This is a genomic window from Veillonellales bacterium (assembly GCA_039680175.1).
Taxonomy (GTDB): Bacteria; Bacillota; Negativicutes; order JAAYSF01; family JAAYSF01; genus JBDKTO01.
Map to the genome: position 1 here is coordinate 1 of JBDKTO010000119.1, position 49373 is coordinate 49373.

Sequence of the window (49373 nt, forward strand, 5' to 3'; positions counted from 1 at the left end):
CGCGGCTTTGCCGTGGTGGCCCAGGAAATGCAGAAGCTGGCTCAAAGCAGCGCCGATGCTACGGAGAATATTAATAAGATCCTGCAGGAAATCCAGACGGCCATTCAAAAAGTCATTGACGGCATTAACCAGTCGGCGGCCATTTCCGGCGAACAGGCGAAAGCGATGCAGGATATTATTCATATGATAGAATCCATGCAAAATTCTACCAATGATTTGGTGGGTTTGTTTGATAAAAAATAGCAATCTGATCGGCGAATCGATTTTTTGGTGATATTTTGTTTGATAGCATGATTTGTTTAAAATAGCGGTATTACAAAAGACAATAATTGTCCTGGTTAGCAAAGGGGCTGCAGGAAAACTTAGTGATAAGTGTTCCGCAGCCCGTTATTAATTTCTACGGGGTTTTCGGCTGATTAGAAGTTGGCAATACTTGCCGAGTACGCTATAATAGATTCATGCTGAAAGGTGAGATGTATGGAATATGTTGTTGTGACGGTTATCGGGGCTCAAAAAGATGTTTACGGGGAAGAAAACCGCATTGAATCGGTTAATATCGGGCATTATTACCGCAAAAACGGTATCGACTATATTATTTACCAGGACAGAGAACTGGCAGAAGCAGCCCTTGATGTTACGACCATGCTGAAGGTGTATCCGGATCATGTGGTTTTAGTTCGCATGGGCGGGTTGGAGCAAAAACAGGAATTTCGTTTAGGTGAAAAAAGTCACAGCACCTATGCTACGCCCTTCGGTACAATGCAATTAGCCGTTTTGACTAAGGGGATGGATGTGACATTCGGAGTTGCCTCGGCTGCTATCGATATTTGTTATGAATTGGAAGTCAATGGACAGTGGCAGAGTGAGAACACCCTGTCCATCAATGTACGGGAGGGACAAAACTGTGGACATTAAGGAAATGCTGCGGCAGGCGATTCACCAGGCGGCGGAGCAGGCCATGGCAGAGGGGGCTTTTGCTGCGGACAAGCTGCCGGACGTTCTATTGGAGGTGCCGCCGCAGAAAGAATTTGGCGATTTCGCCACAAATTTTGCCATGCAGACGGCTCGGGCGGCTAAGAAGAATCCCCGGCTGATTGCTGAGGCGATGGCGGCACGGCTTGAAGTTCCCTGGTTGGAGAAGACGGTGATTGCCGGTCCGGGTTTTATTAATTTTTATTTGAAACCGGATTGGCTGTATGAACTGTTGTCGGAAATTTTACGCCAGGGACAGAACTATGGCAATACTGCTGTTGGTAAGGGACAACGGGTGCAGGTTGAGTTTGTCAGCGCGAATCCCACCGGGCCCCTCCATGTGGGCCATGGCCGGGGAGCGGCAGTGGGCAGTGCGTTGGCTAATTTGCTGAAAGCAGCCGGCTATCAGGTGGAACGTGAATATTATATTAACGATGCCGGCAATCAGATCGACAATCTGGCGGCTTCCGTCAATGCCCGCTACCTGGAACTGCTGGGGCAGGAGACGGAGTTTCCCGAAAACGGCTATCATGGCCAGGATATTATTGATACCGCCCGCAGACTGATAAAACGGGATGGGGATCAATATCTTAAACTGCCGGCGGCAAAGCGTTTGGCGCTGTTTAAAGAGCTGGCGCTCAAGGAAAAAATGGCGGCTTTGCAGGAGGATCTGGCAGCTTTTAATGTTCATTTTGATGTATGGTTCAGCGAACGGACGCTGCATCAAAGCGGTGCAATTGCCGAAACCTGTTCCATTCTGAAAGAAAATGGCAGCATATATGAGCAAGAGGGTGCTTTATGGCTGAAGTCCACCGCCTATGGCGATGATAAAGACCGGGTAGTCATCCGGGATAATGGGATTCCCACCTATCTGGCTGCCGATATTGCCTATCACCGGAATAAATTTGACCGGGGGTTTGACCGGATCATCAATATTTGGGGAGCCGATCATCACGGCTATATCTGCCGGGTGAAAGCCGCCATTGCTGCACTGGGCTATCCGCCGGATCATCTGGAAGTACTGATTTTGCAGATGGTTAGCCTGTATCAGAATGGTGAACTGGTGAAGATGTCCAAACGTACCGGTCAGAGTGTAACTTTAAGCGAACTCATTGAAGAAGTCGGCCGGGATGCGGCCCGGTTTTTCTTTATTATGCGTTCCATCGACAGTCAGCTGGATTTTGACCTGGACTTGGCGAAAGCCAACTCTAACGAGAATCCGGTGTATTATATCCAGTATGCTCATGCCCGAATTGCCAGCATATTCCGCCAGGCGGCTGAAGCCGGCATTTCCTCCGGCTGGGCGAAGGCGGATTTGCGTTTGCTAAGCTGCGAATCCGAGATCGATTTGATTAAGAAGATGGGGGAATATCCGGCGGAAATTACAGCTGCGGCTCAGGAACGGGCGCCGCATCGGATTGCTCGCTATGTTCACGAGTTGGCCGGACTGTTTCATACTTTTTACAATCAATGCCGGATTATCGGTGTTGAGCCTGAACTGCAATCAGCTCGTCTGGCACTGGTAACAGCGGTGCAGGCAGTGATTCGTCATGCTTTGGGGATTTTGGGAATTGACGCTCCGGACAAAATGTAAGGCTTGACACCTTTTAGGGTGAAGAGTAAAATTACGGGCAGAGTGTTTAAGAAAATAAGCCCTTACGGCAAGGGTATAATAATGCCAGAGGCATTTTTAGGAGGAAATAGGATGGCAAAGTATATTTTTGTTACCGGGGGGGTTGTATCTTCACTTGGTAAAGGAATTACCGCAGCATCACTGGGGCGTTTGTTGAAAAGCCGGGGGCTGAAAGTAACCATTCAGAAATTTGACCCCTACATAAATATTGATCCGGGAACGATGAGCCCCTATCAGCATGGCGAAGTTTTTGTCACGGATGACGGAGCGGAAACGGATTTGGATTTGGGACATTATGAACGGTTTATCGATATTAATTTAAGTAAGAGCTCCAATGTTACCGCCGGTAAAATTTACCTGTCGGTTATCAATAAAGAACGCAAAGGTGATTATCTGGGCAGTACCGTTCAGGTGATTCCTCATATCACTAATGAAATCAAAGAACGGGTTTACCGGGTGGGTAAGGAAGACAACGCGGATATTGTAATTACCGAAATCGGCGGTACGGTGGGCGATATTGAGAGCCTGCCGTTTTTGGAAGCCATTCGCCAGGTAAAGAAAGAGGTGGGCCGGAATGGTGTTCTTTATATTCATGTAACTTTGGTTCCCTATATTTCTGCTGCCGGTGAACTAAAAACCAAGCCTACTCAGCATAGCGTAAAAGAACTGCGCAGTATTGGGATTCAGCCGGACATTATCGTTTGTCGCACTGAACATGAGATTTCTCAGGAAATGCGGGATAAAATGGCATTGTTCTGTGACATTGATGTAAATGCCGTGATTCAAAATCTAAATGCCGACAGTATTTATCAGGTACCGCTGATGATGCAGGCGGAGGGGCTTGATCGGATTGCCCTGGAGAAGCTTGGCCTGCAGACGAGAGAGTCTGATATGACGGAATGGCGTAAAATGGTGGATAAAATTCTCTGCCTGTCGCGAACGGTTACTATTGCGATTGTCGGTAAGTATGTGGCGTTGCAGGATGCCTATATGAGCGTGTCGGAGTCACTTCGCCATGCCGGTATTGCCAATGATGCGGCTATTAATATAAAATGGGTAAATGCCGAGGAAATTGAAGCTACCAATGTCGACCTAGAAGAATATTTTGCTGATGTGGACGGTATTTTGGTACCGGGCGGCTTCGGCGACCGGGGAATCGAGGGTAAACTGAATGCCATTCGCTATGCCCGGGAAAATAAGGTTCCTTATTTCGGCTTATGCCTGGGGATGCAGTGCGCGGTGATCGAATATGCCCGCAATGTCTGCGGCCTGGAAGGTGCCCACAGTACGGAATTTAATCCGGATACGCCCTATTCGGTCATTGATTTGATGCCGGATCAGGTTGCGGTGGAGGAAAAAGGCGGCACCATGCGGCTTGGGGTTTATCCCTGTAAGGTGATGGCAGGTACGCTGACCCAAAAGGCTTATCAGGACGAACTTATTTATGAACGGCATCGCCACCGGTTTGAATTCAGCAATGTCTATCGCGAACAGCTAACGGCGGCCGGATTGGTGATCGGGGGTACATCGCCTAACGGGCGCCTGGTAGAAATAGTGGAGTTAAAAGATCACCCCTGGTTTGTCGGCACTCAATTTCATCCGGAATTTAAATCCCGTCCGACTAATCCGCATCCACTCTTCAGAGACTTTGTCAAAGCAGCTCTGAATAATAAGTAGCATAAAAAACCGTCGGCGGTCCGGCGGTTTTTGTGCTATCAGCCTCCTTTTTGCCTTACAGGGGCATAACGGAGAATGAAAATAGGGAACGCTAACCGCGGGAACACGGAGAAAAATCGGTAGGAGGGAACTGAATGTATAAACGATCGGTCGTACTGGTTATCGGCATCGTGGTCATTATTTCGTTAGTGGCGGCGGCCTTTGTAACGCCCCGGCTGAAACAGCGGGGAATGGCCGGAGAGAAACCCAAAATCGCCATTATTTATGTGGAAGGAGTTATTATCGGCGGACGGGGGCAGAATACCCTGCTGTCTGAATATGGCGGCACCGATAATTTGATTAAACAGCTCCACGAAGCACGGGATGATTCTTCGGTGAAAGCCGTTATCCTCCGGATCAACAGCCCGGGCGGCAGTGCACCGGCCTCCCAGGAAGTGGGGGAGGAAATCAAGAAACTGCGTTCCGGCGGTAAACCGGTGGTTACTTCCATGGGAGATGTGGCTGCTTCAGGCGGCTACTGGCTGGCGGCCTGTTCCGACAGGATATATGCCAATCCTGCCACGTTGACCGGCAGTATCGGCGTTTATATGCCCTATGCCAATTGGGAAGAACTATATAAAAAAATCGGCATACGGCAGGAAAAAATTAAAAGCGGTCCCCACAAGGATATTTTATCTCCCGATCGGCAGATGACCGGGGAGGAGCGGGCTTTAATCCAGCTCATGGTAGACGATATGTATAACCAATTTGTTACTGTGGTTGCCGAAGGCCGAAAGATGGACCCGGTAAGAGTACGTCAATTGGCCGACGGACGCATTTATACCGGCAATCAGGCCAAAGAACTGGGCCTGGTGGATGAACTGGGAAACCTGTATGATGCTGTTGATGGTACGGCAGCAATGGCGGGAATTCAGGGAAAGCCGGAAATCAAGGAATACGGTAAAGTCAGCCCGCTGCAAGTATTACTGGGGACCAGTGACAAAATGGAACTGTTGGATAAGCTGTTATTTAAACAGTTAAAAAACGATGCGCCAATTACCGCACCATTGGCGATGCCGGAAAAATGGGGTGAATGATATGGGGATGTTTTTTGAAACGCTGTACGATGTTTTGTTTCATCCCTCCAGGGCAATGCGGGAAATCGCCGCTGATAAAAAACTGGGGCAGTCCCTGGCCGCTTTTTTGCTAAGTGTCATTATTCCTTTATGGGCCGTTTATTTTGGCTTTAAGGCCGCCGGCATGGAAAAAGCGATTCATGTCCTGATTTTATTACAGGTTATAGGCAGTCTGCTGCTGTGGTTTGTTGGGGCTGCTTTATGGCATTTGATTGCTGAAATACTCGGTGGCAGGGGAACAGCCGTCGGACTGCTGGCGGCGCTGGGCTTTGCCAATATCCCCCGGATTTTTATCGTACCTCTCTGGGTACTGGCAGCACTGATGCCACAGGGAATCAGGCCGCTGCTGATGACGGTTACCGGCTTGGCTATTGCCATCTGGATATTGGCGTTAGATGTGGAAGCTATTCGGGGCGCTCACGTTGTTTCCGGATCAAAGGCAGTACTGATTCTCTTAACACCGCTGCTGCTGATCGTTGCCGTGGCTGCAGCGATGGTGGCGATATTGGGAGCGACGATGTTTTCCGTCATGCCCCCCTGGTTATAAATATCATTATGGGAGTCGAAGAAGATGAAGCATAGAATCGTAATGATCGGGGGCCTGCTGGCGGCGCTGCTGCTTGGCGGCTGCGCCGCCGGGCCGCAACTGCCGGCTGTCGGTCTGACACCGTTGCCGGAGCAGGAACTGGCCAATTGGAATATTCCGGCAGATATACAGCAGCAGGGAGATGGCAACCTGATTCGGGTTGTCAGGTCCGTTCAGCCGGAAGAGGGACATTGGCTGGAATTGGCGGCAGGCGGAACAGGTCAGATTGAATATTTTACCGAGGAAACTGCCGATCGGGCAGTTTTGGCTAAATTGGGACTGCAGTTTCTATCGACTCAGGGAACGGGACGGGTGGAAATCAGCGCTTTGGACAAACAGGGACAAATTGTCAAGCAGGTGGGTTGGATATTCAGCGGCAGCATGCCGGCTGATTCAGCAAATGCTAAATGGCTGGATGCCCGCTATGATTCTAACTATAAAGGCGAGTGGATCCGAGATTCCTATCCGATTGCCGATTTGCTGGCGCAATATCAATTCGATTCTTCCCTTCCCATTCAGCGCTACCGGCTCAGCGTGATTGTCGGACAGGGACAGCATGCCTTCATCAGCCGGCTGCAAATGGAGCGGGACAAAAACCGGATGATAAAAGTCACGCCTTCTTCCAGTCAATATTCGGCGCGGCAGGGTGAAGTGATTGCGGTAGCGGCTCAATTTGAAAATGTGAGCAGTCAGCCGATAACCGATGCAGCAATCACCTTGCTGGAGCCGTATGGCTACGGAATCACCGCCGTGGATTCTGCTGCAAAAGAAATTGATTTTTTGGCGCCGGGTGAGAAAAAACAGCTCTCCTGGCAGGTGAAAGCCCAGCGGTCTGACGAGGTTAATTTGGGGAAAGCCTGGGAGACGGGATTTGCTGTTGACGGTCTTCCCTTGCCGCAGCCGGTCATGATATCGGTTGCGGATCGCCGGCCGGGGAAAATTTTTTATGTGATGACCGAGGATCTGGAACCTATTGATTCGGCCGGTTATCCCACTGCCTGGGGCAATGGCGACGGCTGGCTGGAGCCGGAAGAATTTAAGACGCAAATGGTTGACAAGGCGGAAGCGCTTAACCGGATTGCCGAAAAGCATGGCGCCAAATGGACCCATTATATTGCCTGGCCGGCGGTAAGGGCTGCCGAATGGGCAGCCGGGCAGTCGACTACCGGACAATGGGCCGAGACAGTGACTGCTATCCGCCGGTCGGTTGAAAATCAGGCTGCCCGGGGTCATGAGTATGGCGTACACATGCATACCGATTACGATCCGTATTTGCCTGGCAACGTATTATCCTTCAATCCGGCGGTTGACGGGCTGTGGGCTAACCATCTGAAGCACGGCTGGGCTCATTCGGTGTCCACGGCAGGAGATTTTAGCGATCCCGCCAGCCGGACTGGGCTGCTGTATGTCTATCAGCGCATTTTAGCTGAATTGACGGAAAAATCGCCCCAGGGGCAATTGCTTACGTCCCGGGCCGGGTCTTTTGATTTCGGCAGCGGGGCTGATGATCAAAGTATGAGCACCGCAGCGTATCGGAAAGTGGGCTTGTGGGGTTCCAGTGACGCTGATGGCAATATTGGCGGAATGACAGCCGGCGATTACGGCCGGGAAATTTATTTCGCCGCGCCGGAGGATATCAACCATCCTGCAGCGGATTTGTCCCGGCTGGGATTGGTGGAGTTCCGGCCGACTCCCCGTGATCCTATTATGTATAATAATCAAACTGCGGCTGTTATGAACGGAAAAGCCGATGCGGGAATAGCTTATTTTACCGGCCCGGACGGAATTAAGCCGGGTGTTCATGCTATTATTGGCTTTACCCATGCTATGTTCGTCATGGGGCAGGGGGACTGGCGGAGTACGGAAGGCGGACAGTTCCAGGCCATTGATGATCATTTGGCCTATCTGGAACAATATGCTGCTGCAGGTCGGCTGACTTTTGCCACGGCCAGTCAGCTGGTACGGGCTTATTTGGACTATTACACACCCCAGCCGGTTGCGGTTTACGGCAAGCTGCTGGATAAAGGCTGGGGCTGGGACGAATATGAGGTGGACATTCTGGGCCGGGATATTCCCCGGGATGCAGTTCATCCTCACAGGGTCACTGTAAAATATCCACTCTATCTGCGGGACAGCGCTTACCGAATTGCTGTTCTAAAAAACGGCCAGGTTATTTACAGCACCTTTGGTCTGCCGACACCCGGCAACGATATGCCCTTGATTGTTGATGATGGCAAAGCGGTTTATAGCATGAAAGTTTATCATAATACAGGGATTTATCGGATCATGACGTATTGGAAGATGGCTAGAGATAAAGTGCGGGTATTTTGCTGTGGAAAGTAAACGATTAAAAATAAAATAAAAATTCCATTATTTTACAAAAAGAAGAAGGATATTTGTCCCCGATTGCGAATAAACATGTACAAGAAATAATAAAGGGAGCAAGGTGATTCAAGTATGTCGGAAGCAAAAGCCAAAATATTGGTCGTAGATGATCAACCGGGCATCAGGCGGTTATTGACGGAAGTCTTTTCCGAGGAAGGTTACCGGGTGGCTGCTGCGGCAAATGGCTATGAAGGAATCCAAAAAGTGAAAGACTTTCAGCCGGACTTGATTCTAATGGATATGAAGATGCCGGGGATGGACGGAATTGAAACACTGCGGGAACTGAAAAGTATGGGACGGGCGAACCGGGTTATTATGATGACGGCTTACGGTGAATTGGAATTGGTGAATCAAGCCCAGCAGCTGGGAGCCTTTTCGTATATTACGAAGCCTTTTGATATTATCGCTTTATGCAGCATGGTCAGTGAACAGCTTGTCGGCAGAGGCAATGCTGATTGCCAGTTAAAGATAGGTTGAATAACCCCTGGGGATTTCCTCAGGGTATTGATTTTTTAGGCAGGATTTTAATTTTGCTTGGCGAATTAATAAAAAAAGGCTTGACTTCATGTCAGGCTTTTGAAACAATAGATTCTTTTAGGTCAGGGAAGATGAGGCGTAGCTTCAGGAAGGGGGAAAAGATATGGTCATTCATACCGTTACTACAATGGCATTGTATTGTCCACGGTGCGGCAAATTGCAAAAGCACGATATATCCCGATTTTCTGCCAATCAGCCGTTCCAGCGGGAATTGTATTGCAGCTGCGGTCAATGGCAGGCATCCTTTTCCAGTGCCTGTCGTCGCCAATATCTATTAAGAATCCCCTGTACGGTGTGTCAGAGCCATCATATTATTTGCCTGGACAGTAAACAATTCTGGCGGGCTCAAATGGAGAAAATTTATTGCGGACAGGAAAATCTGGAAATCGGCTTTATTGGTGATCGCAAGATTATTGAGCATACGATTGCCGACCATAAACGGGAAATTGATAATGCAATCCGGGAAATGGACAGCGACGAATATGGGGAAAATATTGAAAATCCCCGGGTCATGCTGGAAATATTAAACCGGGTACATGATATTGCGGAAAAAGGCGGTGTTTACTGTCAATGTGGCAGTGCTGCCGTTGAAATTGTTGTTTTGCCAAATGGCGTTGAGTTAGTTTGTGCTCAATGCGGTACCCGCTTATTGGTCCCGGCTCAGGATGAGCAGGATATTCTTTATTTGGCAGCGATGGACAGCATTGAATTGATGTCGCAATGCCATCTTCATCGCAAACATTGACTGGCATTTCCCCAAAATAATAGGAGGAGGGCTACTGTTGAAGTTTTTTCTGGACACCGCGAACCTTATTGAGATTAAAGAAGCCATCGCTCTGGGCGTAGTGGCGGGAGTTACCACCAATCCTTCCCTGATTGCAAAAGAAAAGCGGAATATTAAAACAGTTATTCAGGAGATTGCCGGACTGATTACCGGGCCGGTAAGTGCCGAGGTGATTTCGACCACGGCGGAAGCCATGGTGCCGGAAGCCAGAGAACTGGCAGCTTTAGCCAAAAATGTGGTGATCAAGGTGCCATTGAATGCCGAAGGGTTGAAAACCGTAAAAGTGCTTAGTGCCGAAGGGATCAAAACCAATGTGACGTTGATTTTTTCCGCGAATCAGGCACTGCTTGCCGCCAGGGCGGGAGCCAGCTATGTCAGTCCTTTCATTGGCCGTCTTGATGATATTAGCCAGGACGGAATTGAACTGGTCAGAACGATAGCCGAAATTTTTGCCATCCATGGCATTGATACCGAAATAATTGCCGCCAGCATTCGTCATCCGCAGCATGTTACCCAGGCAGCCTTAGCCGGAGCGCATATTGCTACCGTGCCGTATAAGGTTCTCCTGACTCTGCTGCAGCATCCTTTGACTGATGCTGGCATTCGACGGTTTTTGGAAGATTGGAAAAAGGCGAATATATAGAGACAATAGTGACATATAATTTTTTAGAGGCGAGACCGGACTTGTGGGGGAATTTGGATAAAATCAGGAGGTAAGACAATGGATCGGGAGTTATCTTTAGAATTTGTACGCGTTACCGAGGCAGCAGCAATTGCCAGTGGAAGATGGATGGGAAAAGGAAATAAAATTGCAGCGGATCAGGCAGCTGTAGACGCTATGCGCAATGCTTTTGACAGTGTGAATATTACCGGCAGGGTCGTTATCGGCGAAGGGGAAATGGATGAAGCGCCGATGCTGTATATCGGCGAAGAGGTCGGCAACGGCGGCTTGGCAGTGGATATTGCCGTTGATCCGCTGGAAGGAACCAACCTGGTGGCAAAAGGTATGCCGGGATCGATCGCGGTACTGGCCATTGCCCCTAAAGGCGGGCTGCTGCATGCGCCGGATATGTATATGGATAAGATCGCGGTAGGACCTAAGGCTGCCGGAAAGATTGATATCAATGCACCGGTAAAGGAAAATTTGAAAGCAGTAGCTGTCGCTTTGGAGCGAAAAATTGAGGATTTGACAGTGGTTATTCTGGATCGGGAACGCCATGCTAAAATTATCAATGATGTCCGGGAGGCCGGTGCCCGGATTAAGCTGATTACCGACGGTGATGTATCACCGGTAATCAATGTCGGGATTGAAGGTACGGGGGTTCATATGATGCTGGGTATCGGCGGCGCTCCGGAAGGCGTGATCGCTGCCGCTGCGCTAAGATGTCTGGGCGGAGATATGCAAGGTCGGTTAATGCCGGAATGTCAGGCGGAAATTGAACGGGCCAAAACCATGGGAATTGATGATATTAATAAGGTACTGACAATTGATGATTTGGTTCATGGGGAAGATACGTTTTTTGTCGCTACAGCTATTACCCAGGGCGACCTCTTAGATGGAGTGCGTTATTTTGGCGGCGGGGTGCGGACTCATTCTCTGGTAATGCGTTATAAATCCGGTACAGTCCGGTTTGTTGATGCGATTCATAAGCTGGATCATAAGAACTTATTTATAAAACGGACGTAAAGCAGACTCATTTGATGGGGTAGGTCATGGCCTACCCCATGATTGTTGCGGCGGGGCAGGGGGCCGATGGCAGGCGGAATCTGCCAGGCAAAGCAGTGCAAGCCAGATTATGCATATTTTACCGTTATTGCGCTTATGCTAATACTGCCGCTAAATTTTAACCAGAGGTGATGCAATGGATTTTGCTCAAGGGAAAACAAGGACGAATTATCGGCGAAAAAAAACAATTCTTATTATGATAGCCATATTGGCTGCTATAAGCTTGCTGGCTGTCGAGAATTCCCGGGAAGGGAAAAATGAACCAACAAATATTGCCGATGAAACGGTTGTTCCGGACAGCAGTCAAGAGCAGCCGGTTGCACCGGCGAATATAATGTCGAATATTATTAAGACGCATACTGTGACGGAAGGAGAGACTCTGGGGACAATTGCGGCCCAATACAATATAGATGTAGATACACTTCTGGGCGCAAATCCTGAACTGAGTGAAGAGATCCATCCGGGGGATCAGTTGGTGATTTTACCGCAGAAGGGAGTATTGCACGCTGTAGATATGGGCGATACCTTATGGAGTATGGCCAATGACTATGGTGTGGATATGGAGATTATCATGCAGGCCAATGGAAAAACTTCGGAAGATCTGACCATTGGCGAGAAACTATTTGTGCCTGGCGCCAAACCAGCGGCGAAGAAAGAAGTTATGGTTGCCAGGGCGAAACCACAAGTATCCCGCGGTTCTGCCAACCGTTTTTCCTGGCCGGTACAAGGAGAAATCAGTTCGCCTTTCGGCTATCGCTGGGGAAGACTTCATTCCGGGATCGATATTGCCAACGATAGCGGCACATCGATTCACGCCGCCATGTCCGGCCGGGTAACCTATACCGGATATTATAGCGGCTATGGCTATACCCTTATTATGGAACATGCCCAGGGGTATGAAACGCTGTATGGACATTTGTCCGGTTTTGCAGTTGGCAGCGGCCAGTATGTGCGTGCCGGACAGGTAATCGCCTATATGGGAAGTACCGGGAATTCAACCGGACCTCATCTGCATTTTGAAGTGCATCAAAATGGGCGGGTTATCGATCCGATGAATGTTTTACCCTAATAGTATGGTTGATAGAATTCCGGCCATGAGTCCGGCTTGCATAAACGCAGGCCGGACTTTTTGCGACATAAGCAAAATCGTATAATTTCTGAAAAGACAGGCGATACTAATCACGATTTTCCATTATTACGAGGTGACCATGGCGTATGTGATAGCCTGCCTGATGGCGGCGCTGAGCTTTTTATTAAACCGCAGGCTGCTTCATTCTATTGGCAGTGTGACAGTAATCAGCTGTAGTCCGGTTCTCGAAGAAAGCGCTAAAACATTGCTGCCTTTTTATTTGGGGGCCGATATTCTAGCAACCCATGTATTGTTTGGGATACTGGAAGCCGGTTATGACTGGTATACCCGCGGCACTGCCGGTGCAGCAGCGCCTCTCTTCAGTATTTTGGGACATAGTTTATTTGGCGTAATTACCATAGGGTGTCTGTTTGTCAGCAGCAGCGTCTGGCTGGGGCTTAGCGGTGGCCTTTTAACGCATTTGCTATGGAATGTTACTGTGATTCGCTTGTTTTCAGGAGGGAAAAGATGAAAATACATTATACCTGTGAATGTTGCGGCGCTCCGATTGACACGTTGGAAGTCGAACGGGTGGATGAGGCAAGGCTGGGATTTGACTGCTTGACGGGAGAGGAACGCCGGGATATAATTAAAATTGATTCTTTAACCAATACAATATATGTACAGTCTCTGTGCGATGCGTGCATTGAAGAATTAGGTCTTACAGAGGAACCGGTATCCAATTATAAGGGAACCAATCTTCTGCATTAGGGAAACGTATATATCAGGGCTTTAGCAACGGCTAAAGCCCCTTTTGTCATTACTATGGGTAGATGGGGTGCTTTATGAATCAATTGTTTGAAGCTATGCGGTCCGATCCGGGAATCGCCAAAGCTTTACATTATTGCGCTGCGCAAAAAAAGCAAAGCTGGATTTACGGTGTGACATCGTCGCAAAAGAGTGTATTATTGGCGGCTGCCTTTCAATTTAGCCCTCGTCCGACGGTAATTATCACCGGCGGGCAGGAGAATTTGGAACAATTGCGGGGGGATTTAGCAACATTGCTGCCGGAAATTCCGGTCCTCGATTTTCCGGCTGTGGATATCGTTACTTTTACGGCTGTAGCAAAAAGTGTCGAATTGGCGGCCCAACGGATGGATGTACTGGGGCGAATGGCACGGGGGGAACAAATTGTCGTTTTAGCCACGGCAGAGGCAGCTATCCAGAAAGCTCTACCCAGGGAGGAATTTGAACGAAGCCGGATATCACTTCATGCGGCAGGCATGTTGGAACGGGAGCAACTGCTGGCAGCATTGACGTCTTTTGGCTACGAACGGGTGGACCAGGTGGACGGACTGGGACAATTCAGTGTCAGGGGAGGTATTATCGATATATACCCGGTGAACCGGCAGCAGCCGCTGCGGTTGGAGCTGTTTGGTGATGCTATCGACTCTTTGCGGGAATTTGATGCTGCTACCCAGCGCTCTCTGGCGAATGTGAACCAAGCGGATATTCTTCCTTTAACCGAACCGGAACACAGCGGCAAGCCGGCCGTGTTTTTGTCTTACCTGCCGGTTGATTCGGTTGTGATTCTGGATGAGCCCAGCCGGATTCGGGAGCAAATCAGCAAATTGGGAAAAGAAAATCCGGAGATAAAAAAACGGACTTTTGCCTGGTCGGAACTTGCCTCGGCGGCTCAGCTCGTAAATACAATCTATTTGTCGTTGATGCTCCAGAAGATACCCTGCACTCAGCCGGAAGAAATTATCAGCATTACAGCCAAAGGAATTGCCCCCTTTCATAAGCAGATGGAGCTGTTGGAAAGCGAGCTGAAAGTCTGGCAAGAACGATGTTATGCCATATTGATTTTATCCTCCAGCCGGGAACGGGCGGAGCTGCTGCAGCACAGTTTGAATGAACAGGGCCTGCCGGCTGTTTTCGGTGAGACAATGGCGTCGCTTCAGCCAGGGAATGTGCTGATTACGGTAGGTACTTTGACGGCTGGCTTTGAACTTCCCCATGCTCATCTGGCTGTGGTTGCCGAGCGGGATATTTTCGGCCGGCAGAAGAAGCGGCCTCGTCCCCGGGCTGCTAAGGGACAGCAGATCGCTTATTTCCGCGATATCAATATCGGTGATTATGTGGTTCATGTAAACCACGGTATTGGTAAATACGTGGGCGTGGAAACTTTGGATGTGGGCGGAGTACATAAAGACTATCTGCATATCCGTTATGCCGGTGAGGATAAATTGTATGTGCCTACCGACCAGGTGCATTTGCTGCAGAAATATATCGGTGCCGAAGGGGAGGTCCCCCGTCTCCACAAAATGGGCGGTGTGGAATGGCTTAAGGCGAAAACCAGAGCAAAAACAGCAGTGGCCGATATGGCCAAGGAACTGCTGGATATATATGCCAAGCGGCAGATAACGGTCGGCTATGCTTTTGAGCCGGATACTCCCTGGCAGAAAGAATTCGAAGAAGCCTTTCCTTATCAGGAGACGCCGGATCAGCTGGCGGCGGTGGCGGAAATCAAGGCCGATATGGAACAATCAAGACCCATGGACCGTCTGCTGTGCGGTGATGTTGGCTTCGGGAAAACGGAAGTCGCCATTCGGGCGGCATTTAAAGCAGTCATGAACGGCAAGCAGGTGGCTGTACTGGTGCCGACGACGGTATTGGCCCAGCAGCATTATCAGACTTTTAGTTCCCGTTTTGCCGGCTTTGGCCCGGTAGTGGACATGGTAAGCCGCTTTCGCAGTCCGAAAGAGCAGCGGGTTACTCTGGCTAAAGTGGCCAGGGGCCAGATAGATGTATTAATCGGTACTCACCGTATCCTGCAGTCCGATGTGGTATTCAAGGATATTGGTTTATTAATTGTGGATGAGGAGCAGCGGTTCGGCGTAGGACAAAAGGAAAAAATCAAAAAAATGAGCGCCGGGATTGACGTATTGACCTTGAGTGCCACTCCCATTCCCCGGACACTCCATATGTCCTTAGTCGGCGCACGGGATATGAGCATTATTGAAACGCCGCCGGAGGAGCGGTTCCCGGTACAAACGTATGTAGTGGAATACCAGGATGAAATTATCCGGGATGCGATTAAGCGGGAACTGAAACGGGGCGGGCAAGTATATTTTGTGTACAACCGGGTACAGACTATTGATAAAGTACACCGTCAGCTGGCTGAAATGCTGCCGGATGCCAAGATTCAGACCAGCCACGGGCAGATGCCGGAAGAACTGCTGGAGCAGGTTATGCTGGATTTTTACGAGGGTCATGATGATGTACTGGTTTGCACCAGTATTATTGAGAATGGGCTGGATGTACCGAATGCCAACACCATCATTATTTACGACTCCGACCGGTTTGGCCTGTCGCAGCTGTATCAGATGCGGGGCAGGGTGGGACGGTCGCACCGGATGGCCTTTGCCTATTTTACCTATCGGCGGGACAAAGTCCTGACCGAAGTGGCGGAAAAACGGCTGCAGGCTATTAAGGAATTTGCCGAATTGGGATCAGGCTTTAAAATCGCCATGCGGGATCTGGAGCTCCGCGGAGCCGGAAATTTATTGGGGGCTCAGCAGCATGGCCATATTGTCAGCGTGGGGTTTGAAATGTATTGCCGCCTGCTGGATGAAGCGGTGCAGGAATTGAAGACCGGCAAGATTGTCGAGCCGGCTGCCGAACCGGTATTGGAATTTGATGTGGAAGCATACTTAAGCGGCGACTATATTAGCGATGCCATGCATAAAATTGAAATATATCAGCGGATCGCCGCTATTCGCAGCGAGCAGCATATTCAGGAATTGCTGGATGAATTGATTGACCGGTTTGGTGAACCCAGTGAACCGGTATTAAACCTGCTGTCGGTGGCCAGGATCAAGAATCTGGCCCGTGAGTTGGGTGCCCGTTCGATTATTCAGAAAACCGGCGTGGTGGAGATCCTTTTCGGCGACCAGCCCAATGTGACTGTAGAGAATATCATGAGGCTGAAAAAAATCTTTCCCACTCGGATTTTAATCCTGCCCGGACCGCCGGAGAGGATCAATGTCCGAACAACTAAAATATCGGGAAAATCCCTGCTGAAATGGCTGTCCGGCTTATTGGCGGTGCTGCTTGGCAGGGAAGAGAAATAGGCAAAGACCGGTGAAAATTTTTGGATAATTAATCTTTTTTCAAATGACGGTAATGATGAATAAAAATGTTAGCGGGGATATATACTATCACTGAAATCAAATGTCAAAAGTTGTAGAAAAGGGGGGATACTGGTGAAAGCGACTGGAATAGTCAGAAGAATTGATGATTTAGGCAGAGTAGTTATACCGAAGGAAATTCGAAGAACATTACGGATTCGCGAAGGTGATCCATTAGAGATATATGTTGACCGCGAAGGCGAGGTGATTTTAAAAAAATACTCCCCGGTAGGCGAGCTGGGCGACTTTGCCAAAGAGTATGCCGACTCGCTTTATGAAGCAATTAATCAGATTATCTTAATTGCTGACCGGGATAATGTGGTCGCTGTCGCTGGTGCGGCAAAGAAAGAATTTTTAAATAAACCAATTGGCCAGTTACTGGAAAAAGTCATGGATGATCGTAAGGCTGTTTTGATCAACAATCCTGGTGAATATAAGCATGGCAAGGCTTGTCCCATTGACAGCGACGACGAAGAAGAGGGCTGCAAGTTTACGGCTGAGGTGATTGCCCCGATTATTGTTGAAGGCGATGCCATCGGCGCAGTGGTAATCTGTTCCAAGCAGCCGGGAGTTCAAATGGGCGATATGGAAACAAAATTAGCGGAAACCGCCGCCGGGTTTCTTGCCAAGCAAATGTCCCAATAAGGTACTTCCTGTTTGGGAATATTTAAGTAGCGAACAGTGTTCGCTACTTTTCTATATGTGCACTTTCTAGTAAAAGTAAGCGATATTTTTCCTATAAAACGGTTTTATCAGCCGGTATATTTTGTTATAATAAATAATGCCTTGTAATAAGGTTTTTTTGTTGGTTTTGGGTGATATTGGGGAGAGGAAGGACTTAGGTGAGTAAAGATACATTTCTAAAGGGCGCACTGATTCTCACAGCGGCCGGTATTATTGTAAAAGTGATCGGAGCGGTAAACCGTATTTTGCTGTCTCGTTTGCTGGGCGGTGAGGGAATCGGCCTGTATCAGATGGCTTATCCGATCTATCTGCTGGCACTGAGTATTTCCTCGGCAGGTATTCCGGTGGCAATTTCGATTATTGTTGCGGAAAAAATTGCCTTATCCGACTTTCGCGGCGCCAGCCGCGTGTTTCGTATTTCCCTTGGGGTATTGGCAGTAACCGGCGTTGTGTTCACCGTTCTATTGTATTTTGCCGCCGACTGGCTGACGGCCAACCATTATGTACGGGATGCAAGGGCTTATTATGCCATCGCCGCTCTGGCTCCGGCTATCTTTTTCGTTACCGTTTTGTCAAGCTACCGGGGTTATTTTCAAGGATTGCAGATGATGACGCCCACGGCCGTTTCCCAGATATGTGAGCAGTTTGTCCGGGTTGTGACCATGATTGCCCTGGCCTATATGCTGCTGCCCAAAGGATTGGAATATGCGGCAGCCGGAGCCAGTTTCGGCGCAGGACCGGGGGCGGCAGTCGGCCTTCTCGTCCTGATTTATTATTACTGGCGGCAGCGCAAAAAATTTCAGCATAAAATGGATACTCAGCCGGTGATGAAGCAGGAATCCGGGGTCAGCATTATCAGCCGGATTGTGAAGCTGGCCCTGCCGGTGTCATTAGCCAATATCATGCTGCCGGTGGTCTCCAATATTGACCTGCTAATCGTCCCGGCCCGGCTGGAAGTCGCCGGGTTCACGGTGGAACAAGCCACTGAATTATTTGGCTATTTGACCGGTATGGCTGTGGCCCTGATTAATTTACCGACTATTTTAACGGCCTCATTGGCTGCCAGTCTGGTGCCGGCCATCTCAGAAGCTTTTACGCTGCAAAACCGGCAGCGAATCTTTCGACGGACTAGTATGGCCATGCGGATCGCCAATTTAATTACTATTCCCAGTTTTGTCGGCATGTGTCTGCTGGCGACGCCGATCTCCCAGATGCTGTACGGAACTCCCAATGCCGGCACTTCCATTGCCATTCTTTCCGCCGGAATTGTCCTGCTGGGGATTCAGCAGGTAACTACCGGCGTACTCCAGGGGTTGGGTCATACGGCGATTCCTCTGGTGAATATGGTGATTTCAGCCCTTGTAAAAGTCGTGATGAGCTGGACGCTTACGGCCATACCCGCCTGGGGTATTAAGGGAGCTGCCTGGGCAACCAACGCGGATTTCGGTGTGGCGGCTTTGCTGAACATGTATTTTGTTTACCGGTATGTGGGTTTCAGCCTGAATGTAAAAGATACGGGGAAAGCCATTTTGTCCGCCGTTGTTATGGGCGCTGTTGTGCTGCTTACTTATGACGGGATTATGCTGAAGACATTTCATAATACGATTGCTACTTTGCTGGCAATTGGTGTCGGCGGCCTGGTATATGGCGCTGTTTTACTGCTGCTGGGGGGGGTACAGGAACGGGATGTGGAGCGCGTTCCCCGGATTGGCCCGCAAATGGTGAACCTGTTAACAAAACTGAAACTGCTGCGGAAATAATAAGTACCGTAGCCGGCAGGTTGACGCGGTTAATGTTCTGCCGGTACCGGGGATTCGAGGGATGAAGCTATGGGAGAAATTATAATTGCCGGGTTAGGCCCCGGACCTTTTGGTTTAATTACAGTGGAAACATTGGAAGTGATGAAGAATGCCGGGATGCTGCTGCTCCGGACAGCTAAGCACCCGGCTGTCAGCGAAATAACGGTCCGGAATATTTCCTTTATTAGTTACGATTTTTTGAACGATGGGGATCCCAAAGCGGATCAAAAAATTGCCGAAGACTGCATATCCCGTGCTGCCGGGGGAGGATCGGTGGTTTATGCCGTACCCGGCAGTCCTCTGGCCGGGGGAGAAACCGTGGCTTTTATCCGGCAGCTGGCGGAAGAAAAAAAGATCCCGCTTCGTATTCTGCCGGCTGTGAATACGTTGGACATGCCTGCTGAGCAGCCTCAGTTCACGTTGGAGCCGCTGGTGGATGTTATGACCCGTCTGCGTTCTCCCGGCGGCTGTGTATGGGACAGGGAGCAGAATCACAGCAGCTTGCGGCGGTATATTGTGGAAGAGGTCTATGAAGTACTGGAGGCTATTGACCTGAAGGCCGGAGATAAGCTGTGCGAAGAATTAGGGGATTTACTGCTGCAAATTGTGTTTCATGCCCGGGTGGCAGAAGAATGCGGTGAATTTACCATGCAGGATGTAGTGAATGAGGTAACGCAGAAACTGATTCGCCGTCATCCTCATGTATTTGGCGATATTACGGTGCGCGATGCGGCGGAAGTATTGGTCAACTGGGAGCAGATTAAAAAGCGGGAAAAAGGGAATGCGGACCGCAAGTCGGTACTGGACGGTATTTCTCCGGGACTGCCCGCTTTAATGCGGGCTTACAAACTCCAGAATAAGGCAGCGAAAGTCGGGTTTGACTGGGATGATATTGAACCTGTCTGGGGTAAAATAGAAGAAGAGCTGCGCGAACTTAAAACAGCGGTTCAGGATAAGGATAAGACCGCCGCTGAGGGGGAGTTGGGCGATGTGCTGTTTTCGATGGCCAATCTGGCCCGCTTCCTTGGCCTGGAGCCGGAGGTAGCCCTTAACGTAACCAACAACAAGTTCGTCAGCCGGTTTACGTATATAGAAAAACAGGTGCAGTCTCAAGGGCTTTCCTGGGATAAACTCAGCCTGGCAGATTTGGATATTTTATGGGAACAGGCAAAATTACGGGAAAATGTAAAAAAAAGCAGTGATTTTCGGTAAATTTTTTACTGACAGACAGGAATAAAAACATGAATAGCGAATAATGCTATTCGTAATGATTTTGATGAGGGGGCTAAATTTGTGAATAAGACTGAATTAGTAGCTAGTGTTGCAGAAAAAGCCGGGATAACCAAAAAAGATGCAGAAAAAGCCATTAATGCTTTGTTCAGCAGCGTTGAAGAAGCGTTGGCTCAGGATGATAAAGTGCAGATCATCGGCTTTGGAACCTTCGAAGTGAAATCCCGGGAAGAAAGAAAAGGTCGCAATCCACAAACTGGTGCCGAGATTACCATTCCGGCATCGAAAACTCCAGTATTTAAAGCTGGCAAGGGCCTCAAGGATATTGTAAATAAATAAAAAACCGAGAAACCAGGTCAGCGAGCCTGGTTTTTCTATACGCTTTATTAGGGGGAGCAGTGACAAGCATGACAGGAAATGTGCTCATTGTTGACGATGAAAATTCTATCCGGGAATTGATTAAATTTAATCTGCAAAAAGAGGGATTCACAGTCAGCGAGGCAGATAATGGCCGCAGCGCTGTACAAATGGTCAAACAGGATAAACCGGATTTAATGGTGTTGGATTTGATGCTGCCGGAAATTGACGGCTTGGAAGTATGCCGTATCCTGAAAAATCAACCAGCAACATCCGGTATTCCCATTATCATGCTGACCGCCAAAGCCGATGAAATTGATAAAATTATCGGCTTGGAGCTGGGGGCGGATGATTACATGACCAAGCCATTTAGTCCCAGGGAACTATTGGCACGGGTAAAAGCCGTTCTGCGGCGAAGCCAAAAAGATTTACCTCCGGCAGCAGGCGAGCTGGTTCTCGGTGCCTTAAGACTCAATTTTAGCCGTTATGAGGCTTATTTGGGTAAGGATAAGCTGGAGCTTACACCGAAGGAATACGAATTATTAAAACTGTTTACCACCAATACCGGCAGGGCATTTACCCGGGAACAGCTGCTGGAGAAGGTATGGGGCTATGAATATTATGGGGATACCCGTACCGTGGATGTTCATGTTCGTCATCTCCGCGCCAAACTCGGCGACGGGACAGAATTGGCTGAGGCGATTGAAACCGTTCGCGGCGTAGGTTACCGGCTGCGTGAAATTTAATATTTTATCATGCTGGATTGGCTTCTTAAGAACTGAAAAATTTTCACTGTCCGGTTAGTTAGGTAAAAGGATTAATTTTTTGATTCTAACTTTGAGCTGATATGGAGTTGACAAAATATGCAGGCAAAGAAAAGAGGAGAATAAAAGTGTACTTAAATGGCGACAAGGCGATTCCACTATATTATCAATTAAAAGAAATCATTCGGGATAAGATCGAGAGGGGTATATGGGCGGTTGGTGATCAAATTTCTAATGAAATGGAATTAGTTAATGAATATAAAGTAAGCCGGGCCACTGTGCGTCAAGCGATATTGGACTTAGTCCGGGAAGGTATTTTAATACGGAAAAAGGGAAAGGGGACATTTGTTGCCAGGCCTAAGCTTGCCGGAGATTTGACTATAAATTTTTATTATCCCGAAGAGTTTGGCACTAAGCATGTGCCTATGAGTAAAAGTATAATAGAGGCTCCGGCCTGGGTTGCGAATCAGTTGCAGGTAGAAGCTGGGGAAAAAGTTTATGAAATTATTCGCGTAAGGCTATTTAATGAGGAACCAGCTGCGGTGGAAACTTTGTATTTACCAGCAGATATCTTCCCGAATTTCCTAGAAACAGAGTTAGATGAACGTATATTTGATTTACTTGCCGAACATTTTGGAATAAGAATCTCAAAGTTTACTACCTATGTCGAACCCGTTCTATTAAATTCTTATGAGGCATCACTGTTACAGGTAAGTCAGGACCAGCCGGCATTAAAAATTACAAAGGTTGGATTAAATCAGCAAAGAAAACCGTTTGTATTGGCGATGAGCGTTTTTCGCGGTGATCGGTATAAGCTTTCATTTCAGCCACGATGAATTAGTGTAGAATTATATGTATACATTATTCATGGAAATGTAGTTGACAGGTAAAAAATGAGTTGATAAAATTAAGTCAACATATATGTACGGACATACGAACATATAAACATAATAATATACGTATATATACACATTGAGTTTGAAAAATATCATGGTATTCGTATGCAGCATTTTATTTACTATTATTTGCTGAAGTGAGGGCACTATGTTCATCTGTGAAGTAGTTGGTATAATCGCTTTTGCAGTAGCGGGATCTCTTATAGGTGTACAAAAGAATCTGGATATTTTTGGCGTAATTATATTAGCGATAACGACTGCGGTTGGCGGCGGGATTTTTCGCGATATTATGTTAGGCAACACGCCGCCGATGATTTTTAAAAATCCCAATTATCTATTTTTAAGTATAATATCCGCTATACCGGTATGTTTAATTTATAAGAAAATCAGCAAATATAATACGGTTATTAATGTATTTGACGCCATTGGCCTCGGTGCTTTTGCGGCATCAGGATCCAATATGGCTCTCCAGTATGATGGTAATACGCTGTTAATGATAATTACGATAGCGGTAATTACAGGAGTTGGCGGTGGCGCGATACGCGATGTTATGGTCAAGGAAATACCATTTATATTTTGTAAGGAAATTTATGCATTAGCGGTTATTATTGGTGCTTTTAGTTTTTATTTAACATATCCATATTTACCACAACCTCTACCCATGTATGTATGTTTTTTTGTAACAACAACCGTGCGATTAGTGAGCATTAAGTACAATTTAAATTTACCACCTGTTTCAAAGCAAATAGACGGAATTAATATTTGGGAAAAAATGAAAAATCAGTTTTGCTTAAAGCATTGATTTGTCATTTTTAAATATCATGAGGAGATTGATAATATGAGAGAGAGAATTAAAGAACAACCAGCACCAGAAGTAATTGAGTATTTATTTAAACCAGGCATTAGTAATGACATGACAAGATCGTATTCCACTATTTTGGCAATCAATGAAGCACATGTCATAATGCTTATGGAAGAAGGAATTATTAGCAGAGATGCCTGTACAAAAATACTAGCTGTATCAAAAGAGATGGACTTAGCTGGCAAGCCGACCTTTGAAATAAATTATGACCTTGAAGATTTATATTTCAATATGGAAGCGCATCTTATCAAAAAAGTCGGGTTGGATGTTGGTGGACAACAACACACTGGCCGTAGCCGCAATGACATGCTTGCTACTATTATCAGAATGGATAGCAGAGATTACTTTTTAAAACTTTGTGGCATGTTTAATGAATTACGTGAAGCGTTGCTTGCCTTTGCACAGAAAAACTCGGATGTTGTTATGTCCGGGTACACACATTTGCAGCCGTCCGAACCAATTACTATGGGACATTATTTTGCAGCTATACTACACGCGTTGGATCGCGATTATCAACGTATTATAAATGCTTATAGCAGATTAAATATCTGTCCGCTTGGCTCTTGTGCAATGGCATCGACTTCTTTTAAGATTAACCGCGATACAACATCTAAACTATTAGGCTTTGATGATTATATGGGTAATTCGTTAGATGGAGTTGCATCCCGTGATTATGTAATGGAAATTGAAGCAGCTTTTGGTATAATGATGAACAATCTTAGCCGTATGGCGCATGATTTGTATATATGGGCTACGCCGGAATATGGCTATATAGAAGTCGGTGGTTCAGTAGCTGTATGCAGTAGCATTATGCCGCAGAAAAAGAACCCTATGACGTTAGAACATATAAAAGCAAAAGCCGCTCATTTGGAAGGATTTTTCGTTTCAGCCTATAGTGCCTTAAAAAACACTCCTTTTACTCATGCTAGAGATATTAGTTGTGAATCTGTTAGTTATTACTATAGCGCTCTAAAAGAAGTAGAAGCGGCTGTCCGACTTGCCGCCGTAACCATAAAAACGATTAAGGTTAATAAAGAATTAATGCTTGAGCGGGCTAAAAACAACTTTTGTACAGTGACAGAGCTTGCTAATTATTTAGTTAGATATGAAAAAATTTCTTTTAGAGAAGCACATGAAATTGTTGCAGGGCTAGTTGCATATATGATTGAAAATAAAAAATCCTCCGAGGATATTGATAAAGAAGTTTTAGCCAAGCTTGCGTTGAAAACTTTTGGCCAAAAAATTACTTTGACGAATGAGCAAATTGCAAACGCGTTAAACCCAACATTAAATGTTAATTCTAAAGATGCCGCTGGTGGACCGGCCCTCAAAGAAGTTAAAAAACAACTACATAAGCTGTCAATATTATTAGATCGGGATAAAAAGGAATTAGCGGAACGAGTTGAAAAAGTCGATTTGGCAAAAGCAGCACTACAAGCGAAAGTAGATAGTATTTTAGATAACTAAAAAAGAGTTAAAATAAAGGTTTGGCATATAATTTGGTTGCAAATTGACTTTAAAAAATTATGTGCCAAACCTAATCAATATAGGGTAGATTAAGGGAAAACGATATTCAAGGAGGACAGAGTATGTTTTTATTGGAGTTTGCAATCGTCATCGCAGTGATGATACTTGGTGCTCAATATGGTGGAATATTTTTTGGTATGGCCGGGGGCGTTGGGTTAGCAATATTAGTTTTTGCTTTTAAACTTGCACCGGCTTCTCCGCCAATTGCAGTTATGCTTATTATCATGTCTGTTGTCTTAGCCGCCAGCACATTACAAGCAGCCGGCGGTATGCAAGTGCTCGTAAAAAAAGCGGAGGAATTATTGCGCAAGAATCCAAGTAAGGTAACCTTTTTTTCCCCTTTAATAGCATGGATCTTTACATTTATGGCCGGTACTGGCAACGTATTATACAATATTTTACCGGTTATTGCGGAAGTCGCTCGCGAGGCTAAAGTGCGTCCTGAAAGGCCCATTTCGATTTCAGTAATTGCTTCTCAACATGCTGTAGTTGCTTCCCCAATTTCAGCGGCAACCGTTGCATTAGCTAGTATGCTGGCTCCCCAGGGTGTTACATTAATACAAATAATAATGGTCTCCATACCGGCAACACTAATTGGAATCATGGCAGGAGCATTAGTTGTTAATAAATTAGGCAAAGAGCTTGAAGATGATCCTGTGTATATTAAAAAGATGGAAAAAGGATTGATCCCGGTGCTGACATCGCAAGAAAAGGATGCCATTGCAGAGAGGAAAGAAGCCAAATTATCAGTTGGCATATTCTTATTGGGAGCACTCCTCGTTGTTTTGTTAGGAACATTTTCTTGGTTAAGACCGGATGTTGTTAATGCCGCCGGTAAAGTTATTAAGCTAGATATGACGAATGCAATTGAAATCGTTATGCTTTGTATTTCTGCGTTAATGGTTGTCACTTGTAAAGTTGATGTCGACAAAGTTATTTCCGGTTCAGTATTTAGAAATGGTATGCTGGGTGTAGTAAGCGTCTTCGGTTTGGCATGGATGAGTGATACTTTGCTTGCCAATAATCTTGTTATTGTAAAAAGCTCAGTACAGGAAATAGTTAAGGCACAGCCAATGTTATTTGCTTTTGCACTATTTGTCGCATCTGCGATTACACATAGCCAAGGCGCTACAGTAGCCGCTTTAGTTCCTGTAGGTATTACCTTAGGAGTTTCCGGCTTAACTATAGCGGCAATGTTTCCAGCAGTTTGCGGATATTTCATTATCCCAAGTACAGGGGTTTTACTTGCGGGTGTAGCCTTTGATAGAACAGGTACAACAAAAATAGGCAAATATGTAGTCAATCACAGCTATATGATTCCGGGCATTGTTTCAACAACTGTAGGTGTACTTACCGGATTCATCATTGTTCATATGTTTTTTTAAATGATATTGATTTATATTTATTATGTATATTAGTATTAAAATAATTTTTAAAATTTTCGGATTGCTTTTTCGGAGCAGAATAAGTAATAGTAGCAGAAGAAGCACAGCAAGATAATTATTATCTTGCTACTACACACTTACTCGTCGTGGAGGATCGTGTAATGCTGAGGAACGACACGAGCGCCAGACGAGGTTTTGCGGGAGAGTGATGCCAGCGGGCATCACTCTTTTTTTGTCTCCGGCCTGTATGAAAAAGCATCAGCCATTGTCACGATAAAGATGAGGGAAGAAGCATAGTGAAATGAAAATAAGCAATAATATATACAGGCAGCCAATATAAAATTCAATTCATAATAAAAGATTACTCACCAATCCCCGAATATCTAATACAAAAAAGGAGATAAGAAAACAAATGCAAAAAAAAGTGCTGATCATTAATGGTTTGGCAAGAACGCTAATTGTTGATCCCGAGGCCAGCTTGGCAAGTGTGCTGCGGGAACAGCTTTTGCTGACCGGCTGCAAGGTTGGCTGTAATCAAGGTCAATGCGGTACTTGTTCTATTATTATGGATGGCAAAGTCGTAAGAGCCTGTATAATGAAATTGAAAAGAGTGCCGGATGAAGCCCGTATTACTACGATTGAAGGTCTGGCAACACCGGATAATCTTCATCCGCTGCAAGTGGCCTGGATGGCCTACGGCTGCGCCCAATGCGGTTTCTGCAGTCCCGGCTTCATTTTGTCGGCTAAGGTACTGCTTGATGGAAATCTCAATCCTACCAGAGAAGATATACGCAATTGGTTTCAAAAGAATCGTAATGCCTGCCGCTGTACAGGCTATAAACCGCTGGTAGACGCTGTGATGGCAGCCGCTAAAGTTATTCGCGGCGAAATGCGCAAAGAAGAGTTGTTGTATAAACCTGTCGGCAACAAGATTTATGGGACAACCTATCAGCGCCCGTCCGCTTTACAGAAAGTCACCGGCACCTGGGATTATGGTGCCGATATGGCGCTGCAAATGCCACCGGGCACGTTACGGTTAGCATTGGTGCAGGCGGAAGTATCTCACGCCAACATAAAAGACATCGATACTGCTGAAGCTGAGAAGATGCCCGGAGTTTATAAAGTTATTACTCACAAAGATGTCAAGGGGAAAAACCGCATTACCGGACTTATCACTTTTCCAACCAATAAAGGCGACGGCTGGGATCGGCCTATCCTCTGCGACGAGAAAGTGTTCCAGTTTGGTGATGCCATCGCAATTGTTTGTGCCGATACCGAAGAGCATGCCAGAGCTGCGGCTAAGAAGGTTAGGGTCGATTTGGAAGTACTGCCGGCTTACATGAGCGGGCCTGCCGCCATGGCGCCGGATGCCATCGAAATCCATCCCGGGGTGCCCAATATTTACTATGAGCAGGGGATTGTAAAAGGCGAAGACACCAAGCCGATTATGGATAGAGCCGATGTCGTAACGGTGGAAGTTGAAACGTATTGCAGCCGTCAACCGCATTTACCGCTGGAGCCTGACTGTGGAAGCGCCTATATTGATGAGGAAGGCCGTCTGACAATCCACTCCAAGAGTATCGGACTGCATTTGCATCATGCCATGATTGTGGCAGGAATTGGCATTGAACCGGAGAAATGCCGTCTTGTGCAAAATCCGACCGGGGCTACATTTGGCTATAAATTCAGTCCGACCATCGAAGCTTTGCTCGGTGTCGCCTGTTTGGCCTGTGATAATAAACCTGTTACCCTGAACTTCAATATGTTCCAGAATATTACCTATACCGGGAAGCGGTCGCCCGCTTCTGTCAAATGCAAGCTCGCTGCCGATAAAACAGGTAAGTTACTGGCCATGGAAACCGACTGGTGGCTTGATCATGGCCCGTATAGCGAGTTTGGCGATCTCGTAACTTTGCGGCAGGCTCAATTTACCGGTGCCGGGTATGATATTGCCAACATTCGCGGTAAAGGCCGTACGGTGTGCACCAATCATGCCTGGGGTTCTGCTTTTCGCGGCTACGGATCCCCCCAAGCTTTTCTGGCCTCCGAAACTGCCATGGATGAATTAGCGGAAAAACTGGGGATGGACCCATTGGAGCTTCGTTTCAAGAATATTTACCGTCCGGGAGCTACTACTCCGACCGGGCAGGTACCGGAAGTGTTTTGCCTGGAAGAAATGTTTAACAAGATTCGTCCCTTATGGGAAGAAGCCAAAAAGCGTTGTAAGGAACTCTCAACGCCGGAGAAAAAGCGCGGCGTCGGTTTTTCGCTGGGGATCTATGGCTGCGGCCTTGACGGCCCGGACAGCTCGGAAGCCTGGGTAGAATTGACCAAAGATGGTGTAACCATAGGGAACTCATGGCAGGATCATGGTCAGGGCGCGGATATCGGTGCATTAACCCATGCCCATGAAACCCTTCGTCCCCTTGGCATTAAGCCGGAGCAAATCAAGCTTGTTATGAATGATATGGCATTTACTCCCAACAGCGGCCCGTCAGGCGGCAGTCGGTCTAATGTAATGACCGGTAATGCTACGGTAGTTTCCTGCGAAATGCTGCTGAATGCTATGCGTAAGCCTGACGGCACATATCGTACCTATGACGAAATGGTAGCTGAAAATATTCCGCTTCATTACGATGGAAAGTGGACGGCATCAATGTGCAGTGACTGCAGTGCTGAGACTGGTCAGGGCAACCCCTTTCCTATTTACATGTATGAACTGTTCATGCCGGAAGTGGAAGTCGATATGAAGCTGGGAAAGGCTAAAGTTGTTAAGTTTACGACGGTTGCTGATATCGGGACGATTACCAATAAAATTGTTACCGACGGCCAGATTTACGGCGGTTTGGCCCAGGGCATCGGGCTTGCGCTTACCGAGGATTTTGAGGACCTCAAAAAGCACACTACGCTGGCTGGCTGCGGTTTGCCGTATATTCAGGACATTCCTGATGATATACAAATTATTTACAACGTCACACCGCGGGAGAATGGACCGCACGGTGCTGCCGGCACAGGCGAAGGTCCGCTGACTGCTCCGCACCCGGCTATTTTAAACGCCATCTACAATGCATGCGGTGTACGCATTTACGCCATTCCGGCATTACCGGAAAAAATTAAAGCCGGTCTTAACGCCATGGCTGCCAAGGAGCAAGGTGTTAACGTCAAATAAATCGGCAAGAAATCACATAAACCTGGAACGGACGGGAAAGGCCGGCTTTCCGTTCGTTTTGGGTTTATCCGTACCAGGGAAAGGTGGGCTTCATATGGATCAAAAATTATTGCGTGAACGGGAAGCTAAATGTGTTCAAGAAAATCCGCCAGGCTGCACGGCCGGGTGCCCGGTCCATGTTGACGCCAGGGGGATAGCTGATGCTGTCCGTAAAGAAGATTACGCAAAAGGATTTGCGCTATTTCAGCGAATGGTTCCTTTCCCCGGGATTATTAGCAGGATTTGCGACCAGCCCTGCCGGCGGGACTGCAGGCGTAATGAGATTGGTGAGTCCATTTTTATCAGAGCTTTGGAAAAGGTCTGCGTCGACAACAGTTATACTGCGTCCAATATAATGCTTCCTCCGGCTAAAAACAAGAAAGCGGCTATCGTAGGTGCTGGTTTGAGCGGCCTGGCGGCGGCATTTGAGCTTGGCCGAAAAGGCTATAAAGTTGACATATTTGAAGCAACAGACCATTTGGGGGGAACTATCAGGGATATATCCGAAAAGCAGCTGCCCCGGCAAATCATTGACAATGATTTTTCCATTTTAAAAAAACTTCCCGTAGATATTCACTATAATACACCGGTTACATCGTTAGACAGCCTTCTGGAACAATTTGATGCCATTTATCTGGGCACAGGTAGTCGGCAATCGGTCAGCGGGGATTTTGGTCTTACCAGGGATGAAAGCGGGAGAATACAGGTTGATCCGCTGACGTTAGCAACAAGCCGGGACAAGGTTTTTGCCGGCGGCAGCCTCCGGGGTGAATATAAAGTCCATTCGCCAATCAGCTCAATATCTGACGGGAAAATTGCTGCGATTTCAATTGACCGGTTATTTCAAAACGCATCACTTACCGCTAATAGAGAAAATGAAGGACCGTTCGCGACAGCTTTATATACAAGTTTGGAGGGAATAGACCCTGAGCCTGGGGTGCGTGCAGCTGCTGCAGACGGCAGCTACACCAAGGAAGAGGCCGGCCGGGAAGCCGGCCGTTGTTTGCAGTGTGAGTGTTTGAAATGCGTAGAAGCCTGCGAGTATCTGGCACATTACCGCGCTTATCCTAAACGGTATGTGCGGGAAGTATACAATAACTTATCCATTGTTATGGGAATTCACCGTGCCAATAAGATGATTAACTCGTGCAGTCTGTGCGGTCTTTGCGAGCAAATCTGCCCCGGTAATTTGAACATGGGTGAAGTGTGCCGGGAGGCACGGCAAATTATGGTTGAAAAAGGAAAGATGCCGCCGTCGGCCCATGATTTTGCCTTACGTGATATGCAGTTCAGTAATAGTGATAAATTTGTACTCAACAGGCACCAGCCTGGCTTTAAGTCGAGCAGGACGGCTTTTTTCCCCAGCTGTCAGTTAGCGGCGTCTTCCCCTCAATGTGTAAAGAAAATGTATGAATTTTTGTGTAAAAAAATAGACGGCGGCGTCGGGTTGATGCTGGGCTGCTGCGGCGCTCCGGCCGACTGGGCCGGACAAGAGGCGCTGTTTCGGGAAGCAATGCAAAATCTGGAGGGCCGCTGGCGTGATTTAGGCAGCCCCAGGGTTATTACGGCCTGTCCAACCTGCTTTAGTATGTTAAAGCATAATTTGCCGGCTATGCCGGTTGAAACAATATACGAACTGTTAGACCGTCTGGGATTGCCGGAGAATGTGGAATTATCAGCTGCGCCGCAAAAATTGGCTATCCATGACAGCTGCACTACAAGACATGAGACGCAAATGCAAAACAGCGTACGAAAAATTCTGCGCAAACTGGGTCATCAGATTGAAGAACTGCCTTATAACCGTGAGCAGACGCTATGCTGCGGCTATGGCGGATTAATGATTTATGCAAATAAAGAAGTCGCGGACAAAGTAATCAATAGACGGATTAAGGAAAGTGAGACAGACTATTTGACTTATTGCGCAATGTGCCGGGATAATTTTGCCAGTCGGGGCAAGCATGTTTACCATCTGCTGGATCTGATTTTTGGCAGCGGCAGGGATGATCCGGCCGGGGGGGAATGTCCCGGCTATTCTCAGCGACAGGAAAATCGCGCAAAATTAAAGGCCTTGCTTTTGCGGGAAGTTTGGGGTGAATCCGTGGAGGAACCACAAGCTGATGTCAAAGTAATTATTCCCGAAAATGTAAGCTGCAGCATGGAAGAAAGGATGATTCTTGTCGATGATGTTGCTAAAGTTATCGCGTACGCCGAAAGTACCGGCAATAAGCTTAAGGACAGTGAGAGCGGTTATTACATAGCATATTTTCAGCCTGCCGGTGTGACCTATTGGGTGGAGTACCTGCCGAAAGACGATGGCTATATTGTTCGAAACGCTTATTGCCACAGGATCAATATTATCGACTGATGGAGGAAGATGATGAGCAGTCAGACAGGCCGGCAGCAAATAAATATCGTATGCGTTAAATGCGGGATCCAGCTTACACTGGGAAAGGTAACCTTATCCTATCTTGGCAGCCGCTTTCCGGTTGAGCTTTATAAATGTTCCCAGTGCGGCTTGGTGTACATTCCCGAGGAGTTAGCCAATGGAAAAATGAAACAGGTAGAAGCCGCCATGGAGGATAAATGATGCTGGATCAACATCCGGGCGGGCTGGCTTTAACAAAGCGGGCTATTGATTATTGTGCTTTTCCCCTAGGAGCAACAGTGGTTGACGTCGGTTGCGGCACCGGCACTACAGTAGAATACCTGAGTAATTATTGCGGAGTGCATGCAGCAGGCGTTGATCTATCGGCGCCCAGGCTGGAGCAGGGGAGAAAACGTTCCGCCGGGTTATTGTTCATTCAGGGAACTGCTGAACGGCTGCCTTTTGCCGACGCTTCTGTTGACGGAGCTATAGCCGAATGCAGTTTATCGGTTATGCAGCATACCGGAACAGTAGTGGGTGAGATTAGCCGTATCCTTATTGACAGAGGAAAGCTGGCCGTAACCGATTTATATGTCAAGAATCCGGGCGATCCTTCAGCAGCCTGTCATCTGCCGGTGGCAGACAGTAAAACTAGCCATATGGTTGGCAAAGATTTGTTAAGTATGTTAGAGAAAAACGGGTTCCAGATCATTGTCTGGGAAGATCAATCTATTTTCTTACAAGAATTTGTTGCCCGTTATATTATGGAGCATGGTTCAATTGAACAACTTTGGCAATGTATACCAGGCAATAATGTCCGGAAAAATTCCGGGAAAGCAATAAACAGAGCTAAGTTAGGCTATTTTTTACTGGTGGCTGAGAAACGAAAAACGGGAGGACGAAATAAGGATGGAGGATACTACATGCCCACGCTGCGCTAAGCCAATAGCGGAAGGCCCCCTGTATCAATGCTGCAGGTGCTTTACTGTATATTGCAACAATTGTAATGACACAAAGAATGGACGGGTTTGTCCCAACTGTAAGCTGGGTTCACGGTTAATACTTTCTTCAAAAAAATGATCGATATGATGCTTGATAGCTGCTCGCGGGAGGTAAGATGATGAAAGAAGCTGCGGCTTCAATTGATAAAATTGAAGCGGATTGGATTATCGTTGAAGTGATTGACAAGCATACGGGAAGAATGTTTCGACGCAATCTTCCGGTCAAATATTTGGAAACGGATAATGGATTAGTATTGTCGGGAGAAACACTAGACGGCAGTCCTGCTCAGATCAATTTTTTTTCCGAGGCAGCTCTCGCCAAAGTACAGGATTTGCTGGGGAAGGGACCTGACTCTCCGCAGTGCAGTGACCGTTAAGTAGTTTACTAGCGGGTGAATATTTTGCAGCATTATGCTTTATGTCACCCCCAAGGAGGACGCCGAATGATATTTAATAAACTGTTATCGGTTATGGATAATGGGGGAGCAGCAGATATTTTTACCATAATTGACAGCAATCCTAAAAATTGTCCGGCTATCGGAGAAATGCTGATCGTTTATTCAGACGGCAGGATCGATGGCCATATGGATGAAGCTGTTATTGAACAAATACAGGATATAGTACAGCAATCGGTGTGGACTAAACCGGTGTCGATTTGGGTTCAAAATCAAGCCGGCGGCAGGTATCGGATTTTTTGGGATCGGATGGCAAATAAATTCCGTGCTATCGTATTCGGCGGCGGTCACATCAGCCAGCCCCTTGTCCAAATACTGTCATTATTGGAGTTTGAGGTTACAGTAATTGACGACCGTCCTAATTTTGCCAATCAGGCTAGGTTTCCCGGAGCGAACCAAGTTATTTGCGAGAGCTTTCAGCTGGTTTTAAAAAATCTGCAGATAGGCAGCGACGCGGCTGTCATTATTGTAACCCGCGGGCATAAATACGATATGGATTGTTTACGCGCTACCATGGGAAGCGGCGCCCGGTACTTGGGGATGATTGGCAGTAGAAGGCGCGTCAAAGAGATTGTCAATCTCCTGCGGGAAGAAGGGGCGCCGGCAGGGTTTGAGACGCGGCTCAGAGCGCCAATCGGACTAGACATTAAGGCCGAAACGCCGGTCGAAATAGCAGTGAGCATTGCTGCCGAAGTAGTTTCGGCTTTTCGCGGCGGCTCTGGTCTTCCGTTAAGTAGTCGCAAGGAAGTGCCTTAATGGACCGGAAGATATTGAGCGCTATCTGCGAAATAAAAAGAAATAGCGAAAAAGCTGCCTTGGTTACTATAGTTGAAACTCGCGGCTCAACCCCGCGTAAAGCGGGAAGCAAAATGTTGGTTCTGCCTGATGGCAGATCATTTGGGACGATTGGCGGCGGCTGCGGCGAAGCGGAGGTCAGACGCCAATCGCTGACGGCGCTTGATGAGAATCGGTCCAGGCTGTACACTTTATCGATGGTGAACCAAGCAGCCGCCGATGAAGGAATGGTTTGCGGAGGCGTCATGGAGGTATTCATTCAAATCATTTGCTAGGTGGCGCTGCTTATTAGCGTGATAATGGAAAGGTAGTGAGAATATGACCGACATGTTTCTTAAGATGGTCGAGCTGTCACAACAGGGCTTTTACTGCAGCCAAATCTTGCTTATTATCGGGTTGGAGGCTCAGGGAAAGGAAAATTCGGATGTAGTACGGGCTATGTCCGGTCTGGCAGGAGGACTGGGTTTTTGCGGCAAAACCTGCGGCGCTTTGACGGGTGGAGTTTGTCTGATCGGTCTTTATGCCGGTAAGGGGACAGCCGAAGAGCTGGAAGACAGCCGCTTTAGCGACATGATAAGAGAGCTTGTGGAGTGGTTTGAAAAAGAGGAGTGTTTCCAGTATGGTGGAATTGCCTGCAGCAATATCCTGGGGAATAATCCATTAAATCGCCCGGCCCGTTGTCCTCAGCTTGTGCAAAAAACCCTCGCTAAAGTAGTCGCTATTCTGTCGGCTAACGGGTACACTCTTTCAGGGAAACTTAGTTAGTAAGCTTATGATAGCAGGACTCATTGCAGCCGCAGGATATTCCACACGGATGGGCGCATTTAAACCGTTGCTGCCCCTGGGTGGTAAAACGGTGCTTGAAACAGCCATTGACAGTTTACGTCAGGGCGGTATACAGGATATCAGAGTAGTAACCGGTTATCGGGCAGAAGCACTTCAGCCTGTGTTGAAACGATCAAACGTTCGCAATATTGAGAATCAAATGTATGCGGCAGGTATGTTTTCCTCTGTCGTTGCCGGGCTGAAGAGTCTAACCGGTGAAGCCGAGGCATTTTTTTTGTTGCCGGGCGATAATCCGCTTATACGCCGATGTAGTATTAAGGCTATGACGCGGGTGTACCGCAAGACGGGTGCAGCCGTAGTGTATCCTGTTTTTAAAGGCCAGAGGGGACATCCGCCGCTTATCAGCGACAGATGTTTTGCAAGTATCCTCAGCGGCGATGGAGTTGGCGGATTAAGGCATATTCTTGCTCAGTTTGACGCTGTTTCCGTAGAATTTGAGGTGGCCGATCAAGGGGTGCTGCTTGACATGGATACTATTGAAGACTACGAGAAACTAACAGAATACTATGCCCGGCGGAAGATCCCAACTTATGCGGAATGTCTTGCTATGTTGAATCAGCATCAGGCTGACGGCAGAGTATTGCAGCATGGGCAGACAGTTGCTGCTGTGGGCTGCAGCCTGGCTGCCTTGCTTAATCGAGCTGGCGTGGTGAAGCTTGATCTTGCTTTAGTGGCCGCCGGGGGCCTTGTACACGACTTGGCTAAAGGAAAGCCTGATCACCCCAAGCGGGGTGAACGGCTGCTTGCCTGTATGGGGTTTTCTGACCTGGCTGGTATCGTCGCCTCTCATATGGATCTGGAATTTGCGGCGGACACTGTAATTGACGAAGCAGCTATTGTTTTTCTCGCGGATAAGTTAGTTCAGGGAGATAAAGTGGTAACCCTTTCTGAACGGTTTAGTCCATCATTAGAAAAATTTTCCGGCAGCCCTGAAATATCGGATTCAGTTGTCCGCAGAATGCGGACAGCGGAAACCATTAGGAATAAAGTGTTGAACCTTCTGGGCAGCAGCTTTCCTGACGGTGATCTCCAGGAAAGCAGAAATAAAATTGAGATATTTTTAGAAAAATTGCTAAATCGGTAAATTGCTGACGGGGAGAGATAGCTTAGCCATGGATGACAGAGAAAAAGAAGAAATTTTACTTTCGGAAACGCAAAGTGTATGCCCCGAATGCTTGCAGCGTATTCCGGCCCAACGGGTGGCAAGGGGAAACCGCGTCTTTTTGAAGAAATGCTGCCCGGAGCATGGCGAATATCAAGTCTGCGTGTGGCAGGGAGAACCCGGGTATCTGGAATGGACTAACGACCAGCCCCCATCTTCGCCGACGGTGTGCGCAACTGAAGTTAACCGGGGCTGCCCGTTTGACTGCGGCTTATGTCCGGAACACCGTCAGCAGACTTGCTGTGTGCTGCTGGAAGTGACCAATCAATGTAATTTATACTGCCCTGTCTGTTTTGCCGCAGCCTCGCCGGGTAATGTGCAGGAGCCGGATCTCTCGGTTATTGAGGGATGGTACCGGATGCTTATGCGCAGCGGCGGTCCTTATAATATCCAGTTATCAGGCGGTGAACCAACCGTTCGTGACGATCTGCCGGAGATTATCGTTCTGGGAAAACAGCTGGGGCTTGATTTTTTTCAAGTCAATACCAATGGCTTACGGCTGTCATCGGATGAAAATTATGTCGGCAGGTTGAAGGCTGCCGGTTTAAATTGTGTTTTTCTGCAGTTTGACGGAATGAGCGATAATGTTTATTTAAAATTGCGGGGCAGGCCGCTGCTCGCTATCAAGAAAAAGGTGATTGAGGTTTGCGCTGCGCATAATATTGGGGTTGTACTTGTACCCACATTGATACCGGGCGTTAATGACGGCCAAATTGGTGAGATTATACAATTCGCCGTCAGTAAAATGCCGACTGTGAGGGGAGTCCACTTTCAACCGGTCAGCTATTTTGGCAGGTATCCCAAAGAACCCCAGGATGCTGATCGGCTGACCATTCCTCAGATTATTGGCGAGATTGAGCGGCAGTCGGGCGGGAAAATGAAGGCCAGCCATTTTCGGCCGCCAGGCGGCGAGCAGGCTCATTGTTCCTTTCATGGCAATTTTGTTTTAATGCCTAATGGGGAACTAAAGCCTCTAGTGCAGGAAACCGGTGCTTGTTGCTGTCAAGCCAAACCCACAGCCGACGGGGCAAAACGTGCCAGGCAGTTTGTTGCCAGGCAATGGTCATCATCCCGGAAGACAATGGTTAATCACAAAGAAAAAGTGGTTAAGGCTGAAGCCGGTAAGCTAAACAGCCTTGATGAATTTTTGGAACGGGTGAATACGTATACGCTTGCCGTATCCGGTATGGCGTTTCAGGATGCCTGGACTTTGGACTTAGACCGATTGAAGCAATGCTATATTCATGTTGTCGGACCGGATAACCGGCTGATTCCTTTTTGCGCCTATAACCTCACTGATCGGCTGGGCAGGACTCTGTATAGGAGGACACCATGACGGCCGGATTGGCAATGACACCATTAGAGTCTTGGACAGCGTCAAAGCTAGGAGCAAGCGGCGGGCAAATGACAAGAAAGCAGATTGAGTGCTATCAGTTAGAGCGGATAAATGAGACGATAGCACGTGTGCGGAGTTTGAGTCCTTTTTACCGCCGCCGCTTAGCGGGCTGCGGACCCGAATATCTTACAAAGTTAGAAGAGTTTGCCGGGTATCCTCTGACAACAGCCAATGACATTATTGAGCACGCTATTCAAATGCTGTGTGTTTCCCAGAGTCAGATCAGCCGGGTAGTCACACTGACTACCTCAGGGACTACCGGCAATCCCAAGCGACTTTATTTCACTCCTTTTGATCAGGAGCTGACAATTGATTTTTTTCGCTGTGGTATGTCAACGCTGGTGAAACCGGGTGATAGGGCGCTGATTCTGCTGCCAGGTGAACGTCCCGGCAGTGTAGGTGATCTTTTGCGTAAGGCATTGCAGCGTATCGGCGTTCTGTCTGTTTCCTATGGTCTGGTTGCGCAGCTGCCGGAGGCGGTCTTTACAATGTGTCAGGAACAGGCAAACTGTCTTGTCGGCATTCCGGTACAAGTTCTGGCTATGGCCCGGTTTTGGGAAATATGGGGGAAAAGCAATTGGGCGCCGCGATGCATACTGCTGAGTACAGATTATATTCCTGCCGCCATTGTGCTGGAACTGAAAAGGATTTGGCATTGCGAAGTTTATGAGCATTATGGCATGACCGAGATGGGATTAGGCGGGGGGATTGAGTGTGCGGTTCACCGCGGCTGCCATCTGCGGGAAGCCGATCTTTATTTTGAAATTGTCGATCCATACTCTGCCCGTTCTCTGCCGGACGGCGAATATGGCGAGGTAGTTTTTACTACCCTAACCAGGCAGGGAATGCCCCTTATCCGCTATCGAACAGGCGATATATCAAGATTTATCCTTGAACCATGTTCTTGCGGCAGCAAGCTTCGGCGCTTAGAGCGCATCCGGACAAGGAAAGAGGGAGCAGTATGCTTCGGGAATGACCAAATAGTTACAATGGCGGATTTTGATGAAATGCTCTTTGCCTTGCCTGATGTAGTCAACTTTACGGTGGAGATCACCTATGACAAAATAGCTGAATTGAAGGTAACTGCGGCTGTTCTGCCTGAAGGCCTGCTATCGGATAAATCCGCCGTTTTGCGTGCTCTCCGGCAGCTGCCTGCCGTTCAAGCGACAGAACAGGACGGCAGGCTATTACTGGCGGCAGAGATTGTTCGCGAGTGGCATCTGCCTCAGGGGAAACGGGCTATCAATGCAGTTGGCCTAACCGGGGAAGTGTAAAGGGTGGAATGCAATAAGCAGGCAAGAATCATCTATTTGCTTCGGCATGGCAGTATATTGACCAAGAGTTGTGAGCGGCGGTATATTGGGCAAAGTGATGTTCCTTTATCCGGTGAAGGTGTGCGCCAAGCGCACATGCTGCAAGCGGAATTTGCCGGGAAAGGCATTTCGGCTGTTTTCTGCAGCGATCTTATACGTTCTATTGCTACTGCCAGGATTATTTGTGCGGGACTGACCGATAATCTGGTAATCAGAGCCGACTTACGTGAGATTAGTATGGGTGACTGGGAGGGGAAAACGTTTAACGAGATTGCCCAAGACTATCCCGAAGAGTATGCTGAACGAGGAAATAATATTAGCAATTATCGTATTCCGGGCGCTGAGAGTTTTGAGAAATGCAGGTCTAGAATGGCTGCTGCTTTTGAGGATATAATCGATTCTACGGCGGGAGATATTATTATTGTTGGCCATGCGGGAATTAACCGGGTGCTTTTGTGTCACATTCTAGGCATGCCACTTGCTAATCTTTTTCGTATTTACCAGGATTACGGCTGCATTAATATATTGGCAGGCAGCGGCGGACAATACCGCGTCAAATTGTTAAATGGTACTCACGGGCATGAAAGTCAGCGGGAATAGCGGACTGGCTGTGAAAAGTATTGGCTGTACTGCATGTGTGCAGCTGCCGGCAGTTAAAAATTTAACAATTCCATAATATTAGCTTAACAATCCGTCTGTCCTCCTGTGGTATAGTGCTTCTTAGGAAGTTCCAACCACAGGAGGCTCTTATTATGGAATACAAAATTCAAGCTGATAAACTGAAGCTATATTACGGCGATACGCTGGCATTAAAGAAAATATCCCTGCAGGTTGCCGAAAACAGTGTGCTGGCGTTAATCGGCCCTTCCGGCTGCGGTAAGTCAACCTTTATAAAAACGATTAACCGGATGAATGATTTAATTGACAGTGTCAGGATCGAAGGGGAAATTCTGCTGGATGGTGTAAATATTTATCATCCGGATACCGATGTGGTAGCGCTCCGCAAGCGGGTGGGAATGGTGTTCCAGCGCCCCAATCCCTTTCCCATGTCCATATATGACAACATTGCCTATGGCCCCCGCATTCACGGACTGACAAACAAAAGCCGTTTGGACGGGATTGTGGAAAAGAGCTTGGCCGGGGCGGCATTGTGGGATGAGGTGAAAGATCGTCTTTCCGCTTCCGCCGGAGGATTGTCCGGCGGGCAGCAGCAGCGTTTGTGTATTGCCCGGCTGCTGGCTGTCGAACCGGAAGTGCTGCTGATGGATGAACCCTGTTCGGCCCTGGATCCAATATCGACGATGAAAATTGAAGAATTGGTAACGGAGTTAAAAAACAGATATACGATTGTAATGGTTACGCATAATATGCAGCAGGCTGCGCGGGTATCTGACTATACGGCTTTTTTCCTGAACGGCGAACTGGTAGAGCATGATAAAACCGATGCCATATTTACCAGACCGCAGGACAAACGGACAGAAGACTACATTACCGGACGGTTCGGTTAACGAGGGGGAGGGATTAGCGTGACAAGTACCAGACAAGCGTACAATCAGGAACTGGAAGATTTGCGGCAGAAAATTTTAGCGATGGGTACGTTGGTCGGCAATGCCATCGAAGCTGCCGTGCAGGCATTGGCCAAACAGGATGAAGAGCTGGCCCGGAGCGTCATGGATGGCGATGACGTGATTGATGCCCTGGAAGTGGATATTGAGGATAAGTGCATGGTGCTGATTGCCAGGCAGCAGCCTTTGGCCCGGGATCTCAGGATTATTGGTACCGGTCTTAAAATTACCACCGACCTGGAACGGATGGGAGATCACGCTTTTGACATTGCCAAGATTACAGGCAGAATTGCTCATCAGCCATTGATTAAACCGTTGATCGATATTCCCCGCATGGCGGAAATGGCGCAGCAGATGCTGAAAGATTCCCTAAATGCCTATATCAGCCTGGATATCACTTTGGCGGAGCAGGTCTGCCGGGCGGATGATGAAGTGGATAATTTATACCAGCAGATTTTTCGAGAACTGTTGACCTATATGATGGAAGATCCTCACACTATTTCTCAGGCTACGGATATTATTTTTGTCGGCCGTTATCTGGAGCGGATTGCCGATCATGCCACCAATATCGGTGAGTGGGTGATTTATCTCGTAACCGGACAGCGCCTGCGGAAAAACTAGCCGCTGCAAAACAAAAGATCCGACAATTGCCGGATCTTTTGTTTTGTATTCTTACAGCCGCATTGCGGCTTCGGCGGCCAGTGGGGAACGTTCGCATTCATCCGGCTGCAGTGTAACCTGGAAACATAATCTGGAGCCCAGCATTTTCTCACTGGCATATACCAAACCGTTCGATTGGTTATCCAGGAGAGGATGATCGATTTGAGCCGGGTCGCCCAGCATGATAATTTTTGTTCCCAGACCAGGCCGGGTCAGCACTGCTTTAGCCTGGCGCGGGGTGGAATTCTGCATTTCGTCAAAGATTACCCAGTATTTTTGCAGCGAGCGGCCGCGCTGATAAGCCAGGGCTTCGGTTTGAATAATGCGGTTCTCAAACATCATATTGACTGTTTCTTCTACGCGAACGATGTCTTTGTCATGCGTTGCCGAATTGCCTGACAGCAAGGTGAACAGGTTGTCTTTGATGGAACGCATATAAGGCTCAATTTTTTCCGTCTCCGATCCCGGTAAAAAACCAATTCCGTCGTCCAGCAGGGTATTGGGCCGGCAGATAAGCAGATGGTGATATTCCCGGGGACGAACTTCCATGTTTTTATATAAACCCACGGCAAGCGAGTAAAAAGTTTTCGCCGTTCCTGCCGGGCCTTTAATGATTACCAGGGGTGCTTCCTCAGCGCTCATCATCAGACATTCCTGGATAAATATCTGGCCGATATTCCGGGGAATTACGCCAAAAGGATTGCGGTTCCGGTATTTCAGCTGGACCACCTTTTTACCGTCAAACCGGCCGACAGCATGGTGACGGTCATTATCGGTGGAGCGGATTAATAAAAACTGATTGGTCATAAGGGAAGGAGTAAGCAGATTTCCCGTAGTCTCATCGTAGCCGGGTTACAGATCCGGGTGAATGAAATTGATATCATCCTGATAAAATTGGTTGATGACTTCGGAAGATGCATAGACAACAGCCCGACCGGTATATTGATTTTCGATTTTTGGCACTTTGTCGTTGCGGAAATCTTCTGCCTGCAGTTGCAGAATCGAAGCCTTTACCCGCATATTGGTATCGCGGCTCACCAATATGGTAGAGTGGTTTTCTTCAGCCAATCCTTTGCAGACCTGCAAAATACGATTATCGGCTTTTTCTTTGTCCCAATACAGAGGAATGGGCGTGTTCATATGGTTGGATTCCAGTTTCAAAATTCCTCCCTGGTCATTGATGGAGACTCCTTCCAATAGATTGCCCTGGGTTCGCAGCGAATCGATAATACGGCTGATATGACGACTGTTGGCGCCGCGGTCGGTTGATTCTTTTTTGAAGCGGTCTAATTCTTCAATTACAACTTCAGGAATAACAACCGTGTGCTCGCTAAAAGCATAGATTGCGTTTGGCGAATGTAGAAGCACATTTGTATCCAGCACGTAATATTTATTCAATGTAATCCTCCTTTGGTTGAGAATCACCTTTCTACTATTAGTATATGCGAGCAATATGAGCGATGAATTAACAGAATGTGAATTTTTTGTAAACAAATCGAATTAATTGTGGAAAAATCCGCTGAAGATGGGCTTTATTTGACTATTTTTGGCTGGTTGCGGCTAAAGGCAAATGGATTGTAAAGGCCGTACCGGAATTGATATCGCTTTGAACAGAAATGCTGCCGCCAAGCATATCAATAATGAATTTGACGATCGCCAGACCCAGACCGGTACCGCCGGCGCTGTCAGTGCTGCGGGTCCGTGCCCTGTCTACCCGGTAGAAGCGCTCAAAAATCAGCGGCAAATCCTTGGCGGGGATGCCGGCTCCCCAGTCTTTGACCAGAATTACGGCATCGTTGTTTTCCTGCCAGAATTTCAGCAGCAGCCGGCCGCCTTCAGGGCTGTACTTGATCCCGTTGTCAATCAGATTGACCAGAACTTGTTTCAGCCAGTCGGGATTGGCTTTGACCACTACCGGATCGGGGGGAGATTCCAAGGTAAGGGAAATTTTTTTTTGCCGGGATTGAGGTGAAAGATCCTGAACGACAGCGGCGATCAAAGGCGCCAGGGGCGTAGGCTCAAGCGTAATCTGCTGCCGGTATTCCTGGGAATTGAGTTTAGCCAGCTGCAGCAAATCTTTCACCAGGCGATGCATCCGCTCGGCTTCGGTATGAATAATATTGACGAATTTGGCGCTTGCTTCCGGATCGGCCAGCGCTCCGTCCAATAAAGTCTCGGTGAAGCCTTTAATGGCAGTCAGCGGTGTCGCCAGCTCATGAGAAGCATTGGCGACAAAGTCAGCCTGGCGATCTTGAATTTCCTGCAGGACAGTGATGTCATGGAATACGGTCAATACGCCGCTGATATCGCTGGCGGAAGCGGCAATCGGGGCTAAAAACACCTGAAATACCCGGCGCGTTCCCTGAATGGTGATTTTAAGGTCAATCAACCGGGTTTTAGCTTGCTCAATGGTTTCATGGACATTCCGATCCAGCAGGCTGTTGCCGATGACATGGATATTATGTTTACCTAGCATGGATGGCAAGATCCCGAAGACATCCCGGGCCATCCGGTTGGCGGTTGTTACCCGGCCGTAACGGTCCAACAGAATGACGGCATTATCCATATGTTCCAGAATCAGTGACATTTTTCCGGCTTCTTCCGCCATTTCCCTGATTTTGTCATCCAGATTGGCAGCCAGTTTATTCAGGGTATGGGCCAGCAGTTCCAGCTCGTCGCCGGTACGGATATGAACCCGTTCATTCAGGTTGCCATCGGCAATCTCCCGGGCCGTCGCCGTTATAGTTTCCAGAGGGGCGGTATAATATCGTGCCAGACGCAGGCTGAGAAAGAAGGCAAGCAGGGAGGTCAGAAAAATGGCAACGAGCAGGGCGGAACGTATTTTGGTAAATCCGGCTTCCACCTTGGACAGAGTACTGGCGACCCGAATGATGCCAATCGTTTCTCCGGCTTGCCGGAGAGGAACGGAGACATAGAGCATGTTTTCATTTAAGGTTGTGCTATAGCGTACGGCAGTTCCGGATTCACCGGCCAGGGCCGCTGTTATTTCCGGCCGGGAAGAATGGTTTTCCATAGTCGCGGGGTTTTCCCAGGAGTCGGCCAGTACTGTTCCGTCTATAGCAATGACGGTTGCCCGCAGGCCGGTTGTGATGCCCAGTTCTTTAATTATCGTATCAATTTCCGCTTTTCCTTTCGGATTCTGCATATATTGCTCCAGCAGCTGTTCGGTGATTTGAGCGCTGGTCAGCAGATTAGCGGACAGTGAATCTATATTATGGCGGTGAAAGTACCAAAGTACGTAACTGCCGATGAGTGACAGCGTGACCAGGATCAACACCAAAAAGGCGGTTATCAGCCGGGTGCGTATTTTCCATTTGAACATCGAATTCCCCCTTTTTCAGTCTTACCAAAATCATACTGTAAAATTGCCGAATGTGCTATAGACATTTTGGGATTATATGGAGCACGAACGTATTTTTACATAGTATTAACAGGAATTTAATCTGGATTTACTTGAACGTAACAAGCGGCTTGGTATCGTCAGGTATACTTGACAGTAAGCGGAGGTGAAAAAATGCAGACAGCAACCCGTAATGTTTTGATTGTGTCCGCCTCTATCGGGTCGGGTCATACCCAGGCAGCTCAGGCTGTCGCCGATGAACTGGGCCGCTGCTGTCCCCATATCAGGGTGCGGGTAATCGATTTTATGGGAGAAGAAAATTCCTACCTCGGTATTTTATTAAAAGAAACTTATTTGAAAATGCTGCATATATCGCCCAATATGTATGACTGGCTGTATCGATGGTCCCATATGCCGGTACAGGGGTCAAAAGTACAAAACCTCTTGGCCCGGCTGCTGAAGAAAAATATGCTGCGGCTCATTCGCTGCTATCAGCCGGATCTTATTATTACGACTCACCCTTTTCCCTGCGGTGCGGCAGCCCATCTTAAAAGTATCGGTAAAACCGGGATTCCACTGGCTGCTGTCATTACCGATTTTTCTGTCCATCGCCTATGGGTATACCGGCAGGTAGACGATTATTGTGTGCCAAATGAAGAAACCCGGCTGGAATTAGTGCGGCAGGGAATCCGTCCCGAACGGATTCATATTACCGGCATTCCTTTACGGGCTGACTTTGCCAAACCAGCCGGAGGATCAGCCATTGCCGTCGAACTGGGCCTGGATTTGCGTCAGCCGGTTGTTTTGGTTATGGGAGGCGGCTTGGGTCTGGGTGGAATGGGAAAAGCTTTTTTTGAGCTGAATAAAATCAAACTTCCCCTGCAGCTGATTGTCGTTGCCGGACAGAATGCCGAACTGCGGGACAGTCTTCAAAGAATAGGGGAAGAATCGGAGCATATGGTCAAAGTTTTGGGGTTCAGTGATCGAATTCGCGAACTGATGGATATTGCCGCGGTATTGATTACAAAACCGGGGGCGCTGACAGTAAGCGAAGGAATGGCCAGAGGACTGCCGATGCTGCTTTATGATTCCATTCCCGGACAGGAAATGGATAATGCCGCGTATCTTGCCCGGCAGGGGGCCGCATTCTGGGTGCAGCAAGGGGAGCATCTTGGCGATGCTGTAACAGGGTTATTGACCAACCCCGCTCTGCGCAGCGCTATCGGAGCAAGAGCCGGCGAACTGGGGAGGCCTCATTCGGCGGCGGAGGTAGTACGTGTTTTGGATTTACATTTGTTACACCGGAACCGGTCGGCGAAATAGTAAACCATTATGGGGGGGATAAGCGATGCTGTCATTGCCGGTACTGAAAAAAGCATCCCTGATTATCGGCTGCAGAATGGTCCTTACCGCCGTCAGCCCGTTGCAGGGAATTATTGACCGTCCCGGAATTACCCATGAATTTTGTAACCGTCAGGCGCTGGAAATCCTCCGTCAGGATGGATTTACCCAATGCGCCGCTTTTTTGGCGCAGTATAGCAAACAGTTGAATGCCGGTGTTTATTGGGCCGATACCGGCTGGAAAAATGCCGGCCATTATTTTCAGCCGGTAAGCCGGAAAGGACTGTGGCATTTCGACAATGCCCGGCATGACTATTATACGTACCTTCGCGGCGCTGTTATCAGCGCCAGAAAGCAGGATTACGGCAAGGCGGCATTTTTTCTCGGGGCAGCGGCTCATTTAGTTCAGGATGTCTGCGTGCCCCATCATGCCAGAGCAAAATTATTTTCCGGACATAAAGAATATGAAGCTTGGGCCCAGGAACATTACCTTACTTATGCGGCAGCTTCTCAGGGGATTTATCGAAACGACAGGCGGAACAAGGACTGGATTGTCGTCAACGCTACGGTGGCGGCGGACTTGTTTGACTGGGTAAACAGCGACAGAGGCAATCTGGATTATCATTCGGCGAGCGCTGTTTTGCTGCCGCTGGCCCAGCGTTCCACAGCCGGCTTGTTTCAATGGTTTTATGGGATTATCAGTCATAATGCGCAGCACACGGTTGTGGCCTGACAGGGAGGAGAATGGTTTTGTTTACATTTGGCATAAGTCGGGATAACCCGGCTCAATCCTTGGGAGTGGAAGCAATGAAGCAAAATCCTGCCGGTGAAGAAGATCGGCAGGTGTTTCACGAATTGCAGACGATCTTGAACGGGAAAAGCCTTAAGGCGGTATTTCAACCGATTTTATCGTTGGCGGATGCCGCTATTGTTGGTTATGAGGCGTTAAGCCGTGGACCTCAGGGGTCGATTCTGGAACGGCCTGACGCACTTTTCCCGGCAGCGGAAAGGTTTGACAAAGTCTGGGAACTGGAATTTCTTTGCCGGGCCAAGGCGCTGGAGAAAGCACGGCAGATGATGCCGGATAAAATGCTGTTCATTAATGTGGCGCCGCACATCATCAAGGATTCCCGGTTTCAAAAGGGGATTACCCGGGAACTGCTGGAGCAATGCGGAATCAATGCCGATAATATTATTTTTGAGATTACCGAAAAAACTTCGGTGGAAGACTATAAAAGCTTTCGCCGGGTGCTGGATAATTACACCAGTCAGGGATATAAGATCGCCATTGATGATACCGGCTCCGGTTATTCCGGGCTAAAAATGCTGGCCGAGACCCGTCCCCAATTTATTAAAATCGACATGGATCTGGTGCGGGATATTGATAAGGATGCATTGAAGCAGGCATTAATGAAAGCTTTTTCTGATTTTTCCATTATTATGAATATGAAGATCATCGCCGAAGGCATCGAAACGGCAGATGAATTGAATACGCTGATTCGTATCGGGATTCCCTATGGTCAGGGATATTTACTGCAAAAACCGGCGCCGGAGTTTCTGGAGATTCACCCCCGGATTCGTGATTTAATCCGGACACAGAATCGGCAAAAGCGAAAAGCGGTTTTCCATACCCCCCTTACTATTCCCATTGGCGATATCGCCAGGCAGGACGGCGTATTCTCACCTGACGCTACCGGCTGTCAGGTGATTGATTATTTTAATAGTCATCCCAATGTTTTGGGAGTGACTATTGTGCAGGCCGGTAAGCCCACCGGTCTGCTGATGAAGGATAAATTTTTCACCCAATTGGCAACCCAGTACGGCGTGGCAGTGTATATGAATCGATCGGTTCATCTCCTGATGGATAAGCATCCGCTGATTGTGGATTATCAAACATCCCTGGAACAGGTTTCCAAGTTCGCCGTTTCCCGCTCGGAAGATCGCCTGTATGATTATATTATCATTACCCAAAATGACCAGTACTACGGCATCACTACCGTGAAACAGCTATTGGAGAAAACCACCCAATTGGAGGTCAACCAGGCCAAGTTTGCCAATCCTCTCAGCGGTCTTCCCGGTAATATTATCATTGAAGAAAAACTGAAGCAAGCCATTGAAACGGAAGAATCTTTTTCCGTTTTGTACTTCGATTTAGATAATTTTAAGGCTTATAATGATGTCTATGGTTTTGAAAATGGCGATAAAATATTACGTATGACTGCCAGTATTATTCAAGAACAAATGGATCAAAGCCGATTGAATGATTCTTTTTTGGGCCATATTGGCGGCGACGATTTTATTGCCGTGGTGCGGCAGCCGCAAGTTGAGGCCTTGTGTCAGATGATTATTGACAGTTTCGATGCCAGAGTTAAGGACTTTTATACCGAGGAACATCAGCAGCAAGGGTTTATTACTGCGAAAAACCGGCATGGAACAGAAGAACGGTTTCCTTTGACTTCACTGTCCATCGCGGTTGTCAGCTCTAGAAAAAATGTTTTTACGACGATTACTCAGTTAGCGGAAACTGCCGGGCGTGTTAAGAAGAAATGCAAATTGACCTGGCAGAGCTGCTACTGCCTGGCTGAACACCTTGGGGAAAGTTAACAAGGATTTAACACTGGCTTAACACAAAGCAAGACAAATTGTCTTACAATCAAACTGTAGCAAACAAATTACAGGAGGTTATAAAATGAAATTTACAGGCAAATCCAGGATACTGGCAGCGGCCATGACTTTAATGCTGGGCGCAAGTCTGATTGCCGGCTGCGGCGGACAAAAAGAAAAACCGGCGGCTGAAGTTTCCGGCACGGTTACCGCTTCTGGTTCTACGGCTCTGCTGCCGCTGCTGAAACCGGCCCAGGAAGAATTCCAGAAGAAGAATGCGAAAGTCACGGTGAATGTGGCCGGCGGCGGGTCCTTTACCGGTATGAACCAAGTGGCTTCCGGTTCGGTGAATATCGGCAATTCCGATGTGGCGCTGACGCCGGAATATAAAGATAAAGGGCTGGTTGACTTCCAGGTGGCGGTAGCTCCCTTCGTGTTTATTGCCAATCCGGACGTAGCAGTTGATGATTTAACCCAGCAGCAGTATGTGGATATCTTTACCGGTAAAATCACCAACTGGAAAGAAGTTGGCGGCAAAGATGAAAAGATCACCATTATTCATCGGGCGAAATCTTCCGGTTCCCGGGCAACCATTGCCGCTGTGGTCTTGAAAGATGCCGCCTTTACGGATAACGCAGTCATTCAGGATTCCAACGGTGCGGTGCGGGCTGCTATTGCCAGTACTCCCGGTGCTCTCGGCTATGTAGATGCTCCTTATGCTGACAGCACGGTAAAACAGTTAGGCTACAATGGCGTCAAATTCTCGGCTGACAACGTAATTAACGGCAAGTACCCGGTATTTGCTTATGAGCACATGTATACCAAAGGCCAGCCTGCCGGAGCGGTAAAAGCCTTTATTGATTATGTGCTGAGCAAAGATTTCCAGGAAACCTATGTAGAGAAGAACGGGTTCATTCCAATGACCAAGATGAAAAAATAGAGTGAATTTGAAAAGGCCATGCCGTGGGGCATGGCCTTTTGCATTAATGCGATAAAAAAGGAGAGACTTAATTCAATTTATAGTTAACTCATTAATGCTATAAGGTTGACATTGATCCCGTATTGTTTTATACTGCCAGTAGTTACCGATAGAAAGACGAATTCGATTCGCTTAACACAG

General features: G+C 47.8%; 45 protein-coding genes. 42 read left to right on the forward strand and 3 right to left on the reverse strand.

The window, feature by feature from the left end:
• The 38 genes from ABFC84_19010 to phoU all read left to right on the forward strand — a co-directional run.
• Positions 1-243 (forward strand): methyl-accepting chemotaxis protein (locus tag ABFC84_19010; protein ID MEN6414834.1); only part of this gene is annotated, 243 nt, incomplete at its 5' end.
• Between the two features lie 234 nt (positions 244-477).
• On the forward strand, positions 478-915 hold the full coding sequence (locus ABFC84_19015) for a DUF1934 domain-containing protein (protein MEN6414835.1): 438 nt from the start codon (positions 478-480) through the stop codon (positions 913-915).
• A complete protein-coding gene (gene argS / locus ABFC84_19020) occupies positions 905-2566 on the forward strand; it encodes an arginine--tRNA ligase (GenBank protein ID MEN6414836.1) in 1662 nt (553 codons plus the stop codon). Before ABFC84_19015 ends, argS begins: the two co-directional genes overlap by 11 nt.
• A gap of 111 nt (positions 2567-2677) precedes the next feature.
• Complete coding sequence (locus ABFC84_19025) at positions 2678-4282, forward strand: CTP synthase (protein MEN6414837.1); 1605 nt, start codon at positions 2678-2680, stop codon at positions 4280-4282.
• A 134-nt stretch (positions 4283-4416) separates the two neighbouring features.
• The gene (sppA, locus tag ABFC84_19030; GenBank protein MEN6414838.1) at positions 4417-5358 is read left to right on the forward strand and encodes a signal peptide peptidase SppA; all 942 of its coding nucleotides are present in this window, start codon (positions 4417-4419) and stop codon (positions 5356-5358) included.
• 1 nt (position 5359) lies between these two features.
• Positions 5360-5944: a Yip1 family protein gene (locus ABFC84_19035; GenBank protein ID MEN6414839.1), complete on the forward strand. Its 585-nt coding sequence runs from the start codon at positions 5360-5362 to the stop codon at positions 5942-5944.
• Positions 5945-5968: 24 nt separating this feature from the next.
• A complete protein-coding gene (locus tag ABFC84_19040; protein MEN6414840.1) occupies positions 5969-8326 on the forward strand; it encodes a hypothetical protein in 2358 nt (785 codons plus the stop codon).
• A gap of 114 nt (positions 8327-8440) precedes the next feature.
• Complete coding sequence (locus ABFC84_19045) at positions 8441-8845, forward strand: response regulator (GenBank protein MEN6414841.1); 405 nt, start codon at positions 8441-8443, stop codon at positions 8843-8845.
• Between the two features lie 163 nt (positions 8846-9008).
• A complete protein-coding gene (locus ABFC84_19050; protein MEN6414842.1) occupies positions 9009-9650 on the forward strand; it encodes a hypothetical protein in 642 nt (213 codons plus the stop codon).
• Positions 9651-9687: 37 nt separating this feature from the next.
• A complete protein-coding gene (gene fsa / locus ABFC84_19055) occupies positions 9688-10332 on the forward strand; it encodes a fructose-6-phosphate aldolase (GenBank protein MEN6414843.1) in 645 nt (214 codons plus the stop codon).
• 78 nt (positions 10333-10410) lie between these two features.
• On the forward strand, positions 10411-11376 hold the full coding sequence (gene glpX / locus ABFC84_19060) for a class II fructose-bisphosphatase (protein MEN6414844.1): 966 nt from the start codon (positions 10411-10413) through the stop codon (positions 11374-11376).
• Positions 11377-11551: 175 nt separating this feature from the next.
• Positions 11552-12484: a M23 family metallopeptidase gene (locus ABFC84_19065; protein ID MEN6414845.1), complete on the forward strand. Its 933-nt coding sequence runs from the start codon at positions 11552-11554 to the stop codon at positions 12482-12484.
• Positions 12485-12623: 139 nt separating this feature from the next.
• Positions 12624-13016 carry a hypothetical protein gene (locus ABFC84_19070; GenBank protein MEN6414846.1) on the forward strand — a complete coding sequence of 131 codons (393 nt, stop codon included), beginning with the start codon at positions 12624-12626 and terminating at the stop codon, positions 13014-13016.
• A complete protein-coding gene (locus ABFC84_19075; protein MEN6414847.1) occupies positions 13013-13255 on the forward strand; it encodes an anti-sigma-F factor Fin in 243 nt (80 codons plus the stop codon). Before ABFC84_19070 ends, ABFC84_19075 begins: the two co-directional genes overlap by 4 nt.
• Positions 13256-13329: 74 nt before the next feature.
• A complete protein-coding gene (gene mfd / locus ABFC84_19080; GenBank protein MEN6414848.1) occupies positions 13330-16620 on the forward strand; it encodes a transcription-repair coupling factor in 3291 nt (1096 codons plus the stop codon).
• A 132-nt stretch (positions 16621-16752) separates the two neighbouring features.
• Entirely contained in the window at positions 16753-17322 is a 570-nt protein-coding gene (gene spoVT, locus ABFC84_19085) for a stage V sporulation protein T (GenBank protein MEN6414849.1), read from the forward strand.
• Between the two features lie 197 nt (positions 17323-17519).
• Positions 17520-19121 carry a polysaccharide biosynthesis protein gene (locus tag ABFC84_19090; GenBank protein ID MEN6414850.1) on the forward strand — a complete coding sequence of 534 codons (1602 nt, stop codon included), beginning with the start codon at positions 17520-17522 and terminating at the stop codon, positions 19119-19121.
• A 69-nt stretch (positions 19122-19190) separates the two neighbouring features.
• Positions 19191-20372 carry a nucleoside triphosphate pyrophosphohydrolase gene (mazG, locus tag ABFC84_19095; GenBank protein MEN6414851.1) on the forward strand — a complete coding sequence of 394 codons (1182 nt, stop codon included), beginning with the start codon at positions 19191-19193 and terminating at the stop codon, positions 20370-20372.
• Between the two features lie 81 nt (positions 20373-20453).
• Positions 20454-20729, forward strand: coding sequence for an HU family DNA-binding protein (locus ABFC84_19100; protein MEN6414852.1), 276 nt, complete (start codon positions 20454-20456; stop codon positions 20727-20729).
• 68 nt (positions 20730-20797) lie between these two features.
• Positions 20798-21493, forward strand: a complete 696-nt coding sequence (locus ABFC84_19105; protein ID MEN6414853.1) for a response regulator transcription factor — start codon at positions 20798-20800, stop codon at positions 21491-21493.
• 101 nt (positions 21494-21594) lie between these two features.
• A complete protein-coding gene (locus tag ABFC84_19110; protein MEN6414854.1) occupies positions 21595-22347 on the forward strand; it encodes a GntR family transcriptional regulator in 753 nt (250 codons plus the stop codon).
• Positions 22348-22555: 208 nt separating this feature from the next.
• Positions 22556-23209 carry a trimeric intracellular cation channel family protein gene (locus ABFC84_19115; GenBank protein ID MEN6414855.1) on the forward strand — a complete coding sequence of 218 codons (654 nt, stop codon included), beginning with the start codon at positions 22556-22558 and terminating at the stop codon, positions 23207-23209.
• Positions 23210-23245: 36 nt separating this feature from the next.
• Positions 23246-24736 (forward strand): argininosuccinate lyase, encoded by a 1491-nt coding sequence (argH, locus tag ABFC84_19120; GenBank protein MEN6414856.1) that lies wholly within the window; start codon positions 23246-23248, stop codon positions 24734-24736.
• Between the two features lie 122 nt (positions 24737-24858).
• On the forward strand, positions 24859-26181 hold the full coding sequence (locus ABFC84_19125; protein MEN6414857.1) for an anaerobic C4-dicarboxylate transporter: 1323 nt from the start codon (positions 24859-24861) through the stop codon (positions 26179-26181).
• A gap of 412 nt (positions 26182-26593) precedes the next feature.
• Positions 26594-29350, forward strand: coding sequence for a molybdopterin-dependent aldehyde oxidoreductase (locus ABFC84_19130; protein MEN6414858.1), 2757 nt, complete (start codon positions 26594-26596; stop codon positions 29348-29350).
• 94 nt (positions 29351-29444) lie between these two features.
• On the forward strand, positions 29445-31754 hold the full coding sequence (locus ABFC84_19135) for a pyridine nucleotide-disulfide oxidoreductase/dicluster-binding protein (GenBank protein ID MEN6414859.1): 2310 nt from the start codon (positions 29445-29447) through the stop codon (positions 31752-31754).
• A 12-nt stretch (positions 31755-31766) separates the two neighbouring features.
• A complete protein-coding gene (locus ABFC84_19140) occupies positions 31767-31976 on the forward strand; it encodes a DVU_1557 family redox protein (protein ID MEN6414860.1) in 210 nt (69 codons plus the stop codon).
• The gene (gene trsM / locus ABFC84_19145; GenBank protein ID MEN6414861.1) at positions 31976-32695 is read left to right on the forward strand and encodes a DVU_1556 family methyltransferase; all 720 of its coding nucleotides are present in this window, start codon (positions 31976-31978) and stop codon (positions 32693-32695) included. Before ABFC84_19140 ends, trsM begins: the two co-directional genes overlap by 1 nt.
• A 179-nt stretch (positions 32696-32874) precedes the next feature.
• Positions 32875-33132 (forward strand): hypothetical protein, encoded by a 258-nt coding sequence (locus ABFC84_19150; GenBank protein MEN6414862.1) that lies wholly within the window; start codon positions 32875-32877, stop codon positions 33130-33132.
• Between the two features lie 66 nt (positions 33133-33198).
• Positions 33199-33966 (forward strand): XdhC family protein, encoded by a 768-nt coding sequence (locus ABFC84_19155; protein MEN6414863.1) that lies wholly within the window; start codon positions 33199-33201, stop codon positions 33964-33966.
• Positions 33966-34280, forward strand: a complete 315-nt coding sequence (locus ABFC84_19160; protein MEN6414864.1) for an XdhC family protein — start codon at positions 33966-33968, stop codon at positions 34278-34280. The genes ABFC84_19155 and ABFC84_19160 overlap by 1 nt, the downstream gene beginning before the upstream one ends.
• A gap of 43 nt (positions 34281-34323) precedes the next feature.
• Complete coding sequence (locus tag ABFC84_19165; GenBank protein MEN6414865.1) at positions 34324-34770, forward strand: DVU_1555 family C-GCAxxG-C-C protein; 447 nt, start codon at positions 34324-34326, stop codon at positions 34768-34770.
• Positions 34771-34777: 7 nt separating this feature from the next.
• Entirely contained in the window at positions 34778-35935 is a 1158-nt protein-coding gene (locus ABFC84_19170) for a DVU_1551 family NTP transferase (protein ID MEN6414866.1), read from the forward strand.
• A 28-nt stretch (positions 35936-35963) separates the two neighbouring features.
• Complete coding sequence (gene trsS, locus ABFC84_19175) at positions 35964-37349, forward strand: radical SAM (seleno)protein TrsS (GenBank protein MEN6414867.1); 1386 nt, start codon at positions 35964-35966, stop codon at positions 37347-37349.
• The gene (locus tag ABFC84_19180) at positions 37346-38683 is read left to right on the forward strand and encodes a DVU_1553 family AMP-dependent CoA ligase (protein ID MEN6414868.1); all 1338 of its coding nucleotides are present in this window, start codon (positions 37346-37348) and stop codon (positions 38681-38683) included. The genes trsS and ABFC84_19180 overlap by 4 nt, the downstream gene beginning before the upstream one ends.
• Before the next feature lie 3 nt (positions 38684-38686).
• On the forward strand, positions 38687-39322 hold the full coding sequence (locus ABFC84_19185; protein ID MEN6414869.1) for a histidine phosphatase family protein: 636 nt from the start codon (positions 38687-38689) through the stop codon (positions 39320-39322).
• 152 nt (positions 39323-39474) lie between these two features.
• A complete protein-coding gene (gene pstB, locus ABFC84_19190) occupies positions 39475-40230 on the forward strand; it encodes a phosphate ABC transporter ATP-binding protein PstB (GenBank protein MEN6414870.1) in 756 nt (251 codons plus the stop codon).
• 18 nt (positions 40231-40248) lie between these two features.
• Positions 40249-40908 (forward strand): phosphate signaling complex protein PhoU, encoded by a 660-nt coding sequence (phoU, locus tag ABFC84_19195; protein MEN6414871.1) that lies wholly within the window; start codon positions 40249-40251, stop codon positions 40906-40908.
• A 51-nt stretch (positions 40909-40959) separates the two neighbouring features.
• On the opposite strand, the gene ABFC84_19200 is transcribed toward phoU, so the two are convergent.
• The 3 genes from ABFC84_19200 to ABFC84_19210 form a co-directional block, all read right to left on the reverse strand.
• Positions 40960-41754, reverse strand: a complete 795-nt coding sequence (locus ABFC84_19200) for a PhoH family protein (protein ID MEN6414872.1) — start codon at positions 41752-41754, stop codon at positions 40960-40962.
• A 45-nt stretch (positions 41755-41799) separates the two neighbouring features.
• A complete protein-coding gene (locus tag ABFC84_19205) occupies positions 41800-42345 on the reverse strand; it encodes a PIN domain-containing protein (GenBank protein MEN6414873.1) in 546 nt (181 codons plus the stop codon).
• Positions 42346-42487: 142 nt separating this feature from the next.
• Positions 42488-44290 carry an ATP-binding protein gene (locus ABFC84_19210; protein ID MEN6414874.1) on the reverse strand — a complete coding sequence of 601 codons (1803 nt, stop codon included), beginning with the start codon at positions 44288-44290 and terminating at the stop codon, positions 42488-42490.
• A 192-nt stretch (positions 44291-44482) separates the two neighbouring features.
• Here ABFC84_19210 and ABFC84_19215 point away from each other — a divergent pair, with 192 nt between their 5' ends.
• From ABFC84_19215 to ABFC84_19230, 4 genes are all read left to right on the forward strand, one after another.
• A complete protein-coding gene (locus tag ABFC84_19215) occupies positions 44483-45631 on the forward strand; it encodes a glycosyltransferase (protein MEN6414875.1) in 1149 nt (382 codons plus the stop codon).
• 25 nt (positions 45632-45656) lie between these two features.
• The gene (locus tag ABFC84_19220; GenBank protein MEN6414876.1) at positions 45657-46382 is read left to right on the forward strand and encodes a zinc dependent phospholipase C family protein; all 726 of its coding nucleotides are present in this window, start codon (positions 45657-45659) and stop codon (positions 46380-46382) included.
• Positions 46383-46399: 17 nt separating this feature from the next.
• Positions 46400-48253, forward strand: a complete 1854-nt coding sequence (locus ABFC84_19225; GenBank protein MEN6414877.1) for a GGDEF domain-containing protein — start codon at positions 46400-46402, stop codon at positions 48251-48253.
• 85 nt (positions 48254-48338) lie between these two features.
• On the forward strand, positions 48339-49193 hold the full coding sequence (locus ABFC84_19230) for a phosphate ABC transporter substrate-binding protein (GenBank protein ID MEN6414878.1): 855 nt from the start codon (positions 48339-48341) through the stop codon (positions 49191-49193).
• The last annotated feature ends 180 nt before the right edge of the window (positions 49194-49373 follow it).

Coding starts and splice junctions, on each gene's coding strand:
- ABFC84_19015 (MEN6414835.1), top strand. CDS start 478: ATGGAATATGTTGTTGTGACGGTTATCGGGGCTCAAAAAGATGTTTAC.
- ABFC84_19025 (MEN6414837.1), top strand. CDS start 2,678: ATGGCAAAGTATATTTTTGTTACCGGGGGGGTTGTATCTTCACTTGGT.
- sppA (MEN6414838.1), top strand. CDS start 4,417: ATGTATAAACGATCGGTCGTACTGGTTATCGGCATCGTGGTCATTATT.
- ABFC84_19035 (MEN6414839.1), top strand. CDS start 5,360: ATGGGGATGTTTTTTGAAACGCTGTACGATGTTTTGTTTCATCCCTCC.
- ABFC84_19040 (MEN6414840.1), top strand. CDS start 5,969: ATGAAGCATAGAATCGTAATGATCGGGGGCCTGCTGGCGGCGCTGCTG.
- ABFC84_19045 (MEN6414841.1), top strand. CDS start 8,441: ATGTCGGAAGCAAAAGCCAAAATATTGGTCGTAGATGATCAACCGGGC.
- ABFC84_19050 (MEN6414842.1), top strand. CDS start 9,009: ATGGTCATTCATACCGTTACTACAATGGCATTGTATTGTCCACGGTGC.
- glpX (MEN6414844.1), top strand. CDS start 10,411: ATGGATCGGGAGTTATCTTTAGAATTTGTACGCGTTACCGAGGCAGCA.
- ABFC84_19065 (MEN6414845.1), top strand. CDS start 11,552: ATGGATTTTGCTCAAGGGAAAACAAGGACGAATTATCGGCGAAAAAAA.
- ABFC84_19070 (MEN6414846.1), top strand. CDS start 12,624: ATGGCGTATGTGATAGCCTGCCTGATGGCGGCGCTGAGCTTTTTATTA.
- ABFC84_19075 (MEN6414847.1), top strand. CDS start 13,013: ATGAAAATACATTATACCTGTGAATGTTGCGGCGCTCCGATTGACACG.
- mfd (MEN6414848.1), top strand. CDS start 13,330: ATGAATCAATTGTTTGAAGCTATGCGGTCCGATCCGGGAATCGCCAAA.
- mazG (MEN6414851.1), top strand. CDS start 19,191: ATGGGAGAAATTATAATTGCCGGGTTAGGCCCCGGACCTTTTGGTTTA.
- ABFC84_19105 (MEN6414853.1), top strand. CDS start 20,798: ATGACAGGAAATGTGCTCATTGTTGACGATGAAAATTCTATCCGGGAA.
- ABFC84_19110 (MEN6414854.1), top strand. CDS start 21,595: ATGGAGTTGACAAAATATGCAGGCAAAGAAAAGAGGAGAATAAAAGTG.
- ABFC84_19115 (MEN6414855.1), top strand. CDS start 22,556: ATGTTCATCTGTGAAGTAGTTGGTATAATCGCTTTTGCAGTAGCGGGA.
- argH (MEN6414856.1), top strand. CDS start 23,246: ATGAGAGAGAGAATTAAAGAACAACCAGCACCAGAAGTAATTGAGTAT.
- ABFC84_19125 (MEN6414857.1), top strand. CDS start 24,859: ATGTTTTTATTGGAGTTTGCAATCGTCATCGCAGTGATGATACTTGGT.
- ABFC84_19130 (MEN6414858.1), top strand. CDS start 26,594: ATGCAAAAAAAAGTGCTGATCATTAATGGTTTGGCAAGAACGCTAATT.
- ABFC84_19135 (MEN6414859.1), top strand. CDS start 29,445: ATGGATCAAAAATTATTGCGTGAACGGGAAGCTAAATGTGTTCAAGAA.
- ABFC84_19140 (MEN6414860.1), top strand. CDS start 31,767: ATGAGCAGTCAGACAGGCCGGCAGCAAATAAATATCGTATGCGTTAAA.
- trsM (MEN6414861.1), top strand. CDS start 31,976: ATGCTGGATCAACATCCGGGCGGGCTGGCTTTAACAAAGCGGGCTATT.
- ABFC84_19150 (MEN6414862.1), top strand. CDS start 32,875: ATGAAAGAAGCTGCGGCTTCAATTGATAAAATTGAAGCGGATTGGATT.
- ABFC84_19155 (MEN6414863.1), top strand. CDS start 33,199: ATGATATTTAATAAACTGTTATCGGTTATGGATAATGGGGGAGCAGCA.
- ABFC84_19160 (MEN6414864.1), top strand. CDS start 33,966: ATGGACCGGAAGATATTGAGCGCTATCTGCGAAATAAAAAGAAATAGC.
- ABFC84_19165 (MEN6414865.1), top strand. CDS start 34,324: ATGACCGACATGTTTCTTAAGATGGTCGAGCTGTCACAACAGGGCTTT.
- ABFC84_19170 (MEN6414866.1), top strand. CDS start 34,778: ATGATAGCAGGACTCATTGCAGCCGCAGGATATTCCACACGGATGGGC.
- trsS (MEN6414867.1), top strand. CDS start 35,964: ATGGATGACAGAGAAAAAGAAGAAATTTTACTTTCGGAAACGCAAAGT.
- ABFC84_19180 (MEN6414868.1), top strand. CDS start 37,346: ATGACGGCCGGATTGGCAATGACACCATTAGAGTCTTGGACAGCGTCA.
- pstB (MEN6414870.1), top strand. CDS start 39,475: ATGGAATACAAAATTCAAGCTGATAAACTGAAGCTATATTACGGCGAT.
- ABFC84_19200 (MEN6414872.1), bottom strand. CDS start 41,754: ATGACCAATCAGTTTTTATTAATCCGCTCCACCGATAATGACCGTCAC.
- ABFC84_19210 (MEN6414874.1), bottom strand. CDS start 44,290: ATGTTCAAATGGAAAATACGCACCCGGCTGATAACCGCCTTTTTGGTG.
- ABFC84_19215 (MEN6414875.1), top strand. CDS start 44,483: ATGCAGACAGCAACCCGTAATGTTTTGATTGTGTCCGCCTCTATCGGG.
- ABFC84_19220 (MEN6414876.1), top strand. CDS start 45,657: ATGCTGTCATTGCCGGTACTGAAAAAAGCATCCCTGATTATCGGCTGC.
- ABFC84_19230 (MEN6414878.1), top strand. CDS start 48,339: ATGAAATTTACAGGCAAATCCAGGATACTGGCAGCGGCCATGACTTTA.